The following is a 52,359-nucleotide window of genomic DNA, read 5'->3' as shown; positions in this document are numbered from 1 at the left end:
AATCAACAAACTCCCGCCGGGCGTCCAACGAAAAATTCCTGACCACAACACGCTCCATCAATCAGAGCGTTGCAACGACCCTATGACTCCGCCGCCCTCATAACGCGCACAATTGCGACCTACTTGGGGAGCTTAAACAGAAACCGGGGCCTGTCCCTTTCCGCGGGTAGTAGAGCGGAAAGGGACAGGCCCCGGTTTTTGGCTTCGCTGCCAAGAACCTGCCTTCGTGGGTGTGGTCAGGCGGCGAGGGCTTCGTGGGTCTGGCCGAAGGGAACGGATTCGTCCAGGGCCACGGTGTAGGTGCCGGGCTCGTGGCGCGTCACCAGTATGCCGCAGTTAGCTTCTGCTGCTGCGCTTTCGATCAGGGTATCCACGGCGCGATCGAGTCCGTCGTGGATCTCGCCTGCCTCGGAAAAGGACAGGCGGATTTCGCGTTCTGCCGTCATTGCAGTCATTGGGGGACCTCCTATTACGTGCCGCATGCGAGGGCGACCCATCGATTATAGAACCTCTCACCCAAAAATTTGTAAGATGACTGGCAGCTAAGTGACGTGTGTCTCACCGGCGGATCATGGCCCGGAGCAGCTTCACAGCCACGGACAGCGCGGCAATGTCCATGGGACCTGGCTTGATGGCTTCCTGGATGGTCTCCTGGATGCGCGCCAGTTGTTCGATGTTTCCCCGTTCCCAGTCCATGATCCGCTCCACGGGATCGCTGACGGTCGCTGAGCGGGGAGTGTGCCGGACCACGGCCTTGGTCATGTCCGCCAGCACCAGGTACATGTCATCCCTCAAAGCCGCCCGGGCCAGGGATTCCCAATGGGTGTCCCTGGAGAGCATGGTGATGTGTTCCAGGAGGGGGATGGCGGAAATACGCTCGAACACGGCGAAATACACCTCGGCCACAGCTTCCACCGGCTCCTGGAGTTCCTCGGCGATCGCGGAGATATCCAGCAGCCCGTAGCTCACCAGGAGCTCGGAGGCCCGGATGCCAAGGCTGTGCGGCAATCCCACGGAGTCGGTGTGGGCCAGGCGCTTCAAGGAGTGGGCCAGGTTGATGCCGTGCAGGAATCCCGTGAAGTTGGCCCGCATCAACGCCATGGGACGTTCCAGCCGGGCGAAGGCATCCGCCACCGGCTTGTCCCGGAAATCATGGGTGACGTACCAGCGGACGGAGCGATCCAACAGGCGTCGCATGTCCAGGGCCACGGCCGCTCCGTACTCGCTCGGCGTGCTGGACGGAAGCTGGGCGATGGTCTCCATGACGGAATCGAAGTCCCAGATCTCCCGCATCACCACGAACGCCCTGGCCACGGCAGTGGCGGACACCGTGGTCTCCTCCATGGCCCGGAAGGCGAAGGAGATGCCGCCCATGTTGATCATGTCGTTGGCCACCACCGTGGCAACGATTTCGCGGCGCAACGGGTGGGTGGCAAGGTGCTCGCCAAACCGTTCGGAGACCTGCTTGGGAAAGTACGAGTGCAACGTTTGCGAGAACCAGGGATCGTCCGCCAGGCCACCGTCCGTGAGTTCCTTGGCGAGCTCGATCTTGGCATAGGCCGCCAGGACCGCCAGCTCAGGGGTGGTCAGGCCCTTGCCCGTCAGGATCCGCGCCCTCAGTTCCTGGTTGCCCGGCAAACATTCCAACTGGCGGTCAAGGTCCGTTGCCGCTTCCAGCCAGTCCATGGTCCGTTCAAAGCTGGGACTCCATTCCACTGCCAACTGCTTGTCGTTGAGGAGGAGCGTGTTCTGGTGGTCGTTGGTTTTCAAGACCAGCCGGCCCACTTCGCCCTGGAGCGAGTGCAGGAATCCGGTCCGGTCCGCCGCGGACATTCGTCCTGCGGAGATCATCCGGTCCAGGAACACCTTGATGTTGACCTCGTGGTCGGAACAGTCCACGCCGGCCGAATTATCGATTGCGTCCGTGTTCACCAGGATTCCAGCAAGGGCTGCCTCGATCCTGCCCCGCTGGGTCACCCCGAGGTTTCCGCCCTCGGCGATGATGTGAGCCCGAAGATCCCGGGCGTCCACGCGGATGGCGTCGTTGGACTTGTCCCCGACGTCCGCATGGGATTCCGTGGAGGCCTTGACGTAGGTGCCGATGCCACCGTTGTACAGGAGGTCCACCGGGGCAGCGAGGACCGCGCGCAGAAGCTCGGGCGGGCTGGCCGCCGTCGTGCTTTCCTCCATGCCCAAGGCGAGGCGGACCTGTTCGGTGACCGGAATCGATTTTTCCGATCTGGAAAACACTCCGCCGCCGGGGCTCAGTTTGGTGGGGTCGTAGTCGGCCCAGGACGAGCGGGGGAGTTTGAAGAGGCGTTCGCGTTCCTGGTAGGAGGCCGCCGGGTCCGGGGTGGGGTCAAGGAAGATGTGCCGATGGTCGAAGGCGGCTACCAGTTTGATGTGGTTGGACAGGAGCATGCCGTTGCCGAACACGTCGCCGCTCATGTCCCCGATGCCCACTACCGTAAAGTCCTCGGCGCGGGAATCGATGGTGAGTTCGCTGAAGTGATGCCGCACGGATTCCCAGGCCCCGCGTGCGGTGATGCCCATCTGCTTGTGGTCGTAGCCCACCGAGCCGCCGGAAGCGAAGGCGTCTCCCAGCCAGAAGCCGTACTCCGCCGCCACCGAGTTGGCGAGGTCGGAGAACGCAGCGGTTCCCTTGTCCGCGGCCACCACCAGGTAGTAGTCGTCGCCGTCGTGCCGGACCACGCGAGGTGGCGCCACTACCGTGCCGTTGGGGCCGCCGTCGGGATCGGCCACCAGGTTGTCCGTGATGTCCAGGAGGCCACGGATGAAAGTCCGGTAGCTTTCCTGCCCCTCGGCGAGCCATGCCGCCCGGTCCTCGGCGGGGTCCGGGAGGAGCTTGGGGAAGAAACCGCCCTTCGCGCCCGTGGGCACGATGACCGCGTTCTTGACGGTCTGGGCCTTCACCAGTCCCAGGATCTCCGTGCGGAAATCCTCCCGCCGGTCGGACCAGCGCAGCCCGCCGCGGGCAATAGGCCCGAAGCGGAGGTGAACGCCCTCAACGCGCGGCGAGTAGACCCAGATCTCGAACTTGGGCCGGGGCGCAGGTGCGGCGGGAATGCTGGACGGGTTGAGCTTGACGCTGATGTATGGCTTGTCCAGGTAGAAGTTGGTGCGCAGGGTGGCCTCCACCAGACTCGCGAGTTGCCGCAGGAGCCGGTCCGCATCGAGGATCGGCACGGCGTCGATTGCTGCGGCCAACGCTGTCCGGGCTTGATGGATGGCTTGGGTCCGGTGGCTGAGCTCGCTGGTGCCTTCTTCGAAGACATCACCGCCGCCTGCAGGCGCGCCGGGGCCGGGTTCGAACAGGTCCGGCGCAAAGAGGTCCGGGTTGAATTTGGCTTCGAACAACTCCAGCAGCGCATGCGTGGGCGTGACATTGGCCCGCAGGGTATCCGCAATGAAACCATACGAGTTGGTGCTGCCCAGTTGCCGCAGGTACTTGGCGTAGGCGCGCAGGATCGCTACCCGGCGCCAGTCGATGCCCTCCCTGATCACCAGGGCGTCGAAGGCATCCGACTCCGCATCGCCGCGCATCGAGGCGCAAAACGAGTCGGCCAGCAGTTCAGCCGTCGGCAGCGGGTCCACGCCGCGGGGGTACTTCAGCCCGAGGTCGTACAGGAAAAACTGCCGGCCATCCGCGCGCTGCACATCGAAAGGCCGCTGGTCCAGGACCTTCAGCCCCAGGTTGTGGAAGAACGGCAGGATCTGCGTGAGGCTCTGCGGACGGGTCAAGTACAGGCGCGCGCGGGCGTCCTCGGCCAGGATGGCCGTGCCGGGGCGCTTGTAGACGGAGACGATGGGATCCGGCTCCCGGTTTTCGATCTGGTCTCCCGCCGGAAATCCTTCGAACCTGGCGATGTCCGCAACGGCATCTTCCACCTCATAGTCGGCTTTGTAGCTCGCCGGGAACGCCCCGGCCCACTGCGCCGAGAGCCGGGTGGCTTCCTCCCGGGGGTACCTTGCCTGCAGTGCCTCGTCCAGGCCCTGGGCCCAGGACCTCGTGGCGGCAAGGATTCGCTGTTCCAGGACCGTTGAATCGATGAGGACCGCTGAATCGACGACGGCGGCAGTCACCCCGTGCGGACTGGTTCCGCTTTCGCTGTGGTTGCCGCCGGGCAGCAGGATCCGGAAGAACACCCGTGCCATGGCTGACTCTCCCAGCCGCAGCTCGAACTCTATTTCGTCGGCGCCGAAGGCTTCGCGCAGCTCGCGCTCGATGTTGAGCCGGACGGCCGTGCTGTAGCGGTGGCGGGGCAGGAAGACGAGTGCCGTCATGAACCGGCCGTAGGAGTCCGGGCGAAGGAAGAGCCGGGTGCTGTGACGCTCCTGCAGGCGCAGGATTTCGCGCGCGTGCACCGCCAGTTGTTCGGCATCGATGTGGAACAGTTCATCCCGCGGATAGGCGTCCATGACGGCCACCAGTTCCTTGCCGGGATGTGATTCCGCGGGGTAGCCGAACATCCGGAGGACATCGAGCACCGTGTCCCGGATCACTGGAATCTGCAGCGCCGAGTGGGCCGAGGAGTTGGGGGAGAACAGGCCAACGAAGGTGTGCCCGCCCGGGACACCGGGGGTTCGGACCCTCATCTCGTCCAGGTAGGCATGGCGCAGCACCGTCGAGCGGCGGGTGGACTTGGTGAGCGTGAGGATCGGCGTCCCGGAACGTCGGTTGTCCATGGCGGTCTCCGCGGCCGGAAGGTCCTGCAGGATCCCGAGCCCCGTTCCATCCGGCCCGCGGTACCCCAGGAACACGAAGTTTCCGTCATCCAGCCAGCGCAGCAGCTCTTGGGCTTCGTCCGTTCCGGCGTCGGACTGCCTGTCCAGTTCCCGCAGCACGCTCTCCAGCTGTGCGTGCATGGCCACAGTGTCCTCGGCTGCGGTACGAACGTCGTGCACCACGGCCTCCACGCGGGAGATGAGCCGCGCGGTGGTTTCCTCATCCGCCAACCGTGGGATGTCCAGCGCCAGCCAGGCCTCGGTGAGCTGGCCGCCGTCGTGCGTTTCCGGTGGGTGTTCGACGCCGGTGGGCAGCCCCGTGCGGTGCGGTCCCCGATGGAGGCCGATCAGGCGGTGGGTGGCGGGGTCGCGGTCCACCCGGAACGTGGGGTGGACCAGGAGGCGGATCGATGACGTGTCCCTGGCGATCTCGGCGGTCACCGAGGGCAGGAGATACGGGAGGTCATCCGTGACGATCGCAATGACGCTCGCATCGGCCTCGTGCAGGATGCCGACCACGGACTGCCCGGGCTCGCGGCGTTCAGCCAAGGTCCGGTGGTAGCGGGCCCGTTCCAGCAGGGTTTCGGGGGTGTAGTTGCGGACGTCGTCGTCGGCCACGTGCTCGTAGTAGTCGGTGAGAAACCCGTCCGCCGGCTCCATTGTGGGTGCCATGTCGCGCCTCCGCTGCCCTGGGGCTGCGCAAGTAGCGGCCGTACTGGTGCGGTCGGCGAAGTCCCTGCGCCTCATCCCATGATCGCTTCCAAGGGGCCGGCGGTAAAGGGATCAGGGAGGTCTTCCGGAGTGCGGCCGGTGGCCGCGGATCCTGCCCGCGGCCACCGCAAACCCGCTAGGGTTTGGTGTGCCAGAACCCCCTGACAATCTCGTACGCAAGGCGAACGAGGTTGACCATGAAGTTCAGGCGGCCCCAGTGCTCGGAGCGTTTCCGCTGACGAGGCATGGTGCACCCCCTCTCGAGGACAGGGTGCGATTGCGGCCGATGTGTTTGCACACGGCACGCAACGGGGCATACGCTTGAGGTGTGGCTTCAGGGGTATGTCCTGAATATCGCACCAAAGAGCGCTCCGCGCTGAACAAGGACCCGATTGCCGTCGGGTCTTTCGTTTTTAACGAAGCAGCCGGCTGTTGCCCGCTGTGAAGTAGTTTATCGAGAGTTGGCTACTTATTAGTTCATGCAGACGCTTATCCCCAGACGCACTCAGCCCCTTGCCGGAAGTCCGGCAAGGGGCTGATGTGTTTGCCCGCGGGCGCTTAGCGCTTGACGGCGTCGAGCTTGAGCATCTTGGCGATGACGTTGTCGAGTTCGGAGTCGTCGAAGATTTTCTTCCAGTCGTCCTTGATGATGGTGTCCTTGCCGTACTGGATGGCGATTTCGCAGGCCTCGGAGAACGGGTTGGAGCCACGGAGGGCGTTGGTGAGGGCGATCTGGACGTGGCCGAACAGCATGGCCTTGGCAGCTGCTTCGGGGACGCCGACGGTGTGGACGGTCTCGTGCAGTGCTTCGTTCAGCAGGGTGCCGATCATGCACGCCACGGTCTCCACCAGGGTGGGTTCCAGCACGGCGAGCTGGTACACGGTGACCCAGTGGACGTCGATCACGGGGGCGTAGATGGTGCGGATGACGGCTTCGGCGTTGTCGCGGGTTGCCGCCGGGGCGTCGTCGTCGATCGCGGCGACGACGTTCTGGGGTGCGCCTTCGCCGCCGAAGGTGTCGGCCCATTCTTCCTTGGTGGTGCGCTCCAGGAACACGGACGGGTGGCACGGGTGGGCGACGGCCTGGACCACGTCGTCGCGCTTGGCCAGCAGGCCGGCGTAGGCGGCGGCCGGGTCCAGGGTCAGGAGGATGGCGCCGGACTTCATCTGCGGGACCACGCCTTCGGAGACGATGCCCAGGACGGTGTCCGGGACGGCGAGGATCACGACGTCGGCGCCCTTCACGGCGTCGTCGGTGGCGGTGATGTCGCGGCCCTCAGCCTGGATGCGTTCCTGGCCGGCGGGGGAGTTCTCGCTGTAGAAGACGGTGTGGCCCGACTTCTGGAGGTTCCGGGAAACGCGCATCCCCATCTTGCCTCCGGCTCCGATGACGGCGACGGTCAAAGTTTCTGCTGACATTTCACTTGCTCCTTAGGAAATCGAGGCTTTGTTGGGTCCACTGGTTTTCGAGGCGGATGGTTTCTGCTTCGGTGTCCTGCCAGGGCAGCCAGTGTTCGACGATTTGGTTGATGTTTCTGGTTTTGGGCTGGATCTTGTCGACCATGTAGTCGTAGTCGAGGAGTCCTTCGCCGAGGGGTGCGCCGGAGTACGTGAATCCGACCCATCCCTGTTTGCGGCTGAACGCAAAGTCTTTGATGTGCATGTTCAGCACATGCGGTGCCACCTGGTCGATGACCTGCCGGGGCATCTCCAGGGCCGCGACGGTGTTGGCGGGGTCGCTGCAGATGCCCAGGTACGGGTTGTTGACGGTCTTGATGACGTCCAGGATCCGTTCGGTGGGGACTTGTTCGTAGGTTTCGATCGCGATCTTCACCCCGGCTGCCTCGAACTCCGGAAGGACCTCGGTGAAGATGTCCACGGCTTCGTCGTTGCTGGGGGTGTGGCCGGGGACGTTGAACATGGTCCGGAGCAGGTCCGAGCCCAGGATTCCGGCGGTGTGCAGGAATTTCCGGAGATGTTCTTTCTGGATGCCCTTGGTGCCGAGTTCCACGGTGATCCCGAGCCCGTCGGCTGTGGCACGGACGGCGGCGAGGTCGGCGTCGTCCATGGTCTCCAGCGGGGCGTAATCGCAGATCTGGAAGAGGTCCACGCCCAACCCGGCGGCCTTCCGGAGGGCGTCGTGGATGCTCAGCGGGTTATTGACCTGGTCCGAGAGCTGCCAGAAAAACGCGTAGCTGGAGAGCCCAATCCTGCTCATGCTGCGACCTCCTGTGTTGCCAGCCGTGCCGCGGTCTCATCCAGGATGGTCTTCAGCGCGGCGGGGTCGTGCGCGAAGCGGCCCAGGAACAAACCCGCGACGGCGGTGTCCAGTTCCGTGATCAGGCCCGGTCCGGCGCTCCCGCCGTAGATGACCCGGCTGGTTTCCTGGCCCGGCAACGTGCGCAGGTGGGCGTCGAGGCCGCGGGCCACCGCGCTGATGTACTCCGGTGTGGCCGGTTCGGGTGCGCCGATGGCCCACTGCGGCTCATAGGCCACGATGGTCCTGCCCGCCGGCCCGAGGGTGGCTGCCCGGTTGAGGGCGGCGTCGATCTCGGCGGTGCACTGGGCGATCGCCTCTTCGGGGGAGCCTGCGGTGAGTTCGCCGACGCAGAGCACGGGGGTGAGGCCGTTGCGGTACGCGGCAGCGGTTTTCAGGCCAATGACGCGGTCGTCCTCACCGAAGATCCGGCGGCGTTCGGCGTGGCCTACCTCGGCGTACCGTCCACCGAGTTCGGCCACGGTCTTGCCGCCGACTTCGCCCGTGTAAGCGCCTTCGTCTTCCCAGAAGATGTCCTGCGCGCCGGTGCCCACGTGCGCGGGTCCGAGGATCCGTGCGGCTTCCGGGAGGGCGGGCAGGACCGGGAGGATGAACAGTTCGATCCCGCCGTTCTGCACCGCGGGGTGCTTCAGGGCGATGGTGGCGACGTCGCGGCAGTAGTCCACGGAGCGGGCGTGCCCGAAGTACATCTTCAGGCTCACCCCGATCACGGCTTTGGCGGCAACGGGATCAGCAGCTGGTGACACCTTCGTAGTCCTTAATCAGGGTGACCTTCTCTGCCGAGGCGGAGCTTTCGTCGAAGGTGTAGGTGAGCCATTCCTTGGCCAGCCGGCGGGCCAGTTCCAGGCCGATGACGCGCTGTCCCATGGTGAGAATCTGGGCGTTGTTGGACAGGATGGAGCGTTCCACGGAGAAGGAATCGTGCGCGGTGACGGCGCGGACACCAGGGACCTTGTTCGCGGCGATCGCCACCCCCAGTCCCGTTCCGCAGACCAGCAGGGCGCGGTCTGCTTTGCCGGCGGCGACGAGTTCGGCCGCGGCGATCGCCACCGACGGGTAGGGAGTGTGGGAGGTCGCGTCCACCCCGACGTCCGTCACGGACTCCACCAAAGGGTTCGCTTCCAGGTCAGCCTTGAGGGCCTCCTTGTACTCGAATCCGGCGTCGTCCGATCCGATGACCAGGCGCAGTGTGGCGCTCATGCGTTCTCCTTAACAGTGTTCTTAGCGGCGGTTTCACCAATGAGGGTGTTGTGGATGGCCCGGACGATCAGCGCCATGGAGATGGCTCCGGCGTCCGGGGTTCCGAGGCTCTTTTCGGCGTGCGGGCGGGCACGGCCCATGAGGGGCAGCAGGTTCGCGGTCGCTTCGGCGGACTGCTCCGCGACCGTGGCTGCAGTACCCCACGCGTCCCGGAGGGAACCGCCGTCGTTCACCGCGGCGGTGAGGGCGTCGCTGAAGGGGGACAGGACGTCCACCAGGGTCTTGTCGCCGACCTTGGCTTTGCCGAAGTCCATGATGGAACGCTTCGCTTCGGCCACCCCGGCGGCCACGGCCGCGGCGTTGGGGGCCTCGGTGTCACCCACCGCGTTCCCGACCGCACGCAGGGCCATGCCCCACAACGCACCCGAGGTGCCACCGGCCTTGTCGGCCCAGGCATCCGCGGCCAGGTTCAACACGGTCCCGGCACCGGCACCACGGACGACGGCGTCTGCCGCGGCAGCTGCTGCGGCGTGGATACCGCGTTCCATGCCGATGCCGTGGTCACCGTCGCCGGCGATGGCGTCGATCCTGCCCAGTTCGGCCACGTTTGCGTCGATCACGGCCTTCGCCGCGTCCAGGGCGGCGAGGATGGCCGGGGCTGCTTGACGGGACTCCTCGGTGGCGTCCGGGATCACGGCCAACTGCTCCGCGTCAAAGGCGAGTTCCTCGGCGTCGAGCGCTTGGGCGGTGACCGCGCCACGGCGGAACGCCGGAGCATCCGCGGGAGCGAGCCACAATTCCTCGAGTTCAGCGTCGAGCCAGAACAGGGTCAAGGAGGTACCGGCCATGTCGAAGCTGGTCACAAGCTCACCGACCTGCGGGTCCACGGCCACCACACCGGCATCGGCCAGGAGTTGGGCGACGCGGCGGTAGACCACAAAGAGTTCTTCGTACTTCACGGACCCGAGGCCGTTAAGAAGAGGGACAACCCGTGCACCCTCCACCGAGACACCGTCCGGGACCTCGGCCAGCAGGTCCTTCACGAGCAGTTCGGCAAGGGCATCCGCCGTCGGGATGTCCGTTTCGCCGATGCCGGGTTCGCCGTGGATACCCATGCCTACCGCCATGCGCCCCTCGGGAACGGAGAAGAGCGGCTCGGGAGCGCCGGGCAGGGTGCAGCCGGTGAACGCGACACCAAAAGAGCGGGTGCGGTCATTGGCGCGTTCGGCGATCTCCACCACCGAGTCCATGGAGTGGCCTGCCTCTGCGGCGGCTGCGGCGACCTTGAACACGGTCAGGTCACCGGCGATGCCGCGGCGCTTGTGCTTCTCCGCCAACGGGGCCGAGGAAGTATCGTCCGTGACCGCGATGCTGCGGCAATCGATGCCCTCGGCGCGGAGCCTGTCCTGGGCCTGGGTAAAGTGCAGGACGTCCCCGGCGTAGTTGCCGTACCCCAGCAGCACACCCGCGCCGTTATCCGAGGCTTTGGCCACGTTATAGACCTGCTGCGCGGAGGGGGAAGCAAACAGGTTCCCCATCGCCGCACCATGCGCCAGGCCCTGGCCCACCAATCCGGCGAACGCCGGGTAGTGGCCCGAGCCGCCACCGATCACCAAGGCGACCGTGTCCGGCGTCGAACGCGTGCTCCGGGCTACGCCGCCGGAAACCCGGCGGACCCACCGGCCGTGCGATGCCACGAAACCATCGATCATCTCGTCAGCGAAGGCTGAGGGTTCATTGAACAAGCGGGTCATGCGGGGGCTCCTGGAGCAGTTGGCGTGAAAGTGTGCGTGGTTGGGAGGGGTGCCCGCCGTTCGGGAGGGCACCCCGGATCGGGGAGGGTTACGGCTCTGAGCGGTGTCCGGCGCCCTGGGGGTCGAGGGCCTCGGCAGAGGTGCCTTCTGCGGCCTTGCCCTGGCGGCTGAGGACCACCATGAGGATCGAGGAGAGCAACATGAAGCCGCCCACCACGAACATGGGAACCGTGTAGTTGCCGGTCCAGTCCTTGAGCCAGCCCGTGATGTAGCCGGCACTGAAGCCTGCCAGGTTGCCTACGGTGTTGATGAGGGCGATGCCCGCTGCGGCGGCTGCACCGGTCAGGAACTGCGTGGGGACGGTCCAGAAGTTGGGCAGTGCAGCGAAGATAGCCATGGCGGTGATGGTGATGACGGCGATGGTCGCAGCGGGGGAGCCGGCAAAGAGAGCCAGCGGGATGCTGAGGCCGCCGATCAGTGCCGGGAGGGCGATGTGCCAGGTCTTGACGCCGCGTTTGGTGGCGTCCTTGGACCAGAAGTACAGGGCGAATGCTGCCGGGAGGTACGGGATGGCCGTGATGAGGCCCTTCTGGAAGACGTCGAACTTGGCACCGTAGAGGCCTTCGAAGCCCGCGATGATGGTCGGCAGGAAGAAGCCCAGGGCGTAGAGGCCGTAGATGAAGCCGAAGTAGATCAGGGAGAGCATCCAGACACGGCCGTTGCCGAACACGGTGCGGACGCTGACGTGCTTGTTGCTGGCGGCAGTCTCGGCCTTTTCCTTCTCCAGGGCGCCGGTCAGCCAGGTCTTTTCCTCGGCGGTGAGCCACTTGGCCTTGGCGGGGTTGTCGGCCAGGTAGAACCAGGCGATGACACCGATCACGATGGCCGGGACAGCGACGCCGAAGAACATGAAGCGCCAGCCTTCGAGGCCGAAGAACACGCCGTGCTGCTGGATGAGCGCACCGGCCAGGGGAGCACCGATCACGGTGGTCAGCGGCTGGGCCAAGTAGAAGAGGGCAAGGATCTTGCTGCGGTGCTTGGATGGAACCCAGAGGCTCAGGAACAGGATGGCGCCGGGGAAGAAGCCGGCTTCTGCAACACCGAGGATGAACCGCAGGATGTAGAGCTGCTCAACGTTGCCCACCCAGGTGAAGAGCAGGGACACGATGCCCCAGCTGACCATGATGCGGGCAAGCCAGCGGCGGGCGCCGAACTTGTGGAGGGCAAGGTTGCTGGGGACTTCCAGCAGGATGTAGCCGATGAAGAAGACGCCTGAGGCGAAACCGAACTGGGCTGCGGACAACGCCAGGTCATTGTTCATGCCATTGGGGCCGGCGAAGGAGATGGCCGTGCGGTCCAGGTAATTGATGAAGAACATCAGGGCGACGAACGGCACCAGCCGGATCGCCACCTTCTTGATTGCGGATTTCTCTACCACCGATTGTGTGGTGTCCACATTGACTCCTAGATGTTGGTGTCCCCGCAGATCCTGCATTGGATGCGCCGGGCTGACTCGTGGATTGCCGGTCTGGGTCCGGCCAAAACGAAGCTTGTGACTTAAACCATAGGACTGGAATCAGAATTGGTCAACCGGTTGATGTGTTCCTTTTTGAAGCGTCCTCCGACGCTGCCCCTGATTGGTCATCCGGTTGCTACGCTTTGAGGATGCCTGTGAATCCCGCCGCCGCAGCGGCCCAAATGACGGCGGCTCTTGCGCCCATGGAGCAGGGCTCCGTCGTGTCCGAAGTGGCCGAGCGCCTGCTCGCCTACTTCACCAGCGGTGATATCGCGCCGGGCACACGGCTGCCGGCCGAACGCACGCTGGCAGCGTCGTTGGGTGTTGGACGCTCGGCCATTCGCGAGGCCTTGGCCGCCTTGGAGATTCTCGGCATCGTCATCGTCCGGCCGGGTTCCGGGACGTACCTGCGCGACGGCGTCTCCGAACTCTTGCCGCGGACGCTCAGTTGGGGCTTGATGCTGGGGGAGCCGCGCACGCGGGAACTCGTTGAGCTCCGCAGCGGCCTGGAAGTGCAAGCCGTGGAGTTGGCCGCCGGGCGGGTCACCGACGAGGCCTTGGAACGCATGCGCGCCAACCTCGATGCCATGGAAAGGAACCTCGATGACCTGGTAGCTTATGTCGAAGCAGACGCCGCTTTCCACCGCGAGATCGCTGCCGCCTCCGGAAACATGGTCCTGGAGGAGCTGCTGCAGAGCATCCGCTCCTTGCTGAGGATCTGGGTGGACCGCGCCCTGACGGACGAAGGCCACGCAGAAGCTGCCCTCAAGGAACACACGGCGATCTATGAAGCTTTGAAGGCCCGGGACGTCGACGCTGTCACCCAGCAGATGCGCTCCCATATGGTTACCGCATCCCGCCGGCTCCTCGCAGGCTTCGACGCCGCGCAGTAAGACTTCCGCCGAGTTGCCAACCCGGCGAGGGCCACGGACCCATTAGACGTGGTGGCGGGATTCGAACCCGCGTGCGCTGCTTTGCAGGCAGCTCCCTGGCCTCTTGGGTACACCACGTGCCAACGACACTAGGTTCGGCCGGGGTAGCCAAGCAAAGTTCTTTGCCCCGGTTTTCGCAGGGCTACGCGGGCTGACGGTTAGGCTACGCGGCCTGACGCCCGGGCTACGTCGCTGGTCGCCGCACTACGTCACTGTTGCCTACGGTTGCGTGGCATGAAGCATGCGCCCCCGCCATGACCTTCCCGCCAGTTTGGCCACGCCGGCGCCGATCAGGAGCGTGAGGATCGCCGCCGCGGCGTGCGTGTAAAGCATGAGGTCCCCTGCGTGGATGGGGGTGCCGCCGGGCGCGGGAACGGGCAGGTCTTCCGGAATCCGGCCGGTGCCGTGGAGGTGGTCCAGGGAGCCGAGCCCGGGGATGGAACCTCCCAGCGCGTCAAAGCCAAAGAACAGCAGCTGCTGCGTTGCTCCGGAAACCAACAGCAACAGCAGCGGCCCGTGGATCCAGCGGGAAATGAGCTGCGCGCCCAACGCCGCAAGGGCCACGAAACCAAGCAGTACCGGGATGGCCGGCGCGCTTCCGCCGGAGACAACGTGGGCAGCGAGGCCAAGGGCAACCGCCACGGGCCCGGAGACCCAGGTCCATTTGTTCTGGACAGTCCACTTGTCCTGCACAGGAGTTGCGCCCATCCACACAGGCTATGCGCAGGATGGCCGCAAGGAAACAGCTAGGCCAGGAGCGTGTTCACCAGCCGGGCCGCAACCTTGGCGGTACGGGAGTCGATGTCGAACTCAGGGTTCAATTCAGCCACGTCCAGGTGCAGCAACGCGCCACTCGCGGCAACCTGCTTGCAGACCGCGCTGATCACCGGCAGCGGCACGCCATACGCGGCCGGGGCACTCACGCCCGGCGCCACCGCGGCGGGCAACACATCGAGGTCGATCGTCAGGTACAGCACGTCGATCCCGGCCAGGAAGTCGGCCACGAAGGTCTCCACCGCTTCCGGTGAGCAGTCTTCGTCCAGCAGGTATTTCACGCCGAGCCGGTCCGCGGTATCGAACAGGGTCCGCGTGTTGTTGGGTTCGGAAATACCCACGACGGCGTACTGCAGTTCGCGCCCCGCGGCGGCCTCCTCCTGGGCCATCTGGAGGAACGGGGTTCCGGAGCTCGGTGTCGGCTCATCCCGCAGGTCGAAGTGGGCATCGAGGTTCAGCACGCCCAAACGTTTTCCGCTGCGCACGGCCTCCGATCCGGCAACGCCCAGGTAGCTGGCAAACGCGGTCTCGTGCCCGCCGCCCAGCACCACGGTGAGGTTGCCGCCGTCGAGCAGTCCCGCAATGGCGCGTCCTGCCCGCTCCTGGCCTGCTTCCAGGGCGTCGCCCTCGACCACAACGTCGCCGGCGTCGAAAACGTCGCGGTCCAGGTGGAAGGCCAAAGGACCCAGCGCGGCACGGATCGCGGCCGGAGCTGCGGCGGCACCCACGCGCCCTTTGTTGCGCTTCACGCCGGCGTCGCTGCAGAAACCAAGCACGACGGCGGGGCGCGAGGCGGCTGCGGCGGCCTCCGGAGCATGGGGAGCCACGGCCTGCCACCACCGGCGGTGTTCGTCGCCGTCGCCGTCGAAGCGTCCGGTCCACGGCCTGGGGGTGGTGTCTACGGTGAAGGCGCTGGTTTCCATGCTTAAAGCACACCGGACCCGGACTGCCAAAGCCAGCAGTTCCGCGTCCGGAGTGTCTGAAATACCGGAATGCCTATTTCACGCCCAGCAGTTCCTCAACGGTGCCAATGCCGAAGAACAGCAGGAACGCCGCTGCAACAGCCCACATGAGCGGGTGCACTTCGCGGGCGCGGCCCTGGAAGGTACGGATCAGGACGTAGGAGATGAAGCCCGCCCCGAGGCCGTTGGCGATCGAGTACGTGAACGGCATGAGGGCGATGGTCAAGAACGCCGGGATGCCCACGCCCCAGTCCTGCCAGTCGATCTTGCCCACCTGGGACACCATCATGAAGCCCACCACCACCAGCGCGGGGGCGACGGCTTCGAACGGAACCAGGTTGATGAGCGGCGTGAAGAACATGGCCACCAGGAACAGCACACCGGTCACGATGGACGCCAGGCCGGTCCGCGCACCTTCGCCGATGCCGGCTCCGGACTCGACGAAGATCTGGTTGGACGAGACGGACGCGCCGCCACCAACAATCGCGCCGAGGGCGTCCACCTGGAGCACGCGGTCCACATTGGGGATGTTGCCGTGCTCGTCGACGGTTCCCGCCTCGTTGGCCAGGCCAACCATGGTGCCCATGGCGTCGAAGAAGATACTGAGCAGGATCACGAAGGCCAGCAGGGCTGCGGCGATGAAGCCTAGATGTTCAAAAGCGCCGAAAGGGTTCGCCTTGCCGATCAGCGAAAGGTCCGGAGCGCCCCATTCCGAGAGCGTCGGTGCCACGAGGGACCAGCCGCGCGGGTTGACGTTCTTGCCGTCGAAGCTCGGGCCGATGTGCAGGGTGAATTCCAGGATCGCCGCCAACGCGGTGGACACGACGATGCCGATCAGGATCGCGCCGCGGACCTTGCGGACCACCAAGGCGATGGTCAGGATCAGGCCGACGGCGAACACCAGTGTTGGCCAGCCCATGAGCTTGCCGTCCACGCCGAGTCCCAGGGGAACCGTGGTTCCGGCGGCGTCGGGGATGCGCCGGACGAAACCGGCGTTGACCAGGCCGATCAGGGCAATGAACAGGCCGATGCCCACCACGATCGCGGTCTTGAGGGCTTCCGGGACTGCTTTGAACACAGCGGTGCGGAAGCCCGTGAGGACCAGGATCAACATGGTGAGGCCGGACAAGACCACGAGGCCCATCATGTCCGGCCACGTCAGCCCCGGGTGTGAAGCGACGGTGACGGCAACGAAGGCGTTCACTCCCAGGCCCGTGGCCACCGCGAACGGGTGCTTGGCCCAGGCTCCCATGAGGATGGTCAGGATGCCCGCAACGAACGCGGTGGTGGCTGCAACTGCCGTGAAGCCCAGTGAGGCTCCGCTGGAGTCGGCTCCGGAGAGGATCAGGGGGTTCAGGACCACGATGTAGCTCATGGCAAAGAAGGTCGCGAACCCGCCACGGATTTCCCGTGAGTACGTGGAACCACGTTCGGAAATCTTGAAGTAGCGGTCTATGGCAGAACCTTGTTTAAGCATGAAGGTCTCCGGGGATCGGGTGAGTGTGCTCTCAAATCCTATGCCCGCGGCTACGGGGCGCCCGGACGATTCGCCTAGTCTGTAAGGAAGCCAACATTAGGAGAAACCGCCCCATGCGTACCATCCGCCCGCTTCTGGCCGCCGTCGTTGCCGCCCTTGCCTTCGCCTCGGCGGTACTTTTTGGTGCCGCCCCCGCGTCCGCGCACGACGTCGCCGAGTCCACCACTCCGGCCAACGGAGCCACCGTGGCGGCAGTCCCGGCGTCGGTCTCCATCACCTTCAACAACCGTCCGCTGGCCATCGGTTCCGGGGTGACGGTCACCGCGGGCGGCGAAAACTGGGCTGACGGCGCCGTCGAAATCATCGACAACCAGGCAGTCCAAAAGTTGCGCCCGGGAGCGCCGGCCGGCGAGTACACGGTGGTGTGGCGCGTGGTCAGCTCCGATTCGCACCCCATTGAGGGCACCTTCAAGTTCACGGCCACCACGGGAAGCACGACGGCGGCAGACGGCTCCGCGGGCGCCTCGCCGTCCGCTTCGGCATCGGGAGCGGTGGTTCCGAGCGCAGGAACGGCAGCTCCGGGGACCGGCTCCGGCGAGTCGGCTCCGGCCGCCTCCCAGCCCTTCCCGTGGAGCATTGTGGGCCTCGCCGTGGTGGCAGTCGGCCTGGTGGTTTTCCTGGCTGTTACAGCCCGCAGGAAGTTGGCCGCTTCCAACGAGGCCGAGGGCGATAATTCCGCGGAATGACGCGGTTTTCTACATACCTGCGAAAATCTCGAAAGGGTTACCGCGACACGCGCAAAGCCAACTCCTCGTTACTCAAATGTGACTTTGGCGTGATCATCCGTTACGGTAGTACCTGTGCCCGATCCCTATTTGGGGCACTTCCGGCCTGATTGCCTAGCTCTGCCGCAGTCCGGAATCCGTTCGCAGACAAACCTACGGCAGAGACGGGGAACCCATTTTAGGCCGCCATTGAGCGCGCCTTGGGGTGAAGTCACGAAGCTTCCGCTGAACAGCGGGGGATAGTGACCGGGTGACTCCCATCCGAATCCGACAGCTAACCTCGCAGGCATCGGGAGAGGCTTTTTCATGTCTTCACGCATTCTTCGCGGCCGTCGTAAGGCGGACATCGCACGTCCCAATCCGTTCATCTCCATCTCCAAGGCCGTTGCCAGCAACGCTTCGGGCGCTGGCCGCCAGGCAGCCGTTATTGCTGCGGCTTCCGGCCTTGTCCTGACCGGCTCCATTGCCGCCCACGCTGCCGAGACCCCCGCACAGGCCCCGGTCCAGCGTGACTCCAGCCCGGCGACGGTTGCCGAAACCGTTGCGGAGACCCCCAACAAGGTGGTCACCGCAGCTGCAACTGCCACCATCAACTTCGAGCGCCCCGCGGTTTCCTCCGTGGCAGCTCCCGTGATCGAGAAGCCGGCCCCCGTGGCTGCGGCTCCGGCCAAGAAGGCAACCACTGCGGCTGCCACCACGGCCAAGGCTACCGTTGCAGCTACCGCGGCTGCTCCCGCCGCCGCGGCTCCTGCAGCAGCAGCACCTGCCGGGAGTGTCAACGCAGCCATGGTTGCTTCGGCTTACGCCCAGATCGGCATCATGCAGGACTGCACCGCCATGGTGGAGCGCGCACTCGGCTCGGCAGGCATCCCCGTGGGTGACCTCGCTCCGATGCAGTTCCTGAACTACGGCAAGGTAGTCAGCGATCCCCAGCCCGGCGACATGATTGTCCAGTCCGGCCACGTTGCTATCTACATCGGCAACGGCCAGGCCATCAGTGGCGGCATCAACGGCAACCAGACCGGCATCCACCCGATCAGCTGGCTGACCGCAACCGGCCCCATCACGTACGTACGCGCTGGCGCCTAAGCTTCACGCTTAAACACCACCAAGGCCGGCACCTGGGAGAGATTGCTCTCCGGGTGCCGGCCTGTGGTTATTAAGGGTTCACTCGTTGCTCAGGACAGCGGGCATGCCGGTGTGGTCTGGCAGCCGCGGCGCTGGCCGTGCCAGTTTCAGGCGATCGCGATGCCCGGTCCTGCCGGGAGCGCCACCTTCGACGAGATGGCCTGTCCCACTGCCTTTGCCTGGCGGAGCACTTCCTTGGGCGTAGGGGTGATGAGCTCTCCGACGCCAACAAGGTGCATCCCCACCGCCCGCATGGCTGCCACGAGGTTCTGCCCGATCGCGATGCCCAGTTCGGCCAACATCCGGCGCAACTGGCTTTGGGCGCAACGCGTCACAACGATGTGGTCCGCCAGGAGGATGCCGCTGGCCGTGTGTACGGCCCACTGTCGAGGTGCCGGCTCGAACGGGGCGAGGCCCGCCGTTGCCAGGCCGGGGACGCCAATGCCGGGAGTCGAAAGGTCCGCCACGCTCCGCTCGCCGAGTTGCAGGCCCTGGCTGGCTCCCAGGAAGTCCAGGCGCACCGCCTTGGTGGTGCTCCGCACGTCGAGCTGATGGCTGGCTGCGTAGTTCCGCAAGTGCCGGAGGATCTGGTTGCGTTCCAGCATGGCCGCGGGGTCGGCAGCATCGCAGCGCTGCAGCATTCCCGTGTGGACGGAGGGACCGGATGTGGACAGGGATCCAAACCCGTCCACCACAATTGAGCCAACGCCGTAGCGGCTGAGCTCGCTGGCCACGGCCAGGCCGGAAAGCCCGGCTCCAATCACCACGGTGGTGGTGCGCTCTGTGCCGGAATCAGGCGTGAGTGACACTGCTTGGTTCCTCCTTGACGTGTGTGCCCGAAGGCATCGCGTTGTTTCGCGTCCAAGCTCCCCCAGCGTCCGCAAACAAATGGCCGGGTGTGTCCTGGAACACGCTTGCCGGCCATTCGGTGACTCGAACACTACAGAACTTTTGGGGCCGTGGATAGCCTCAATGGCAGCGTGTTTTTACTTGTTCATCCAGAGTCCGGCAACCACACCTGAAACCGAGCCCGGACCGTTATGCGGCGGGCGAAAAGTCGCCTTGATTCGGCCTTGGCAACCGAGAATAGTGGGCAGTGGAAGGGGATGCCCTGAACTTCTCCTTCCCCGGATATTCGCACCAGGCCGGGCGTGTCACCTTGCGGGTGAAACCTCTGGCAGAATGACCGGAACAAAAGCAGCAGGTGGAGAGGCGGGCCCCATGGACCAGCACGGCAGTCACGTTGAAGAACCCCGGAGCGGCGACGGAGAAGCCGTTGCACCCGGTGGAATCGTCGTCGGAGTAGACGGCTCGGAACACGGTCAATGCGCTTTGGTGTGGGCGGCCCGCGAGGCTGAACGCCGCCAACTTCCCCTGCATATCGTCACGGCCTATTCAGTGCCGATTTTCGCGGCCTCCGGCCTGGACGGCGGTTACGCCACCGTGGACGATTCCGTCATCCGCGAGGGTGCGGAAGCAATCGTCAAACAGGCCATGGACAAGGTGGCCGGCTATGACCTGGACGTGGATGCCTCCGTGGAGAATGGAGATGCCGCCGGGGTGTTGCTGGACCTTTCAACCGAGGCCGCATTGCTGGTCTTCGGAAGCCGGGGCCGGGGAGGTTTCGTTGGGCGGCTCCTGGGTTCGGTGAGCAGCGCGCTCCCGGCCCACGCAAAATGCCCCACGGTTACGGTGCCGTTGTACTGCGCCGATCGCCTCGGGGAGAACACCGAGGACCGCCACATCAAGGCCGAGCACGCCAAGGCCGGTCCGCGCACGGTGGAGAACGTCGTAGTGGTAGGCGTCGATGGTTCCGAGCAGGCCCGCATCGCAGTTTTGGAAGCTGCCGAGCAGGCAGAACGAATGGGAGCCAAGCTCCGGGTCATTTGTGCCGTCCCGCAATACAGCGGCTCCCTCGCCTGGGTTCCCGCGCCGCTGGACAGGGATGCACTGTTCGCGGACATCAAGGTGCAACTGGACGCAGGCGTCGCCTGGCTGCGCAGCCACTTCCCCAAACTGACCGTGGAAACCGAACTGACCGACGGCTCACCCGTGGATGTCCTGGTGGAAGCAAGCAGGGGCGTTGAGCTTGTGGTGCTGGGTACCCGGGGCCGCGGCGGTTTTGCCGGGATGCTCCTTGGCTCTACGTCCGACGGCGTCCTTCACCACGCCAAGGGTCCTGTGCTGGTGGTCCCGGACCGGGAGGACCCGCGGCTTGCCGATCGGGCCAACTTCGGTCCCATGCTCGGGGCTGCATAAGGTAACGGCGCCGGTCGATGGACGGCCAGGATCCCGGCGCACGGGAAAAGGAACCATGGGCAAAAGCACAAGAGCCGTCGCAGGATGCTGGCGGTTCCGCGTTCATCCTGCCGCTGGAGGAGATCCGGGCAGGCATGCTGGCGGATGTTGGCGGTAAGGCCGCCAACCTTGGCGAACTGTCGGCGGCCGGGCTGCCGGTGCCTCCGGGCTTCTGCCTGACGACGGCGGCCTACCGCCATTCGCTGGCATCCGCCGGAATGGAGGGGGTCTTCGATGCAATGGAGGCTGCCGCTTCCGGCCCGGACCCGACGGGCGCTCGCGCCACGACCGGCCCGGAACCTGCCGCTTCGGGCGGTGCCCCGACGGGCGCGACGCCGGTGCGCGACGGCTCCCCGACCGGCCCGGACCCTGCCCGCCTCAACTCCCTTGCGGCCCGTGCCCGGTCCTTGGTCCTCGAGGCAGGGATTCCGCCGGAAGTCGCCAAGGAGGTACAGGCCGCGTATGTGGCCTTGGGAACCGACGTTCCGGTCGCTGTCCGGTCCTCGGCAACTGCGGAAGATCTCGCCTTCGCAAGCTTCGCTGGCCAGCAGGACACGTTCCTGAACGTCGTGGGCGTGGATTCCGTCCTGGACGCCGTCAGTAAATGCTGGGCTTCCCTCTGGACGGACAGGGCCGTCAGTTACCGGTCCACCCACGGCATCGACCATTCCACGGTGTCCTTGGCCGTGGTGGTCCAGGAAATGGTCCAGTCAGTCACCGCCGGGGTGATGTTTACCGCGAATCCGGTGACCGGCCGCCGTCGGGAAGCCGTGATTGATGCCAGTCCCGGACTCGGTGAGGCTGTGGTGTCCGGGGCTGTGAACCCGGACCAATACGTGGTGGACATGCAGGGCGGCCGCATCCTGAAACGCGCCCTCGGTGACAGGCACGTGGAAATCCGCTCCGTGGCCGGCGGCGGCACGGAACGGGTGGAACAGGGCGTCTCCGAGGTACCTCCGGAGCCCTGCCTCAGCGATGTACAGGTCAAGGAGTTGGCGGCGCTCGGCCAGCGGGTCGAAGAGCACTACGACGCTCCGCAGGACACCGAGTGGGCCATCGACCAGGAGGGAAAGCTCTGGCTCACCCAGGCACGGCCCATCACCACCCTGTATCCGCAAACCACGCGGAAGCCGGACATTCCCGGAGAACACGCCTTCCTCAATTTCAGCCTGGCCCAGGGACTCACCCGTCCGTTGACACCCATGGGATTGGCCGGGATCCGCCTCATCGCCTCCTGCGTGGCGGGCAAAGCACGCTTCGCCGTGACTCATCCGCGTTCCGGGCCGTCGCCGTATTACGAAGCAGGGCAGCGGATCTTCTTTGATGTCACGTCCGTGCTCCGCAGCAGGGTAGGGCGGCTGATCGTGCCCAGGGTCTTCGACATCATGGAAGCCCGCTCGGCTGCCCTGATCCGTGGACTCGGCGATGATCCCCGTTTCGCTGTCACCAACAAGACGCCGTTCAAGCTCATCCGGCACGTGGGACCCGTTGCCGCCGCGTACCGGGTGCCCGAGACCATTTTCCGGGCGCTGTTCCGGCCGGCGGCGGCAATGCGGCGCGTGGACAGGCTTGACCAGGATCTCCAGGAATCGTTGGCAGCACCGGAAGCGGCAACTAGCCGCCAACGGCTGCAGCGCGTCGAGGAGATCCTGGGGCAAAGAATCTTCGCCACCGTGCCACAGGTCTTGCCGCTTCCCGCCGTGGGCTTTGCCATGCTGGCTCTGGTCCGCAAACTCCTGGGCCCGGACGTGTCCTATGACGAACTTCAAACCGTGATCCGTGGCCTGCCCAACAATGTCACCACTGAGATGGATCTGGAACTGTGGAATCTGGCATCGAAGATCCGCCAGGACCCCGAAGCCAAGGAGTTCTTCGCCTCCCGGACGACGGCCGAGCTCACCGATGCCTACAAGAACGGCATGCTTCCCCCGCGCTCCCAGTCCGGCCTGGACCGTTTCCTGGCCGCCTACGGACACCGCGCCGTCGCGGAAATCGACCTCGGCATGCCGCGTTGGTCCGAGAACCCCACCCACATCCTTGGCGTGGTGGCCAACTACCTCCGCCTGGAGCCAGGGGCCGGAGACCCTGCCCGGCAATTCGAGGACGCCGCCCGGGCGGCTGAAGAACAAGTGTCCCGGCTGGTGGCGCGGGCCCGTGCCAAGAGCCCGGTCCACGCCGGAATCGTGCGGGCGGCCCTGGACCGGACCCGACGTTTTGCGGGAATGCGGGAACTCCCCAAGTACAACCTCGTCCTCGGCCTGGCCGCGGCCCGGGAGCAGTTGGTGCTGGTGGGTGAGGACCTGGCGGAGGCGGGGCTGCTCGACGACGCCCTGGACATCTTCTTCCTGGACTTCAACGACGTGGAGATCGCCCTTGCCGGGACCGGCCTGCAGCACGTGGTTGCCGAGCGCCGGGAGGCCTACCGGCTTGAGCTGCGGCGCAGGCACATTCCCCGTGTCCTGCTGTCGGACGGAACGGAGCCGGAGGCTGCCGGTGCTCTCGTCACCGCTCCGGGCGCGCCAGGATCGCTCACCGGAAGCCCCGCTTCCGCAGGTATCGTCACAGCCCCGGTGAGGGTGATCATGGATCCCGTCGGAGCGCATCTGGAACCCGGGGAAATCCTGGTGGCGCCGTCCACGGACCCCGGATGGACGCCCCTGTTCCTCACCGCCGGTGGGCTGGTCATGGAAATGGGTGGCCCCAATTCGCACGGCGCCGTGGTGGCCCGCGAGTACGGCATCCCGGCCGTCGTGGGTGTGCCCGACGCCACGGCAAAGCTCACTACGGGACAAACCATCACGGTGGACGGTGCCGCGGGGACGATCATCCCGGCCGGGGGCTAGGCGTGTTGGTGCGACTCGTGTTCTGAATGGCTCACGGGTTCCAGTTGGAACGTGCAGTGCTCGGTATCGAAGTGCCGTCCCAGGCAGGAGCCCAATTGGTCCAGGATGCTGTCCGCCCCACTGGCATTCAGGACCTCGTCCTCCACCACCACATGCGCCGAGAACACGGGCACTCCGGAGGTGATGGTCCAGATGTGGATGTCGTGTGCTTCCACCACGCCATCCACGGCAAGGATGTGCTCACGGATCATGTTGACGTCCACGCCCTTGGGAGTTGCCTCCAAAAGGACGTCCACCACGTCGCGGAGCAGATGCCAGGCACGGGGGATGATCATGAGCGAGATCAGCATGGACGCGATCGGGTCGGCGGCGCTGAAGCCCGTGGTCATGATGACGATAGCGGCCACAATGACGGCGATGGAGCCCAGCAGGTCGCCGAGGACCTCCAGGTAGGCACCCCTGACGTTGAGGCTTTCCTTCTGTGCCCCTTGCAGGACCAGAAGCGAGACGAGGTTGGCCACGGCACCCAGGACCGCGGCCCCCAGCATGATGTCCGTATGGATCTCCGGAGTCTCGCCAAAGCGGCGGATGGCCTCGATCATGATCACCACGGCGATGACTATGAGGATCAGTGCGTTGGCCAGGGCCGCAAGGACCTCGGCGCGTTGGTAGCCGTAGGTGCGCTGGTCGCTCGCCGGACGGGTGGCGATCCAAGCTGCCATCAGGGCGATGAACACGCCGGCGGCGTCGGAGAGCATGTGGCCGGCATCGGCGAGCAGGGCCAGCGAACCGGAAACGACGGCGCCAACCACCTGGATGCCCACCACCCCCAAAGTGATGGCCAGGACGGCGATAAGCCTCTTGCGGTGTTTGCCGGTTGCTGTGACTCCGTGGGAGTGGTTGTGGTCGTGCCCCATGCCTACAAGGCTAGCCCCACCCGAGTTCATGAAGGCGGTCGTCGTCGATTCCGAAGTGGTGGGCGATCTCGTGGACCACGGTAATGGCTACTTCATCGATGACTTCCTCGCGGGTGGTGCAGATGTCCAGGATCGGCTGGCGGAAGATGGTGATCCGATCCGGCAGGGAACCGGCTTCCCACCACGAGTCGCGTTCGGTCAGGGGAACGCCCTCGTACAAGCCAAGGAGCACGGTGTCCGGATCTTCGCCGGGTTGTGGGGTGTAGTCGTCCTCGATGAAGATCGCCACGTTGTCCATGGCGCTCGCGGCTTTGGGTGGAATCAACTGCAAGGCGTCGCTGACGGCGGCCTCGAATTCCTCCGGTGACATCTCGAACGGTGCACCCTGGGGCAGCCCGGAATCTTCGGCCGGGCTGTGCACGGCTTCGCGGGCCGGAAGCGACGGCAGCGGCGAAGAGGGGCGGTCGCCGTCGGGAACGATAGGAAGGCCGGGAGGAAGATTCGCGGGCATGGTTCGACTCTAGTCCGCGCCGGGAGCATTGACGCTGGATGTGTTGGCAGATACTGTTTTGGAGGTTTGGTTATGCGTATAACCAAACCTCCACTCCCACCACAGTCAGGTCCCCCATGTCCCGCAATGGAACCAGGCCTGGAACCCCAGGTTCCGGCCCCACGATGCACCACGTAGCGGCCGCCGCCGGGGTTTCGCAGGCCACGGTGTCCATGGTCCTCAACGATGCCGGGGGAGCCAGGGTCTCGGACGAAACCCGGCTGCGGGTCCATCAGGCGGCGCGGGAACTGGGCTACCGGACCAACGCCCACGCCAAGGTCCTCCGTGACGGGGTGGCAGGGATGATCGGCTTCGTGGGCGATCACGTGGCCACCGCGCCCTTCGCCGGAAAGATCATCGAGGGAGCACAAGCCCGCGCGTGGGAAGCGGGGATGCTGCTGCTCACGGTCAACACCGGCGGCGACAAGCACCTCGAAGCGGCGTCCCTTGAGGCCATGTTGTCCCACAAGGTTGCCGGTGTGGTGTACGCGTCCATGTACCACCAGGTAGTGGATGTCCCGGACGCGCTGGGCGAGGTTCCCGCCGTCGTGCTTAATGCCCGGGACCGCAGCGGCACGTTCGCGAGCATCGCGCCGTCGGAAGTCCTGGGCGGCCATGCCGCCACCAGGAAGCTTCTCGACGCGGGCCACCGCCGCATCGGCTTCATCAACATTGGCGCCGTTGAAGACGGGCTCCCTGCCGTCGTCGGGCGTCTTGAAGGGTACCGGCAGGCGCTGGCCGGGGCGGGCATCGCGTACGACGGCGACCTCCACCGTGCGGGCGACGGCCAGGAAGCCGGTGGCCACCGGGAGACGCTCCAACTCATGGCGCTGGACCAGCCGCCAACTGCGATTTTCTGCGGCAACGACCGCACGGCGTGGGGTGCCTACCAGGCGCTCGCGTCCTTGGGGCTCACCGTGCCGGACGACGTGTCCGTAGTGGGCTTCGACAACCAGGAGTCGCTCGCGCCGCACTTGCGGCCGGGCCTGACCACCCTGGAACTGCCCTTCATTGACATGGGAAGGCGGGCCGTGGAGCTGATCCTTGCCGGTACGCCGTCCCCGGGCCACACTGAATTGTTCGAATGTCCCCTCGTTGACCGGCATTCCGTGGCCGCGCCTCCGCACCTCCCCAACCAACGAACAGGAACCGCATGACCGCCAGCCCTTCCCTCGCGCCTGAACCCCTCGACGTCGTCGTGGTGGGTGAAGCGCTCATCGACATTGTGGAATCGCCTGATGGGAGCACGGAGTACCCCGGCGGCTCGCCCGCCAACGTCGCGTACGGGCTTGGCCGCCTGGACGTGAAGACGGGCCTCCTGACCGCCATTGGCAAGGACCAGCGCGGGGACGCCATCGCGACGCACCTGCAAAGCGCGGGCGTGGTGCTCCTGCCGGGTTCCAAGTCGCTGAGCACGACGGCGACGGCGACGGCCCAGATCGCTGCCGACGGCTCCGCGGAATACACGTTCGACATCGACTGGGCGCTGTCTCCCTTGGTGCTTCCTTACGCGCCGAAGATCCTGCACACCGGTTCCATCGCCACGTTCCTGCAGCCGGGCGCCAGTGTGGTCCGGAGCCTTTTGGAACAGGCGCAGGGTGGTTGCATGGTCACGTACGATCCCAACATCCGCAAGGACCTGGTAGGCAGCCACCATGAGGCGTTGACCCTGTTCGAGGAGTTGGTGCCGCTCACCGACGTGGTGAAGATGAGCGACGACGACGCGCAGTGGCTCTACCCGGGCAAGGCGCTGGAGGACACGGCCAGCCACCTGCTCTCCCTCGGGACGGGACTCGCCGTGGTGACGCAGGGCTCCAACGGTTCGCTCATGGCTACCCGGCAGATGCAGCTCAACGTCCCGGCCATCCCCTCGGACGTCGCGGACACCATCGGCGCCGGCGACTCGTACATGTCCGCGCTCATCATGGGCCTGCTCCTGCGCGGCAGCGATGGGATGGCGCCCACCGTGCTCGAGCGGATCGGAACCACGGCGTCCATGGCCGCGTCCATCACCGTTGGCCGACCGGGCGCCAACCCGCCCACGCACCGCGAGCTGTTGGCAGGCATGGCCCGCTAGGCTTCCTGTTTCCTTGGCGTGTTTGCCTATCCGTGCCCTGCGCGCGTCCTGGCCTTGGACGTGCGCAGGGTAGTTTTCGCTCGGGGGTTCCGTCGGGTCAGGGCGACGCCCACCAGGCACACAACGCCGCCCGCGAGTCCCCAGACGGTGGGCACTTCCTGGAGCAGGGCCCACGAAATCAGGATGGTGGTGCCTGGAACCAGGTAGGTGGTCGCAGCCAGCTTCCCCGCCGGGATGAGGGACAGTGCGTAGGCCCACGTGGTGAAGGCAATGGCCGTGGGGAAGATCCCCAGGTACACCAGGCCCAGTGTTGCGGGCACGGGGGCGGCCTGGATTTCGCCGATCAGTTGGCCGGTCCAGGGCAGGCAGCACACCGCCCCGATCATGATGCCAAACCACGTTGCCTGCCCTGCCGTGAATTTCCGCAGGACGGGTTTCTGCAGGATCGCGCTGACTGAGGCGAGCACCGCGGCAAGCAAGCACAAGAGCACGCCGGTGACGTCCGCCGTCGAGCGTTGCCCGGAACCGAGGGCAATCATCGCCACCCCGCCAAAAGCCACGGCGCTGCCGATCAGCAGCCACCGCGGGAAGCCTTCCTTGAGGATGACGCCGGCCAGGACCGCGATCAGGATCGGCGACACGTTGATCAGCATGGCGCTTGTTCCGGCGTCCAGCATGTGTTCCGCGGCGTTGAGCGCCACGTTGTAGCCGCCGAACCACATCACCCCGTAGGCCGCGATCGGCAGCCATTCGCGGCCTTTCGGCCACACCTTGAGGCCGGGCAGCACCACGAGTCCAAGCACGACGGCGGCAACCGCCAGCCGCCCGAGCGTCAAGGAGCCGGGGGAGAAGCTGGGGCCGACGGCGCGGATGCCGACGAACGCCGACGCCCACAGGACGACAGTGACGATGACGGCGGCGATGCCGGACTTGCTGATGGAGGCTGCTGGCGCGGGGATGGTGCGCTTGAGGCCCTGGGCGGGCTGGCCTGGTCCGGCCGGGGTGGATGTCATAGGGCCAATCTAGTCCTGCGGAAGGTGGCAGGGCTGGCGGTTTTCGGACGCTTCACGGCAAGAAACTGCCAATGTTTGAAAGGCCCCATTTAGTAGGTGTTCGAGGTCACACCGTTCTCGATTTTGGAATATGGCCGTCCATGCTCTAAAGTTTTAGAGTCCAGTTCGGACGAGCGAGAGCAGAAAAGAACGCGTAAAGCGTTGTTTCCTGTTGCGAAATTCGAATTGAGTTCAGGCCCCCATCGTCTAGCGGCCTAGGACACCGCCCTTTCACGGCGGCGGCACGGGTTCGAATCCCGTTGGGGGTACGCAAGGCAAGTGGTAAATCGGACTGAAAAAGTCTGGTAAGCTAGAAGCCTTGGAAAAAACGCGGTAGAGATACTGCAAAGCAAGGCCCTGTAGCGCAGTTGGTTAGCGCGCCGCCCTGTCACGGCGGAGGTCGCGGGTTCAAGTCCCGTCAGGGTCGCTCTGAGCGCCGGAAGAAATTCCGGTTCTCAAGGTGACTTGTCACCTAGGCTCTGTAGCTCAGTTGGTAGAGCGTTCGACTGAAAATCGAAAGGTCACCGGATCGACGCCGGTCGGAGCCACCACTGGGAAGCATCAGTTCTTCGGAACTGGTGCTTTTCTTCTTTTAACTGTCTGTTTGTCTCCGTCAGGGATTAAAGGGCGACGTCGGCACCCGCTCTGGATGCCGACGTCGTGCTTTATCCCTATGACTTGAGCTTCGGCTTCACGTCCTTGGTGTAGATGGACTCCAGCGCTCCCTTGAGATCGGTCAGCGTTGCCTTGACGTCCGCCTTCTCGTTCATGATCTTGGTAGCGGCCTTCGCCAGTTCCTGGTCGCCGCCCGGGAGGAAGGTGCGGGCGTAGTCCTGGGTCCTGGTGGCCTTCAGCTGGTCCACCACGGTTTGGAACTCGGGGGTTTGGCTCAGGATGGGCGAAATATCGGCGCCCTCGGCCACGGGCGCGTAGCCTGTGGCCGCCGCCAAGGTGGCTGTGCTCTGCGCATTGGTGACGAAGGTCATGAACAGTGCCGCGGCCAGTTGCCGTTCCGGAGAGGTCTTGCTGGCAATCACCAGGCCCGAGCCGCCGGTGGGGCACACGGGGGACTGGCTCACCGAACCGCCCGGAAGGAAGCCGACGCCGATCCGCATGTTGGCCTCCTTTGCCGCCTTGAGGGTCGCGGCGAGGTCGGCGGACGAACTGATGGTGGCACTGACCGCGCCGGCCTGGAGATCCGTGATGGCGTTCTTGGACGAGACGCCGGCCCAGGAGTCCTTCACGATCGAGTCCTGCACCCATTGGAGGGCCTTGATTGAGGCTTCGGAGTCCGTAGTGATGTCCCACTCCTTGGACCACCCGCCGCCGAAGCCCCACAGGACGTTCTGCAGGGTCCACCCGGCGTAGCCTGCAATCGCGGGGTACTGGTACGCATTCTGGTAACCGGCCTGGCCCGCGTTGGCGGACTTGATCTTGGTAGCCCACCCCGCGAACTCTTCCCAGGACTTGGGTGCCTCTTCAGGGACACCGGCCGCTTTGAAGTGGTCTTTGTTGAAATAGAACAGCGGGGTTGAGCGCGCGTATGGCACGGCCCACTGCTTGTTGTCGTACTTGTAGTCGGAGATCAGCCCGGCGACGTAGTCGGACGTGCTGGCTTTTGCCGCTTGCAGGAGGCCGTCGATGGGGAGGATGGCGCCGGACATTGCGTACCGGAACCACCAGACGTCCGAGGCCACTACAACATCGGGGACATCGTTGCCGGCCTGCGCTGTCTGGAACTTCTGCGCTACTTCCTCATAGTTCGCTCCGCCCGTGATGAGGTTGACCGTGATGTCCGGGTGCGCCTTCTGGAAGGCCTCAATGAGCTTCAACTCGGTATCCCGGGACTTGCCCGGGTGGCTGGACATGAAGCTGATGGAACTCGCGGGTTTGACCTTGGACCAATCGGTGGACGCCGCGGTGCTGGCTGAACCGCCGGTGGTTGATGGGCCCGCGCATGCGGCGAGGGCCAGCGTTCCGAAGCTTGCTCCCGCGACACTGAGGAATTGCTTGCGTGAAAGTGGGGTGGACATGCTGAGGCTGCCTTTCTGTTGGGTAATGGCTCTGTTGCGTGATGCTGTGGTCCTGCTGCCTTAGCCGGTGACTGACCCCTGGGTCAGACCGGAGACGATGTACCTTTGGAGCGCGGCGAAGATGATCAGGATTGGTACCAGGACAATCACGGCGCCGGCCATGAGCATGCCCCAGTTCTGGGTGCTGCCCTCGCTGTTCACCAGCTGGGTGAGGCCGACGGGAAGGGTCATCATGTCAGGGTGGTCGGTGACGATCAGCGGCCAGATGTACTCGTTCCACTCCGAGACAATGGTCACCAGCGCCACGGTGGCGATGCTGGGCACCGAGACCGGAACCACGATCTGCCACAACTTCCGCCAGTGTCCGGCACCATCGATTTCCGCGGATTCCAGGATGGCCTGTGGCAAGGTCAGGAAATGCTGGCGCAACAGGAACGTTCCGAATGCCGTTCCCAAGCCGGGGAGGATGATGCCCCAATACGTGTTCAGCCCGCCCATGCTGGCGATCAACACATAGTTGGGCAGGACGGAAACCTGCGGCGGTACCATGAGGGCCACGAGGATCAGCAGGAAGATGACCCGCTTGAACGGGAACCTGATGAACACCAACGCGTAGGCCGTGAACACGGCCAGGACGCACTTGAGCGTTGAGCCGACGGCGGTCACGATCACGCTGTTGAGGAAGAACCGCGGGAACGGAACGGTGGATGTTGCTTCCACGTAGTTCTGCAGGTTCGGATTCTTGGGCAGAATCGCCAAATCCGTGGTGACAATCTCGCCGGGTGCCTTGAGCGAGGACAGCACCATCCACAGCAGGGGGACGAAGACCACCAGCGTAGCGAGGATGAGGGGAACGTAGCCGGCAGCAATGGTTTTTCCGATGTTCTGCCAGGACAGGGGCTTGGTCCGTTCCTGGAAGACGTCCGCGGATTGGGCACTCATGAGTAATGGACCTTTCGCTCAACGAACCGCAATTGGACCGCCGTCATGACCAGCAGGCCGAGGAACAGGACCACGGAGATGGCGGCTGAATACCCCGCCCTGTTGTAAGAACCGAAGGCTTGCAGGTACGACTCGAAAATCAACGTACTGGTCCCGTTTCCGGACGGCGTCATGATCCTGATGATGTCGAAGGCCTGAAGGGAGCTGAGCAACGAGGTGATCAGCAGGAAGAACGTTGTGGGGGACAGGAGCGGGACAACGATTGAACGGAAACGTCGGAAACTCGAGGCTCCGTCCAGTGCGGCGGCCTCCATCAGCTGGGGCTGGATTGACTGGAGTCCTGCAAGGTACACCACGGCGCAGTAGCCAAGGTTCTTCCAGACGTACACCACGATCACCATGACCAGGGCCAGCTTGGGGTCGTTGACCCACTGAGGACTGGCCTGACCCAAGGAGCGGAGGAACCAGGACAGGGCTCCGTAGGTGGGATCGAAAATGAAGAGCCACACCAGGCCGACGCCAACGCCGGAGAGCACATACGGAGCAAACACCACGGCCCGGGCAAACGTGCGCCCCTTGAGTTTCTGGTTGAGGGCCAGCGCGATCAGGAGTCCCAGAGCCATGGCCCCGCCGACCGTGATGGCGGTGAAGATGGCCGTGGTGCCCAGGACTGTTGGCGCGTCCGAGGACGTAAAGAATTCCACATAGTTACCCAGGCCCACACTGGTGGCGTTCGCTGCGCCCAAGGTCCAGTCCAAGGTGGAGAAATAGAAGTTGGTTAGCAGTGGGCGGTACGTGAACAGCACTATGAGTATCACGTTGGGGGCTGCGAACAGGACGAAAGTCCAGGCATCGCGGCGGGTGCGGCCATTCCAGCGGCGGTTCTTCGGCGGACTGGACGGCCGTACACCGGCTGACCCGGGATCTGCCCTGCCGCTTTTGCCGGACGACGGGGGCGCACTCTTGCCCCCAGGATTTGCGTCAACAACGCTCACCACAGACCTCTGACTTCATTGTCCTTGCCGTCTGGGGGCAGCGTTCATCGAGGTTGGAAGGGTCAAAGGGGCATTTGACCGGACAATCTAACCTTTCGTCTTGTGCCAAGCTACAGACTGCGGGCTCGATGCGCAAGATGCCGGTGAAGGCCCTACTGCCAGAGCGCTGGCATCAATGTGCTAATGTCCTTACAAATCTAGCAAGTGTAGATTTTTCAAGAACTGTGCGTGATGTCCTGGAATTCCTCCAGCCCCTGGGTTCCGGCTTGGACGGTCACGCCACAGAAAAGGGCTCTTGGTCGAAATTCCGAACAGGAGCAGAGATTGATTTTCAGTGCGGAAACCCAATGGTGGCAGATGTGCGTGGCCCTCGCGGTAGCGCTGCTGCTGTCCACTGCGATTGGTTTCGAACGCCAGAGCAAGAATAAGTCCGCAGGCATGCGAACCCACGCCATGGTTGGCCTCGGTGCTGCTTTGTTCATGGTGGTGAGCAAGTACGGGTTCAGCGACGTGCTGATGGTGGACCTTGTGCGGCTGGACCCCTCAAGGCTCGCTGCACAAGTGGTTTCGGGCATCGGCTTCATTGGAGCCGGCCTGGTGTTTGTGCGGCGCAACCAAGTGCGCGGACTCACCACGGCGGCGTCCATCTGGGTCACGGCGGCCGTGGGAACGTCGGCCGGGGCAGGGCTGGTGTGGCCCGCAGTCTTCGTGACCGCGGCGCACTTTGTCATTGTGTACGCCTACCCCGTGATGTCCCGGAAATTGCGCTTCGGTTTACCAGGCCGCTGGGTACTGCGCGTCACCTACCTTGATGGAGTGGGGGCGCTTCGCGATGTGCTCAGCACCTGCACGGAAGAGGGCTTCCAGGTACAGGGATTTACAACCACCCGCGGTTCCGGCGAAACGAAACGTGTTGTTGAGCGACTTATACAGCGGGATGAAGCAACGATTACCGCCGAATTCGTCGAGATTGAACTCGAAATCGAAGGCTCCGCGGCTCCGTCCACCATCGTCAGCAGGCTTTCGCAGCTCGGCTCCGTCACCGAGGTCTCCTTGGTTGACGAGGCCGAATAGCGGAATCCCTTCGCTCTAAGGAGAGACCCATGATTGAAATTCAAGGGCATCGCGGGGTCCTCGCGACGCGGCACGGAAACACCTTGGCCGGATTCGTCGAAGCGCTGCGGCTGGGGGTGGGTGCTATCGAGGTGGACATCTGGCTCACGGCCGACGGGCAATTGGCGCTCCGCCATGATGCCGTGGTCGGTTCACTCGACATCCGGGAGGCCTTGCTGCGGGAGGCCGCGGTGGAGATTCACGCTGCCACGACAACCTCGGTTGACGTGGAGTCCAGGACGCCCACCCTCGAGGAACTGCTGGCCCTCCTGCGTTTTGCCGGGGCTGGGGAAGTGGTTCTGGATATCGAGGTGAAGACTGACAATGCCCCCTGGAACGACTACGGCCAGACGATGGTGGCTGCCCTGGCCAAGGTGTTGAAGGTCCACGAGCACGAACAGGCACTTCGTGTCCGCAGCTTCGATCCGCAGATCATCTGTGCCATGGCCGCGATGCTCCCGGGTATCCCCATGGTGGCTCTGTGTCGGGAGGTCGCCATTGCCTCTCTTAGGCTGTATCCGTTTGAGCCATTCGCCCTGATCGAGGCCGCGCTTGCGACAGGTGCCTCTGCGGTAGCGCCGGAAGTCGGGCTTCTCAGTTCCGAACTCGTGGCCAGGGCACACACCGCTGGCCTTGCCGTGTATCCGTGGACGTTGGTCACGGCCCAGCAGATCGTCGAGGCCGTGGGTCTGGGTGTGGAAGGCGTGTGCGTTAACGACGTCTCAATGGCCCGCGAATCCTTGGCCGGGCTGGGGCTGGAATTGCCGGTTTCCCGGCCCATCGCCCTGCCCATGCTTGAGTCCGGGCGCCTTTGGTAGGGGCTCGTTTAGCAGGGATAGGCCTCGCTGGAAGGATCGCTGGAAAGTGGGCGGCCGGTGGAGCGAACCAGCATCGACTGGAGTTGGCCGGCGGGAATCAACGGCGGCCGGAAGCCTGCCTCCGGCCGATGGAGCCGCGATCCGCCTAACCCTCGCACTCCGTGCAGTAGAGCAACCCGCCCTTTTCCCGCGCGATCTGTGACCGGTGGTGGACCAGGAAGCATGAAGAGCAGGTGAATTCGTCCTCTTGCGCCGGGACGACGTTGACGATCAGCTCCTCGGCGATGAACTCGCCGGCAGGGCCGCTGGAGTCGGCCTCGTCGCTTTCCTCTACTTCCAGGACTGCGGTCATCGCCGTGGGGGCTTTCGCCGTCTGAAGTGCCTCGAGGGATTGTTCCTGGGCTTCTTTGACCTCTGGACGCAGGTCGTCGTAATCCGTTGCCATGACTGCGCTCCTTTTCAACGTTCGGGCGAGCCGATGTGTCGGCTCGGTGTTCATTGTAAGCATGCTGATGATTTAGGCAAGTCCTGCAGTAGTTTGCGATGCGGCCCTGCGGGTGTCTCTGTCTCATATCAGGCCGGGCGGAGGTCCCGCGCCGGTGTTCCTTCGCGACCTACTTTGGGCCCGGTTGGTGGGTCTTTCCCGCGTTCTGGGCGCGTTTGGGGGCCAATGTTGGTCGTGGCGGTACGGAGTGACTGTGGGGGGTGCCGTGAGAGGTGCGTGCTTCTTCGGTGGTGTTGGTTTCCAATGGTGCCGGCTTCGTCAGTGCTTGGTTGGGGTGTTTGTGCCGGGGCAGCCCCAGGAGTGGGGGTTTTCTTCGCAGGTGTCGGCGACGAGGGCTGTTTCTGTTTTCCAGACGTGAATGGTTTTGGGTGTGGTGGTGAGGGTGAGGGTTCCGTTGATGGGCAGGGGTGGGCCGTTGTTGACGGAGTAGGTTCCGGTGTAGGTGATGGTCAGGATGGCGGGGTAGTTGCCGGTGGTTGTGTAGGTGTGGCTGGTGCGGGTCTCCGTGGTGAGCCAGGCGTTGGCGGGGATGGGGTAGCCGGCGGCGGGTGTGGGTCCGAGAGTTTGGCCGTCGCCGAAGGTGTAGGTGTAGGTGGCGGGTGTTGCAGTGAGGTGGACCGCTTGGCCGAGCATGGTGGTATCGAAGTGTTGGTCGGTGGTGGTGGTGTAGAAGTTGGTGGGTCCGCCTTTGAGGGTGTTGGGGAAGGGTTGTGCTTCGAGGGTTCCGGGGTTGACGGGTAATTGTTGGAAGTCGGTGAGGATCCGGGCTGCGATATCGGCGAGGACGTTCTGAGGTTCGGTTCCGTAGAGACACGTTGGACCACTGACGGGTGGGTAGTCCGTCCATTGAGGGTTGGTGATGGCTTTGGGTGCCTGCCGCCAGATGACGGGTGTGCCTTCTGGGCCGCCGGGTGTTTTGGGTGGGCATTGAAGGGTCAGGCACCCGCGGTCCGGGGTGTCCGTTCCGCCTGCACGGCAGTGAACATCGGCCATGTACTGGTTAGGATCCTCGGCCCCTTCTTGCGTGTCCGACGACACGCTTGGGCGCAATTGGCCGCTCTCAGGATCGATATGGAAACGAACGCCCAGATCTATACCTCGATCGCCAGCGTTGTTTACCGCCCACACGTCGTCAGCTGCGGCAATTTGGCCTATCGATGTGAGAACTGTCGCCAGAACGATTGAAAGAGTAACCAGCGAGCGTGGACGGCCGATCCCTGGCTTACGCGATGACGCCAAGGTCTACCACCGTCCATCGGTTATCTCCGTATGTAGCAAACAGTGCGAAGGCGTCATTTGATGCTTCGGATCGGGCCCGCCCGGCGCTGCCATCAGGGTTGTGATAGTCGATTGCATCCTGAATTACCTGCACCTTGGACCACTGTCGCGTCGCCCCGTCGATCCATTGGTGCTCCACAGTGGCAACGGTAATCCGCCCACCGGATAACCATCGCCCGTTCCGGTAGCCGTCATCCCCGGATTCCCGAAGTCCCAGACAAAGCCTGCACTCCTGCACAAACAGGGGAAGCCAGCCCGACATGTCACCGGTCTCGTCGACGTAGGAGAGTTGCGCGTACCAATACCGGATAAACGCCTCCAGCCCTTCCTTCGTGTTCTCCTTCGCTAAGGCGGGCATCACCGGCACCGGCACGTTCTGGGCCTTGCCCGTCGCATCCGCTGGCTTGTACACGCCGGACTGCGAGGGCGTGCCTGCAGTTGAGGCCCCCGCAGTGCCGGGCGCGGGCGTTCCCGGCGACGAAGAGCCCGGCGCCGACGAGCGTGGGGCGGGCGGCGCCGTCGTCGTGCTTGTTTCGAAAGGGGTGCCGCCTTGGCAGCCGCCCAACAGCAGCGCGGCGGACACGGCCAAGACGATAGTCCGGATCCAGAGAGATCCCTGGTCAGGCAGGAATTGGGCAAAGGAATGGTGTGGCATGACAGGCTCCCCAGCGGCTGTTGTGGCGTAGTGCTGGCCAGTCTAGGCAGGCCGCGCTCAGGGACTCATCCCGGAAAAGCGGGTATGTGGATAACCCGGCTCTGGTCAGTGCACGTGGGCTGGCGTAGTCTTGCCTCGCCTGTTCGTCATCGCACACATCCAAACGGGGGACACCATGGTCACGATCAGTAGGTCACGTACGTCGAAATTGCTTGGAATTCTTGTGGGGACTGCGCTGGCCCTCAGTGCCTGCGCGTTCCCGCTGCCCATCCCTACACCCACACCAACCACCAGCGCGTCGGCCCAACCGAATGCTGCCCCCTCGGTGGGGGTTCCTTCCACCAGCCCAACCACGGGTACCGGCGCCGGCACGGGTTCAGCCAACGGCCCCTACGGTGAATTCACGTCATTGTCCGAAGCCTGTGTTTCCGTCAGCGCTGCCATGTTGAGCGTGACGCTCCTTCCGCTGGCGGCCTTGGTTGGCGGCAAGCCGGAGGACATTGAAAAGGCCAAGCAGGAACTATCCCAAATGCAGGACAAAGTGCCCGATGAACTGAAACCGAGTTTCGAAAAGCTGCGGGCTTTTACGGAGTCGGCAGGCACGGATTTCAGCAAGTACGGGGAACCCGAGTTCGAGGAACTGATGAAGCCGATCGAGGACTGGATGGATAAGAACTGCAAGTAGCTGCGCCGCGCACTCCCTTCTCTCACAAAGCGTCGGAGGCAGGCGCTAGGGTGGTATTCAAGAGAAGGGGAGTGCTCCGTGTCAGATCATTTGTCAGATCAGAGCGTGCCAGGTCAGGAGTTGCGGCTGGATCCTGTGCCCGAGGCAGAGGTCCTGGGAACCGGACGCACCATCATCTCCGAGGCCGCCGTCGCCAAAGTGGCGGGCATAGCCGCCCGGGCCGTTCCCGGCGTCTATTCCCTGGGCTCGGGTCCATCGCGTGCCCTCGGCGCCATCCGGGACGCTGTTGGCAGTTCGGACCACGCTGCCGGCGTCCGCGCTGAAGTTGGCGAGACCCAGGTTGCCGTGGACATCAACCTGGTGGCGGTCTACGGACACCCGCTCCACGGCGTCGCCAACCAGGTGCGGGCCGCGGTCTACCGCGCCGTCGAAGAACTGGTGGGCCTGCAGGTCATCGAAGTGAACATCGAGGTCACCGACGTCTACATCGCTCCGCCGCCAAAGCCTGCGGGAGCCAGGACAGGATCGGTGGAGAGGGAGGCACTCCAATGAGCATGACCGTGGTGGGCATCGCCATCGGAGCTTTCGTGGCGTTCATGTCCTTCCAGTTTGGGTTCTGGGGTTTCGTCATTTCCTTGCTCTTCATGGGCATCGGCGCCCTTCTGGGACGCGCGGCGGACGGCAAGCTCGATCTCCGCAGCGTCCTCGACGCCATTACGGGTCGGCGCTCGTCGTCATGAGCGTGGCTGAGGCTGTGGAACCCACCACCAGCCTGGCCGGCCACAACCGGATCAGTACCCAGGCTCTGACATCGTTGGCCCAAGCTGCGGCCGCTGAAGCGCTTGGTGTCGCCCCCGGCGACATCCGCGCAGACTGGTCGGACGACGACGGCCTGCTGGCTTTGTCCATCGTGGCACCTATCAGCGTGCCTTCTTTGAGTGAAGTACTGCGCCAGCCCCAACGGGTCCAAGGATTTGGTGGTTCGATCTGGGACCGTGCTGTCTCTGCCAAAGCGAAGGTGCTGGACAGTGTCACACAGCTCAGCGGCTCCCAGTTGAGCCGTGTGGATATAAGGATCAGCGGCGCGCAGGTCACGGAAGGAGGCCGGGTCCAGTGACCCAGGACCAGGAAACAGGGCTCCTACCACAGGACGTAAACCCGACTGATCCGCGTCAGACCGTGGCCGGTGAGGACCCGGCCATGGGCAGGATCCTGCGCCGGGAAACGCACTCGTCCCGTGCCGGAGCGGCAGGGATTGCGGCGGTCCTGGTGATCCTGCTGTGCGTCTATGCGCTTTTGGAATCCGGCGTGCGTGCGGTGGGACAGCCCCCGTGGCTGATCGATCCCGGGACGGCCGCCGAACGCATCATCGCCCTTCCCGCCGGGATGCAGCCGCTCCTCCTTGGTGCCGCCGGTGCCGTGATCGCCATGGTTGGTTTGTTCTTCTTCCTTCATGCCCTGCTGCCTGGCAGGCGGGCGAGGCATTTGCTCCGGGACCCGCGGATCGCCGTCGTGGTTGACGACGAAGTCCTGGCCTCGGCGTTGGCCCGCCGCGCGCGGGCGGCCGCCAACGTGACTCCTGAACAGGTGATGGTGGTGGTGTCGCAGCGGCTGGTTGTGGTGAATGTCAGGCCGACGTCGGGTAGCCGGGTCAGCGAGGAGGCGGTCCTTTCGGCGGTACGGGCCGAACTCGAAGAAATGTCGCCGGTGCCCATGCCGGATGTCCGGGTGAACCTGGGGACCTCGGGGGTGATCGGCGCATGAACGGAACACCGCGGGCGCTGAACCGGGTGCTGCTTTTCATCATTGGAGCCAAACTTTTGGCCATTGGGCTGCTGCTGGTCCTCCTGGCCACGGTTCCTGCTGTGGCCTCCTGGTGGCACGGCTGGGCGGCCTCCGCCTGGGCCGGAGCTGAAGAGGCCTTCCGCCAAACGCGCTTCCCAGGTCGCGAGGAAAGCTGGCTGTGGATTGTCGCGGGCCTGATCCTGGTTGCGGTGATTGCGGTCATGGTCGCCTGGCTCTCGCAACAGGGCAAAGGGCGCGCGAACCTTTTGGTGACGGGCGACGACGACAGCCACGTTCCGGGGTCGGTCCGGATTGGCGGGGGCGTAGCGGAGCAGGCGTTGCGTGCGGCTTTGGCGGAACGCACGGACCTTGCCGGCTCGTCCGTGGCTACGTATGAGGTGAAGGGCCAGCCGGGATTACGGATCCGGATTCAGCCCCGGCAAGGCGTGGCTCCCCATATCCTGGCCGCGGAAATCTCCCAAATGGTTGAGGCCTTGGATCTGGTCATCGGGAAAAAGACGCCTGTGTTGGTACATATGGTTTCCGGGGCACGGGCGCGGTTTACCAAGGCAGAGCGGGTCCGCTGAGCCTGGCCCGGCGGACGATTGTTGCGTTGATGGGGTCCGGCGTTGCCAAGCCGCTGTTTTTGCCCATAGTTTGAAAGGGCAGGGGGAAAGGCTCCCTTGGCACGTTGAGGCCGGCCCGGAGTGAACGTCAGCCGTGCGTGGTCCTCGTTCCAACCGTCACAGAGGAGAACACCATGAGTGAAGAAACCACGGGAGCAGCGGCAGCAGGAGACGCTGCCGAAAACGCCAAGGAATTCGCTGGCGAGGCCTTGGAGAATGCCAAGGAATTTGCGGGCGACGCAGTGGAGAATGTCAAGGAATTCGCTGGAGATGCCGCTGAAAATGTGAAGGAATTCGCCACGGATGCTGCAGAAAACGTGAAGGAATTCTTCTCGGGCGATGTCGGGGAAAACGCGAAGGAACTCGCCGGCGATGTGGCTGAAAAGTCAAAGGAAATCGCTGGCGACGTAGCCGAAAACGTCAAAGGACTTGGTTCCAAGATTGCCGGATTGTTCAAGGGCGAAAAGTAAGCCGCACCGTCCGGAATGATGGCGGTCCATGGTCAACGGGAATCCCGGGGCGATGGGCCGCCGTCGTGCGTTTGCGGGCGGGCTGACCCGTCCCGGTGAGGCAAGTACGGTATCCCGGTGAGGCTAGTACGGTATCCCGGTGAGGCACGTACGCTAACGGTGTGTCAGTGCGCTGACGTGCCAGTGCGTTGTCGCAGCCTCGCAGCCTCGCAGCCTCGATGCCTGAGCACCTCCGCAGCTTCAGCGAGTCCGCTTCCTCCATGCCACCGCCGCCTACCGACGCTCCCAGTAGGCTGGGACCCACAGACTTCATGAACAGGAGGCCAGGGATGGCCGGAACAACAGTGGCCGAAGCGACTTCGCCCGCATCCCCGGCGCATGCCGCCGTCGTGGCCGAGGTAATGGCGGAACTTGCGGCCCTTGAGGATCCGCGATCACGCGAGGTCAATGAGAGGCACGGCGACGATCACGCCGTCAATCTGAGCAAGCTGCGCGCGGTAGCCAAGCGGTTGAAGACCCAGCAGGAACTTGCGCTGGATCTCTGGGCCACGGACGATACGGCTGCGAAGTTGCTGGCGCTGCTGATTTGCCGGCCAAAGGCCTTCGAGCGCGAAGAGCTGGACGCAATGCTGCGTGCCGCGCGGACGCCGAAGGTGCATGACTGGCTGGTCAACTACGTGGTGAAGAAGAGCCCCCACGCCGAGGAGTTGCGCCGGGAATGGTTCGACGATCCGGACCCTGTGGTCGCCAGCGCAGGGTGGGCGCTGACTTCCGAATGTGTGGACAAGTCCCCCGGGGGGCTAAAGCTTGAGCGACTCCTGGACATCATTGAGCAGGATATGAAAGATGCTTCTCCACGCCTGCAGTGGGCCATGAACACCTGCCTGGCCCAGATCGGGATCGAGCACGCGGAACTCCGGCCCAGGGCGCTGGATATCGGAGAGCGGCTGGAGGTGCTCAAGGATTACCCGACGCCGCCGAACTGCACCTCCCCCTTCGCGCCCAGCTGGATCAACGAGATGGTGCGCCGGAAGTCACTTTAGTCCCTGGTGCGCTGCATCATGCGGTAGGTCAGTTCGGCAAGGAGCTCCTCATCGCTGAGGTGGGCTGCCTTGGCGATGGGTGCGGCCGGTATGCCGATGTAGGGATTGGCCAGGGGGCGGGCGCCGTCGCTGCTCCGCATATCGTCCGGAGTGATCTGGTCCGGCGCGAACGTGGATTTGCCCTTGAGGACCTCGGACACTGAGCCCGCACGCCAACCCAGGGCGTGTTCAAGCTTGCGCTGGTTGATCTCCTGGGTGCGTCGCGTGCCCGATTCGAGGGTGCGCACGGTCTTGATGGCGGTTCCGGCCTGCTTGGCCAACTGCACTTGACTCAGCCCTTGGGCCAGCCGTTCTTCCTTGATGAGGCGGCCGATGGTCTGGAGTGCTTCGAATTCATCCACGCTTCCCACTGTTCCATAGGCAACCTTGGGCAATCAAATCGAACTTTGTCGTCACGGAGTCGTCTGTACGCCTCCGACGGTGCTATCGCGCGGGCGTGCGCCTACCAAAATCCCCAACAATCAGGCTGCTTGGTATCGTTGTGATTAACTTCGGTGTAAGCGCTTGCATTGCGTCGGGGTACCTCGCTAGTGTGAGCCTCACCACATCAACCGCATCGCGGAAATTACCTGGTCCACTCACCGAGGAGTTCCCAGCATGAAATCGAAGAAGTACCTTCTTCCGGCAGCGATCGCCGGAGTCCTTGCCATGTCCCTCAGCGCGTGTGGCGGCGGGGGCGGAGGCGGCGGCTCGAGCACCGGCGGTGCGAGCGGCGACGCAGCCAACAACCTCGACGGCCGCGGGCCGATCACGTATGTGCAGGGCAAGGACAACAGCAACGTTGTCCGCCCCCTCATCGATAAGTGGAACGCCGCACACCCGAACGAGAAGGTGACGTTCAAGGAGCAGTCGGACCAGGCTGACCAGCAGCACGACGACCTCGTCCAGAACTTCCAGGCGAAGAACGCCAACTACGACGTCATGAGCGTCGACCTCATCTGGGTTGCTGAATTCGCGGCAAAGGGCTGGCTGCAGCCTCTCAAGGACAAGACTGCCATCTCAACTGACGGCATGCTCGAATCCACCGTCAAGAGCGCCACCTACAACGGAACCCTGTACGCAGCTCCGCAGAGCTCGGACGGCGGCATCCTGTACTACCGCGGCGACCTCGTCACCACCCCGCCCAAGACCTGGGACGAGATGATGAAGATGTGCGATATCGCCAAGCAGAACAACATTGGCTGCTACGCGGGCCAGTTCGCCAAGTACGAGGGCCTGACGGTTAACGCGGCAGAAGCCATCAACTCCGCCGGCGGCAAGATCGTGGACGATTCCGGAAAGGCGGCCGTCAACTCCGCTGAAGCCAAGGCGGGCCTCAACAACCTGGTCCAGGCTTACAAGGACGGAAACATCCCCACCGAGGCCGTGACCTTCCAGGAAGAGCAAGGACGCCAGGCGTTTGAAGCCGGCAAGCTCCTCTTCCTCCGCAACTGGCCGTACGTCTACAACCTGGCCAAGACCGACGGTTCCTCCACGGTGAAGGACACCTTCAAGATGGCTCCCCTTCCGGGCAAGGACGGCCCCGGTGCCTCCTCGCTGGGTGGTCACAACATCGCCATGAGTGTCTACTCCAAGAACAAGGCGACCGTTGCGGACTTCATCAAGTACATCACCAGCGAAGAGACCCAGCGCTTCTACGCCACCCAGGGCTCCCTTGCCCCGGTCCTGACCAAGCTGTACGACGATCAGGAACTGGTCACCAAACTGCCATACCTGCCGGTCCTTAAGACGTCCATCGAGAACGCTGTTCCGCGTCCCGTGACGCCGTTCTACCCGGCCGTCACCAAGGCCGTCCAGGACAACGCCTATGCAGCGCTCAAGGGTGAGAAGACCGTGGACTCGGCCATCTCCGACATGCAGTCGGCAATTGAGTCGGCCGGAGCCAAGTAACCACCCCGGCCCTCGTCCGGCCGTCTGCCCTCAAGGGCGGACGGCCGGACTCCGGCAACGGCCTTCTCCCTGACAGGAGTCTTGTCATGTCAACAGAACTACAAAAACCGCAGACGACGTCGGCTGCCGAACACAAGATGCCCGGGCGCGAAAGCGCGGACCGCAAGCAAGTAACACAGGGACGCTGGGCCTCCACGCTCCTGGCTCCATCACTGATCCTCCTGGCGATCGTGATCATCTATCCGGTGGTCAACGCCATCATCATGTCGTTCCAAAAGGATTCCGGCCTGGACCCCGCCACCGGATTCTTCTCCGAGGGTGGTCCCGCCGGCTTCGACAACTACGTTCACTGGCTGGCGCAGCAATGTACCGCGCCCGGAGGCGGAGCGGTCGCGTGTCCTCCGGGCACCCTGGGCGCCCAATTCTGGGACTCCATGGGGACCACGTTCTTCTTTACCGTGGTCACCGTTGCCTTTGAAACGGTGCTCGGCTTCTGGATGGCCATCATCATGGCCCGCGCTTTCCGTGGCCGCAGCCTGATCCGTGCAGCCGTGCTGGTTCCGTGGGCCATCCCGACGGCCGTCACGGCCAAGCTCTGGTTCTTCATCTTCGCTTTCGAAGGCATCGCCAACAAACTGTTCGGCACCCAGATCCTCTGGACCGGTTCTGAATGGCCCGCCAAATGGGCCATCATCATTTCGGATGTTTGGAAGACGACCCCCTTCATGGCACTGCTGATCCTGGCAGGCCTGCAACTGATCCCGGACGAGGTCTACGAGGCCGCCAAGGTGGACGGTGCGTCCACGTGGCAGCGCTTCCGCCTGATCACCCTTCCGTTGGTGAGGCCGGCGCTCATGGTCGCCATCCTGTTCCGTGTGCTGGACGCCCTCCGTATGTACGACCTTCCTGCCATCATGACCGGTGGCGCCAACGGCACCACCACCCTGTCCATCCTGGTGGTCCAACAAATCAGGCAAGGATTCAATTCGGCGGCGGCGCTATCCACCATCACCTTCATAGTCATCTTCCTTGTGGCCTTTATCTTTGTGAGATTCCTAGGGGCCAACGCGGTCGATGCCGCGTCATCGTCCGGAAAGGCGAAGTGACATGGCAACAGCCACAGCAACAAGGTCTTCCACAGCTCCCTCTGAACGGCCGAAGCGTCCATTCAACTGGGGTTCGTTCCGTACCTACGTCAGCGCAATCGTCATCCTGATCTGGTGCCTCGCGCCGTTCTACTGGATGATCGTCACGGCCTTCCGTGATGTTGGATTTACCTTCGACACCACGCCGTTCTTCACGCACTTCACCTGGGACAACTTTGCAACCGTCTTCGACGAGAGCCTGGGCAACCACTTCGGCAAGAACCTGCTGAACAGCTTGTTCGTGGGTGCCGTAACCACGATCATCGCCTTGATCGTAGGCGTGTTTGCCGCCTATGCCTTGGCCCGGTTGAACTTCCGGTTCAAGTTCCTGGTGCTCGGCTTCATCCTGGGGGCCTCGATGTTCCCGGGCGTCGCCTTGGTGACCCCGCTCTTCCAGCTGTTCACCAACATCGGCTGGATGGGTACCTACCAGGCGCTGATCATCCCAAACATCTCGTTCGTGCTCCCGTTGACGGTGTACACGCTGACCTCGTTCTTCCGGGAGATGCCGTGGGAGCTTGAAGAAGCTGCCCGCATCGACGGCTGCACGCAAGGCCAGGCCTTCCGCAAGGTGATCCTGCCGCTCGCGGCTCCGGCCACCTTCACCACGGCCATCCTGGCGTTCATCTCGGCATGGAACGAATTCCTGATCGCGAGCCAGTTGTCCAACGACGACACCAGGACGGTCACAGTGGCCATCGCCTACTTCGCCGGCTCGCAGCCGCAGCAGGAGCCTTACACCGCCATCATGGCAGCGGGCACTGTGGTCACGGTGCCGCTGGTGATCCTGGTGCTGGTCTTCCAGCGTAAGATCGTCGCCGGCCTCACGGCAGGTGCAGTGAAGTGAGCAGCCCTGCAAGCCGGCGCCAGCAAGCTGCGGCGGCCCGGAAAGTCGATCCGCATACCAAGCGCGTGCGCTCCGGCGAGGATTTCGACATCATCATCGGGCTCCTGGGTTTCTGGGCGTTGGTCCTGTTGGCCGTCACGGTGTACATGGAACTTACGGCCCAGCCCGCCTTGGGCTGGGCCCTGGGCCTCCTGGCCACTGTCCTTGCGTTGTGGGGCATGATCCGGCTCCGCCGCAAACTCCCGGAAAGGACGTCCCGGCGACTCAATTGACCCGGCGCCCCACCTGACGCGGCGCCACAATCGAACAGCACCTCAACTTAACAGTGGGTCGACATCAAGCCGTGCAAAATCGGTGAAGGGCACACAGGCGGATAGGCTTAACGACGCCGTCTGGGAGGAGCCCTCGGCCTTCGGCATGCACCTAATGAGGGGGCTTTAGTGGCTAAAACGAACGAACGGTCCCAGCGCGGTGGCCATACGGGCGTCAGCATCGAAGACGTCGCAGCCGCCGCCGGGGTATCCACAGCGACAGTTTCCAGGGCTGTGCGCGGACTGCCACGGGTCTCACCCGCAACCCGCGAGAAGATCCTTGAGGTAGCGGCCTCGCTGGGCTACGTCGCCAGTTCTTCCGCTTCAGGCCTGGCTACCGGGCGGACGCGAACCATCGGAGTGCTGGCTCCTTTCGTGAGCCGCTGGTTCTTCTCCAAGGCCATCGAGGGAGCAGACCGGGAATTGCACTCGCGCAAGTACAACCTGTCCCTGTTCAACCTCGGCGGCCACGGGAGCAATCGTGAGCGGCTGTTCAGCTCCACCATGGTCTACAAGCAGATCGACGCCCTCCTGGTGCTTTGCATGGCGCTGAGCGAGGAAGAACTGGAACACCTCCACAAGATCGACATTCCATTGGTGGTGGTTGGCGGTCACGTCGAGGACTGCGCCTACATAGGAATTAACGACTACGATGCGGCTTCCACCGCCGTGCGCCACCTGCTGGACCTGGGGCATAAGGACATCGCGTTACTGCACGGCGACGACGAAACGGACTTGAACTTCGATGTTCCCCGCGTCCGTATCCGCGCCTTCCAGGAAGTCATGTCCGACGCCGGACTGGACGTCCGTCCCGAATGGGACGAGTGGGGGGACTTCACCGTGCCCAGCGGACAGCAGGCCTTCAACCGCTTGTGGAGCCAGCCCGGCCGGAAGCCGACGGCGATTTTCTGTTCGTCGGATGAAATGGCCATGGGCGTCATTTTCGAGGCGGCTCGCCACGGGGTGCGGGTACCCGAGGACTTGTCCGTGATCGGCATCGACGACCACGATTTCTCGGCATCCCTGGGCCTGACCACGGTAGGACAGCGGCCCGACAACCAAGCCGAGTTGGGCACCAGGATGCTGCTTGACGAACTCGACGGCCATGCCGGGGCCGTCCGCTCGCAGACGGCTCCGCACGAGTTGATCGTCCGCGAGACAACTGCCCCGCCCTGCCGGTAGGGAAAGCTAGGAGGCCCGGGCCAGTTGCCGGATGGGGATCCAGCGCGAGGCCAGGCGCCTGTATGCCGCAGCCGCCCCTGTCATGTCACCTTCGGCCAGGCACTCGATGCCGAGGCGCACATCCATGGGGGATTCGTCCGGATACACCTTGTCCGCCACGGCCCCGTAGTCCAGTTCCACCATGGACTGGACGTGGAAGAGTTCCAGCCATTCGGTGAGCTGGGTGAGATCGTCCAGCATGTCCAGGTCCGGTGCTGCCAGGGCAAGGTGGGCCACGGCGAAGCGTGCCCGGTCCAGTGCTTCGGTGAGCGGGGTCCACACCCGGACGGTGACAATGTGTCCGTCCGACTCCACAACGTCCTTGCGGTCCGACTCAGCGAAGAGCGAGAACCAGCTGAAGGGGATGCCCCACGTCGAGGCACGGGTGTGGACGCGCTTGGCGTCGTCCCCGGCGTTGATGCGGTCAATCCGGACCTGGTGCCTGTCGCGCTGCGAGACCGGAATCAGCAGGTCCGCGAGCGGGCTGTGCACCCCGTCCATGAGGGCGTTTGCCGCCAAGCCGGCCCGGATCACCAGTTGGCTGGGGCAGTAAAGCAGGCGACCGGCGTCGTTCGCTGGCGTCTCTTCACCGGAGTCAACCGGTGCGGCGTGCCGCCCGTTGGGGACGCGGGTCATGCGCACAAGGTCGGTTCGTCCGGTCGGAAACGGGTCGCCGCCGGTGCGCGTGATGCGTCCCAGAGAGGCCTGCAGTTCCGCATTTTCGACGGCGGCCCGGGAACCGATCCTGCCCCCGTCCGCCACGAGCTGGCGCTGCTGTTCTGCAGGAAAGGCCTCGAGCGGCTCGTAGATCCGCAGCGAAGACGAAAAGGGCAGGCCGGCCTGGCCCCTGTACAGGTTTCCACTCATGTCCAGCCAGCCCCTTTCACTCCGAGTCGTTGGGTGGTTAGTCCGCGAGTTCCACAATCACGGGAGCGTGGTCAGAGGCGCCCTTGCCCTTGCGCTCCTCGCGGTCGATCGACGCGCCAGTAACCCGGGCGGCCAGCGGCGCCGAAGCGAGGCAGAAGTCGATACGCATGCCTTCCTTCTTGGGGAAGCGCAGCTGCGTGTAGTCCCAGTAGGTGTAGACGCCGGGACCCGGGGTGTAGGGGCGGACGACGTCGGTAAAGCCGGCGGTTTCGAAGGCGTGGAACGCAGCGCGCTCCGGTTCGCTGACGTGGGTGAAGTTGTTGTCGCGGAACAGTTGGATATCCCACACATCGTCGTCGAACGGTGCGATGTTCCAGTCACCCATGAGGGCGATCTGGGCGTTGGGATCTGTCTGGACCCATTCGGCAGCCTGGCCCTGGAGTACTTCCAGCCACTTGATCTTGTACGGCATGTGCTCGTCGTCGAGCGAACGGCCGTTGGGCACGTAGAGGCTCCAGACACGGATGCCGCCGCACGTTGCCGCGATGGCGCGGGCTTCCTGGGCAGGGTTCTTGCCCGCTTTGCCGAAGGCCGGCTGGTCGATGAAGGTCCGCTCCACGTCTTCCAAGCCCACCCGGGAGGCGATGGCTACGCCGTTCCACTGGTTGACGCCGAAATGGGCTACCTCGTAGCCCATGCGCTCGAAGAGCTCCCACGGGAAGTTGTCGTCCTTGCATTTGGTCTCCTGGATGGCCAGGACATCGCAGTCGCTGCGCTCAAGCCAGGCTTCCACGCGGTCGGCGCGGGCACGGAGGGAGTTCACGTTCCAGGTAGCTATCTTCACAGCCACTAACTTACCGAACTTGGGGCCTCGCGCATCCCCTTCGAAAGGATTGCTACCGGTCCGGACGCTCTGCGACCCGGGTCAGTTGGCGTAGACCAAGGGGCTTCGTGCGCCCCGGCGGAGCCTGATGCCGCACACGATCAGGAGCAGTCCGGCGATCACGGCAAACGCGGCCAGGAAGCCCGCCATGGCAAGGAACCCGAGGCCCGGGTTGACGATCACCAGCAGCCCGAAGAGGGCCGTCACCACACCGGTGAGCAGCCAGACAGGCCAGCCGCTCATAGTGCTTCGGGCCGCGAAGGCCAGGATGATTTCGGAGACGCCCAGGATCAGCGCCCACAATCCGATCAACACTGCCAAGGCAGCCGCCGTCATACCGGGCCAGGCGACGGCCACAAGGCCCGCGGCGATGGAAATGAAGCCGCCGATCAGGGACCACCGGGAATGGCGGGAGGGATCGTAGAAGTAGTGGGCAACATTGGTGAGGCCGTCGACGATCGCGAAGACGCCGAACACGAACACCAAAGCGAAAACGGTGGACACGGGAAGGGCTGCGATGGCGAAGCCGAACAGCACAGCCAGGATCCCGCGGAACAGGAGTGCCGTTCCGGAATGCTTGAACATCTTGCGTCCTGAGGCGTCGGACATAGCGCCAGTTTAAGCCAAAGTCCCTGCCGGAGATATAGCTGAAGTCCGGGAAACTCAGCGCATTCCTTCACGCCGGATCGCCGTGGCGATGGCGGCGGCGCGGGTTTCCACGCCGAGCTTGGCGTAGATGTGGGCAAGGTGCGTTTTGACGGTGGCTTCGGAGATGAACAGCCGTTTGCCCAGGTCGCGGTTGCTGAGGCCCTGGGTGAGGAGGCTGAGCAATTCCGCCTCGCGCGGCGTAAGGATCTCGTCCGGATTGCGGAGTTGCTGGAACAGCCTGGAGGCCACGGGTGCACTCATGACGCTCTTGCCCTGCACGGCCCCGCGGACGGCGGCGAAGATCTCCTCCGGTGCCGCGTCCTTGAGCAGGTAGCCCATGGCGCCCGCATCCACGGCCCGGACAATGTCCGCGTCGGAATCATAGGTGGTGAACACAATGATCGCCTGCCGCGGATTGCGCTGCCGCACCTGCTTGATGGCCTCGATCCCGTCCATGCCGGGCCCCATGGCCAGGTCCATCAGGATCACGGCCGGGGAATGCGCTTCGGCGGCCTGCAATGCTTCCTCGCCGGAGGCGGCTTCGGCGACGACGGCGATGTCCGCCTGGGTGCCAAGCAGCGCCTTGAGTCCGCTCCGGACCACGGTGTGGTCATCCACAAGGAGCACGGAGATGGTGGTCACGGGGTCTCCTCCGGAGAGCGTAGGGGCAACTGGGCCGCGATGATGGTGCCTTCGCCGGGTGTGCTTTCCACGGACAATTGTCCGCCCAACTGTTCCACCCGCTGCCGCATGGCCCGCAGCCCGTACCCTCCGGCTTCCGACGGGGCAGGCACCGCTCCGGGATCAAAGCCGCGGCCGTCGTCGTACATGTCCAAAGTGACCGCCCCCGGAAGGTAACCGAGGGTCAAGCTCGAGTGCCGGGCCTCGGCATGCAGGCCGATGTTGGCCGCGGCGCTCTGGGTGACGCGGAGCAGGGTGTGCCGAAGTTCCGGCGGGACGGCCCGGGGGTCACCGGTGACGTGAACGCTGATGGCGGGCACGTACTGCCTGGCCGCGTGCTCCAGGGCCTCTTCCAGTGGACCGGATTCGAGGCCCGGAGCCGAAAGTTCGTGGACCAGGCTGCGGGTATCTGCCAGGTTCCGGCGGAGGAGTCCGGTGGCCTTGAGCAGGTCATCCTGGGCTGACGGTTCAGGCCAGGAGCGCTGGGTTGCCTCCAGCAGGAGCAGGCTGCTGGCCAGGCCCTGCGTCACGGTGTCGTGGATCTCGCGGGATACGCGCTCGCGCTCGGCCGCAATTCCGGCAGCGCGCTCACTCGCGGCGAGCTGGTCCTGGGCCGTGGAAACGTCCGCCAGCAACTTCCGTTGCACAGCGGCGTCGCGCTCGATCTTGTCGTAGATCAAGGTCAGCAGAACGCCCGCGGCCAGCGGACCCAGCACCATGGCGACATCGGTCCAGTCGCTCAGGCGGAACAGCCCGACGGCGGTGGCGGCAGCCGTTGCGCCGCCGGCAACATACGCGGGCCAGCCGCGGAAAACGCTGCGGCAGAGGAAGAAGATGGCGAACGAGCACCACGCGAAGCTGGGCGCCACGATGACCAGCGCTGCCCAGGCTGCGAGCAGGGCGACCATCCACGGAAGCCACGGGCCGCGGTTCCGCCGGGCCAGGACGGCTGTTGCAGCGTAGAGGGCGCACACGGCCGCGGCCAGCGCGACGGCCCAGAGGTTGTCCGCGGGTGCGTGGCGCATGACGTACCGGACGCCCGAGGCGACCATGAGCACCGCAAAGCCGAGGTGGACCACTACGTCGATGCGGCCATCCAGGTGGCCGTCGAGCAGCGGCTTGGGGGCAGGTGTCATGGGTGGTTCCCGTTCGGTTGAGGGCGCTCTTTCCATGCTAGGTCCCGCACGGTTGCAGGTCTCTCCACCTTTTGGCTGATACCGCCGACGGAAAGGCTGAGCCCGGGACCGGCGGCTGGCCGATGTGGGCGCCGGGTGTTGGCCGGAAGCATGGAGATGTACCCAAGAACGTGCCAAGGAGAACCCATGAAGAAGTCCAACAAGATGATTGCCGCCGCCGCTGCCGGAGTACTGCTGCTCACCGGTGGGATCACGGCTGTGGCCAACGCTGTTGCCCCCGAAGCCGCGCCGGTCGTCGCTGCCGCCAAGGCTCCCGCCGAGGTCACACCCGCTGCAGAGAACGTGGTCGCCCAGAACCGCATTACCGTTGGTGCCTCCAGCAAGGCCGTCTATGCTGCGCTCGCCAAGTGCCAGGCGGACAAGCTTCCGTTCGTGACCGTTGCCTTGGTGGACCGCTTCGGCACCGTCCAGGCACTCCTCCGCGGTGACAACGCCGCCGAACACACCATCGAGGCCGCCAAGCAGAAGGCCTACACCGCCGCTGCGTTCGGCGCCCCCACCAGTGAACTGGCCAAGCGCATCAACGGCAACGGCCCGTCCATCGCCGACCTCCCCGGCACCCTCTTCCTGGCAGGCGGCGTGCCCGTCAAGGTCAACGGCGTCTCCGTGGCAGGCATTGGCGTCGGCGGTGCTCCCGATGGTGCCCTCGATGAAGCCTGCGCAACCGCGGGTGCCGAGGCGCTTGCCGCAGCGGCGAAGTAGCCTTTGGAGATGAAGTCCCCCTCCGGAGTTTTTGAACGGATGCTGCGCTCTTGGACGCGCTCTAAGAGTGTTTCTTGTACAAAAACGCCGGTGGTGGGGGCGGGGCTGCTGCTGATCGCCGGATTCGTGGCCGGCTGCGCCCCGGCTTCGCCTGCGGACCCGGCTGGTTCACCGACGGCCGGTTCGTCAGGCTCGACGGCGGTTTCCTCGCCTTCCGGCCCGGCCACCACTCAAGCAGCCCCCAGCCCAGCCGCAGCGTCGAGCGCCGGTCCCGGGCCGGCGTCGTCGGCTGTTGTGCCACCCAAACTGTCACCGGAGGCTCAAATGGAAACCGACCGGCTCCTGATCCTGGCCGCGAAAGCCAACGATCCTGCGCGGGTCCGTGAGTTGATCGCGGCTGGCGGCAACGTGAACGCGAAGGACGACATCCAGGACTCCGCCTTCCTCTACGCCGGAGCCGAGGGGTTCAACGAAGTCCTGCAGTTGACCTTGCAGGCCGGGGCCGATGTCCGCAGCATCAACCGTTACGGCGGCACTGCCCTGATCCCCGCGAGCGAGCACGGACACACGGACACCGTACGGATCCTGATCGCCGCCGGAGTGCCGGTGGACCACGTCAACAATCTGGGCTGGACCGCCATGCAGGAAGCGATCCTGCTCAACAACGGCGGACCCAAGCAGCAAGACGTGGTCCGGCAGTTGTTGGCCGCCGGAGCCGATCCGGATATCCGCGACCCGCAGGGCCGAACCGCCCTGCAGAACGCGGAGCGGCTCGGCTTTGCGGAGATCGCGGCGCTGATCCGGAACCGCTGACCCCGCCTGCCCTGTCGAACCCAACTGAGTCGCAGTAGAGCGCGTTTTGAGGGGGCGGAGTCAAGGGGTGGGAGCAACGCTGGGGGGTTAGGCCGCTTGTAGCAGCTGGTTAAGCCGGTTGGCTGGGGTTTCGAGGTTGAGGGTGGG

At 64.5% G+C, this 52,359-nt stretch carries 51 protein-coding genes, 4 tRNA genes and 1 riboswitch; of the genes, 27 read left to right on the top strand and 28 right to left on the bottom strand.

Annotation, left to right across the window (positions count from 1 at the left end; translation table 11 throughout):
* Positions 1-236: 236 nt before the first annotated feature.
* The 8 genes from ACIQT2_RS21570 to ACIQT2_RS21535 form a co-directional block, all read right to left on the bottom strand.
* The gene (locus tag ACIQT2_RS21570) at positions 237-446 is read right to left on the bottom strand and encodes a hypothetical protein (RefSeq protein ID WP_397325062.1); all 210 of its coding nucleotides are present in this window, start codon (positions 444-446) and stop codon (positions 237-239) included.
* A 112-nt stretch (positions 447-558) separates the two neighbouring features.
* Positions 559-5,418, bottom strand: coding sequence for an NAD-glutamate dehydrogenase (locus tag ACIQT2_RS21565; RefSeq protein WP_402950658.1), 4,860 nt, complete (start codon positions 5,416-5,418; stop codon positions 559-561).
* A gap of 597 nt (positions 5,419-6,015) precedes the next feature.
* Positions 6,016-6,876: a phosphogluconate dehydrogenase C-terminal domain-containing protein gene (locus tag ACIQT2_RS21560; RefSeq protein WP_400335573.1), complete on the bottom strand. Its 861-nt coding sequence runs from the start codon at positions 6,874-6,876 to the stop codon at positions 6,016-6,018.
* A gap of 1 nt (position 6,877) precedes the next feature.
* The gene (locus ACIQT2_RS21555; protein WP_402950655.1) at positions 6,878-7,675 is read right to left on the bottom strand and encodes a sugar phosphate isomerase/epimerase family protein; all 798 of its coding nucleotides are present in this window, start codon (positions 7,673-7,675) and stop codon (positions 6,878-6,880) included.
* A complete protein-coding gene (locus ACIQT2_RS21550) occupies positions 7,672-8,481 on the bottom strand; it encodes a triose-phosphate isomerase family protein (RefSeq protein ID WP_402950652.1) in 810 nt (269 codons plus the stop codon). The genes ACIQT2_RS21555 and ACIQT2_RS21550 overlap by 4 nt, the downstream gene beginning before the upstream one ends.
* Positions 8,465-8,935 (bottom strand): ribose-5-phosphate isomerase, encoded by a 471-nt coding sequence (locus ACIQT2_RS21545; protein WP_402950649.1) that lies wholly within the window; start codon positions 8,933-8,935, stop codon positions 8,465-8,467. Before ACIQT2_RS21545 ends, ACIQT2_RS21550 begins: the two co-directional genes overlap by 17 nt.
* Positions 8,932-10,689: a dihydroxyacetone kinase family protein gene (locus tag ACIQT2_RS21540; protein WP_402950647.1), complete on the bottom strand. Its 1,758-nt coding sequence runs from the start codon at positions 10,687-10,689 to the stop codon at positions 8,932-8,934. Before ACIQT2_RS21540 ends, ACIQT2_RS21545 begins: the two co-directional genes overlap by 4 nt.
* Before the next feature lie 88 nt (positions 10,690-10,777).
* Positions 10,778-12,145: an MFS transporter gene (locus tag ACIQT2_RS21535; protein WP_402950645.1), complete on the bottom strand. Its 1,368-nt coding sequence runs from the start codon at positions 12,143-12,145 to the stop codon at positions 10,778-10,780.
* Between the two features lie 209 nt (positions 12,146-12,354).
* Between ACIQT2_RS21535 and ACIQT2_RS21530 the strand changes: the two genes are divergently transcribed.
* Positions 12,355-13,098 carry a FadR/GntR family transcriptional regulator gene (locus ACIQT2_RS21530; protein ID WP_402950642.1) on the top strand — a complete coding sequence of 248 codons (744 nt, stop codon included), beginning with the start codon at positions 12,355-12,357 and terminating at the stop codon, positions 13,096-13,098.
* A 46-nt stretch (positions 13,099-13,144) separates the two neighbouring features.
* Here ACIQT2_RS21530 and ACIQT2_RS21525 read toward each other — a convergent pair.
* The 4 genes from ACIQT2_RS21525 to ACIQT2_RS21510 all read right to left on the bottom strand — a co-directional run bounded on the left by ACIQT2_RS21525 (position 13,145) and on the right by ACIQT2_RS21510 (position 16,350).
* A tRNA-Cys gene (locus tag ACIQT2_RS21525) sits at positions 13,145-13,215 on the bottom strand.
* Positions 13,216-13,356: 141 nt separating this feature from the next.
* Positions 13,357-13,845, bottom strand: a complete 489-nt coding sequence (locus ACIQT2_RS21520; RefSeq protein WP_400335556.1) for a hypothetical protein — start codon at positions 13,843-13,845, stop codon at positions 13,357-13,359.
* 38 nt (positions 13,846-13,883) lie between these two features.
* Positions 13,884-14,834: a formimidoylglutamase gene (gene hutG / locus ACIQT2_RS21515; protein WP_400335554.1), complete on the bottom strand. Its 951-nt coding sequence runs from the start codon at positions 14,832-14,834 to the stop codon at positions 13,884-13,886.
* A 73-nt stretch (positions 14,835-14,907) separates the two neighbouring features.
* A complete protein-coding gene (locus ACIQT2_RS21510; protein WP_402950639.1) occupies positions 14,908-16,350 on the bottom strand; it encodes an NCS2 family permease in 1,443 nt (480 codons plus the stop codon).
* 113 nt (positions 16,351-16,463) lie between these two features.
* Between ACIQT2_RS21510 and ACIQT2_RS21505 the strand changes: the two genes are divergently transcribed.
* Positions 16,464-17,096 carry a copper resistance protein CopC gene (locus ACIQT2_RS21505; RefSeq protein ID WP_400335550.1) on the top strand — a complete coding sequence of 211 codons (633 nt, stop codon included), beginning with the start codon at positions 16,464-16,466 and terminating at the stop codon, positions 17,094-17,096.
* Between the two features lie 150 nt (positions 17,097-17,246).
* A riboswitch (cyclic di-AMP (ydaO/yuaA leader) is annotated at positions 17,247-17,438 on the top strand.
* A 3-nt stretch (positions 17,439-17,441) separates the two neighbouring features.
* Positions 17,442-18,224, top strand: a complete 783-nt coding sequence (locus ACIQT2_RS21500) for an NlpC/P60 family protein (RefSeq protein WP_400335548.1) — start codon at positions 17,442-17,444, stop codon at positions 18,222-18,224.
* Between the two features lie 146 nt (positions 18,225-18,370).
* On the opposite strand, the gene ACIQT2_RS21495 is transcribed toward ACIQT2_RS21500, so the two are convergent.
* The gene (locus ACIQT2_RS21495; RefSeq protein WP_400335546.1) at positions 18,371-19,072 is read right to left on the bottom strand and encodes an FAD-binding protein; all 702 of its coding nucleotides are present in this window, start codon (positions 19,070-19,072) and stop codon (positions 18,371-18,373) included.
* 412 nt (positions 19,073-19,484) lie between these two features.
* On the opposite strand from ACIQT2_RS21495, the gene ACIQT2_RS21490 reads away from it, so the two are divergent.
* Together ACIQT2_RS21490 and ACIQT2_RS21485 are read left to right on the top strand one after the other, a co-directional pair.
* Positions 19,485-20,522, top strand: coding sequence for a universal stress protein (locus tag ACIQT2_RS21490; protein ID WP_400335747.1), 1,038 nt, complete (start codon positions 19,485-19,487; stop codon positions 20,520-20,522).
* A gap of 17 nt (positions 20,523-20,539) precedes the next feature.
* Positions 20,540-23,404 (top strand): PEP/pyruvate-binding domain-containing protein, encoded by a 2,865-nt coding sequence (locus tag ACIQT2_RS21485; protein ID WP_402950634.1) that lies wholly within the window; start codon positions 20,540-20,542, stop codon positions 23,402-23,404.
* On the opposite strand, the gene ACIQT2_RS21480 is transcribed toward ACIQT2_RS21485, so the two are convergent.
* Entirely contained in the window at positions 23,401-24,321 is a 921-nt protein-coding gene (locus ACIQT2_RS21480) for a cation diffusion facilitator family transporter (protein WP_397325050.1), read from the bottom strand. The two genes, ACIQT2_RS21485 and ACIQT2_RS21480, sit on opposite strands and share 4 nt — an antisense overlap.
* A 10-nt stretch (positions 24,322-24,331) precedes the next feature.
* Positions 24,332-24,832 carry a metallopeptidase family protein gene (locus ACIQT2_RS21475; RefSeq protein WP_400270099.1) on the bottom strand — a complete coding sequence of 167 codons (501 nt, stop codon included), beginning with the start codon at positions 24,830-24,832 and terminating at the stop codon, positions 24,332-24,334.
* A gap of 116 nt (positions 24,833-24,948) precedes the next feature.
* On the opposite strand from ACIQT2_RS21475, the gene ACIQT2_RS21470 reads away from it, so the two are divergent.
* Positions 24,949-26,028 carry a LacI family DNA-binding transcriptional regulator gene (locus ACIQT2_RS21470; protein WP_402950631.1) on the top strand — a complete coding sequence of 360 codons (1,080 nt, stop codon included), beginning with the start codon at positions 24,949-24,951 and terminating at the stop codon, positions 26,026-26,028.
* On the top strand, positions 26,025-26,948 hold the full coding sequence (locus tag ACIQT2_RS21465; protein ID WP_402950628.1) for a carbohydrate kinase: 924 nt from the start codon (positions 26,025-26,027) through the stop codon (positions 26,946-26,948). The genes ACIQT2_RS21470 and ACIQT2_RS21465 overlap by 4 nt, the downstream gene beginning before the upstream one ends.
* A 26-nt stretch (positions 26,949-26,974) precedes the next feature.
* On the opposite strand, the gene ACIQT2_RS21460 is transcribed toward ACIQT2_RS21465, so the two are convergent.
* Complete coding sequence (locus ACIQT2_RS21460; protein WP_402950625.1) at positions 26,975-27,961, bottom strand: DMT family transporter; 987 nt, start codon at positions 27,959-27,961, stop codon at positions 26,975-26,977.
* Positions 27,962-28,196: 235 nt separating this feature from the next.
* On the opposite strand from ACIQT2_RS21460, the gene ACIQT2_RS21455 reads away from it, so the two are divergent.
* From ACIQT2_RS21455 to ACIQT2_RS21445, 3 genes are all read left to right on the top strand, one after another.
* Positions 28,197-28,269, top strand: a tRNA-Glu gene (locus ACIQT2_RS21455).
* Between the two features lie 84 nt (positions 28,270-28,353).
* Positions 28,354-28,427, top strand: a tRNA-Asp gene (locus tag ACIQT2_RS21450).
* Between the two features lie 48 nt (positions 28,428-28,475).
* Positions 28,476-28,551, top strand: a tRNA-Phe gene (locus ACIQT2_RS21445).
* Between the two features lie 120 nt (positions 28,552-28,671).
* On the opposite strand, the gene ACIQT2_RS21440 is transcribed toward ACIQT2_RS21445, so the two are convergent.
* The 3 genes from ACIQT2_RS21440 to ACIQT2_RS21430 are packed head-to-tail and all read right to left on the bottom strand — an operon-like array spanning position 28,672 to position 31,970.
* Positions 28,672-30,033, bottom strand: a complete 1,362-nt coding sequence (locus ACIQT2_RS21440) for an ABC transporter substrate-binding protein (RefSeq protein WP_402950622.1) — start codon at positions 30,031-30,033, stop codon at positions 28,672-28,674.
* Between the two features lie 60 nt (positions 30,034-30,093).
* Entirely contained in the window at positions 30,094-30,975 is an 882-nt protein-coding gene (locus ACIQT2_RS21435; protein ID WP_402950619.1) for a carbohydrate ABC transporter permease, read from the bottom strand.
* Positions 30,972-31,970 (bottom strand): carbohydrate ABC transporter permease, encoded by a 999-nt coding sequence (locus ACIQT2_RS21430; protein WP_402950616.1) that lies wholly within the window; start codon positions 31,968-31,970, stop codon positions 30,972-30,974. Before ACIQT2_RS21430 ends, ACIQT2_RS21435 begins: the two co-directional genes overlap by 4 nt.
* Before the next feature lie 324 nt (positions 31,971-32,294).
* Here ACIQT2_RS21430 and ACIQT2_RS21425 point away from each other — a divergent pair, with 324 nt between their 5' ends.
* A complete protein-coding gene (locus ACIQT2_RS21425) occupies positions 32,295-33,044 on the top strand; it encodes an MgtC/SapB family protein (RefSeq protein WP_402950613.1) in 750 nt (249 codons plus the stop codon).
* Between the two features lie 29 nt (positions 33,045-33,073).
* On the top strand, positions 33,074-33,901 hold the full coding sequence (locus ACIQT2_RS21420) for a glycerophosphodiester phosphodiesterase (protein WP_402950610.1): 828 nt from the start codon (positions 33,074-33,076) through the stop codon (positions 33,899-33,901).
* A 145-nt stretch (positions 33,902-34,046) separates the two neighbouring features.
* On the opposite strand, the gene ACIQT2_RS21415 is transcribed toward ACIQT2_RS21420, so the two are convergent.
* The 3 genes from ACIQT2_RS21415 to ACIQT2_RS21405 form a co-directional block, all read right to left on the bottom strand.
* Positions 34,047-34,346: a DUF4193 domain-containing protein gene (locus ACIQT2_RS21415; RefSeq protein WP_402950607.1), complete on the bottom strand. Its 300-nt coding sequence runs from the start codon at positions 34,344-34,346 to the stop codon at positions 34,047-34,049.
* A 318-nt stretch (positions 34,347-34,664) separates the two neighbouring features.
* Positions 34,665-35,399 carry a hypothetical protein gene (locus ACIQT2_RS21410; protein ID WP_402950604.1) on the bottom strand — a complete coding sequence of 245 codons (735 nt, stop codon included), beginning with the start codon at positions 35,397-35,399 and terminating at the stop codon, positions 34,665-34,667.
* Positions 35,400-35,628: 229 nt separating this feature from the next.
* Entirely contained in the window at positions 35,629-36,267 is a 639-nt protein-coding gene (locus ACIQT2_RS21405) for a DUF6318 family protein (protein WP_402950602.1), read from the bottom strand.
* Positions 36,268-36,562: 295 nt separating this feature from the next.
* Here ACIQT2_RS21405 and ACIQT2_RS21400 point away from each other — a divergent pair, with 295 nt between their 5' ends.
* From ACIQT2_RS21400 to ACIQT2_RS21365, 8 genes are all read left to right on the top strand, one after another.
* A complete protein-coding gene (locus ACIQT2_RS21400) occupies positions 36,563-37,024 on the top strand; it encodes a hypothetical protein (protein ID WP_402950599.1) in 462 nt (153 codons plus the stop codon).
* A 105-nt stretch (positions 37,025-37,129) separates the two neighbouring features.
* Positions 37,130-37,576, top strand: a complete 447-nt coding sequence (locus ACIQT2_RS21395; RefSeq protein ID WP_400335507.1) for an Asp23/Gls24 family envelope stress response protein — start codon at positions 37,130-37,132, stop codon at positions 37,574-37,576.
* Positions 37,573-37,764 carry a DUF2273 domain-containing protein gene (locus ACIQT2_RS21390; protein WP_021471114.1) on the top strand — a complete coding sequence of 64 codons (192 nt, stop codon included), beginning with the start codon at positions 37,573-37,575 and terminating at the stop codon, positions 37,762-37,764. The genes ACIQT2_RS21395 and ACIQT2_RS21390 overlap by 4 nt, the downstream gene beginning before the upstream one ends.
* Complete coding sequence (locus ACIQT2_RS21385) at positions 37,761-38,141, top strand: hypothetical protein (RefSeq protein WP_400335504.1); 381 nt, start codon at positions 37,761-37,763, stop codon at positions 38,139-38,141. The genes ACIQT2_RS21390 and ACIQT2_RS21385 overlap by 4 nt, the downstream gene beginning before the upstream one ends.
* Positions 38,138-38,788 (top strand): DUF6286 domain-containing protein, encoded by a 651-nt coding sequence (locus ACIQT2_RS21380; RefSeq protein ID WP_400335502.1) that lies wholly within the window; start codon positions 38,138-38,140, stop codon positions 38,786-38,788. The genes ACIQT2_RS21385 and ACIQT2_RS21380 overlap by 4 nt, the downstream gene beginning before the upstream one ends.
* Entirely contained in the window at positions 38,785-39,396 is a 612-nt protein-coding gene (locus tag ACIQT2_RS21375; RefSeq protein ID WP_402950595.1) for a hypothetical protein, read from the top strand. The genes ACIQT2_RS21380 and ACIQT2_RS21375 overlap by 4 nt, the downstream gene beginning before the upstream one ends.
* Before the next feature lie 173 nt (positions 39,397-39,569).
* Positions 39,570-39,905 carry a hypothetical protein gene (locus tag ACIQT2_RS21370; protein ID WP_402950593.1) on the top strand — a complete coding sequence of 112 codons (336 nt, stop codon included), beginning with the start codon at positions 39,570-39,572 and terminating at the stop codon, positions 39,903-39,905.
* 329 nt (positions 39,906-40,234) lie between these two features.
* Positions 40,235-40,948 carry a DNA alkylation repair protein gene (locus ACIQT2_RS21365; RefSeq protein ID WP_402950590.1) on the top strand — a complete coding sequence of 238 codons (714 nt, stop codon included), beginning with the start codon at positions 40,235-40,237 and terminating at the stop codon, positions 40,946-40,948.
* Here the strand turns inward: ACIQT2_RS21365 and ACIQT2_RS21360 are convergent.
* Positions 40,945-41,349 (bottom strand): multiprotein-bridging factor 1 family protein, encoded by a 405-nt coding sequence (locus tag ACIQT2_RS21360; RefSeq protein ID WP_400335494.1) that lies wholly within the window; start codon positions 41,347-41,349, stop codon positions 40,945-40,947. The genes ACIQT2_RS21365 and ACIQT2_RS21360 overlap by 4 nt on opposite strands.
* 256 nt (positions 41,350-41,605) lie before the next feature.
* Here ACIQT2_RS21360 and ACIQT2_RS21355 point away from each other — a divergent pair, with 256 nt between their 5' ends.
* The 5 genes from ACIQT2_RS21355 (at position 41,606) to ACIQT2_RS21335 (ending at position 46,383) form a co-directional block, all read left to right on the top strand.
* Positions 41,606-42,898, top strand: coding sequence for an ABC transporter substrate-binding protein (locus tag ACIQT2_RS21355; protein WP_397326220.1), 1,293 nt, complete (start codon positions 41,606-41,608; stop codon positions 42,896-42,898).
* A gap of 86 nt (positions 42,899-42,984) precedes the next feature.
* Positions 42,985-44,004, top strand: a complete 1,020-nt coding sequence (locus ACIQT2_RS21350) for a carbohydrate ABC transporter permease (protein ID WP_397326219.1) — start codon at positions 42,985-42,987, stop codon at positions 44,002-44,004.
* 1 nt (position 44,005) lies between these two features.
* Positions 44,006-44,890: a carbohydrate ABC transporter permease gene (locus ACIQT2_RS21345; protein ID WP_400335492.1), complete on the top strand. Its 885-nt coding sequence runs from the start codon at positions 44,006-44,008 to the stop codon at positions 44,888-44,890.
* A complete protein-coding gene (locus tag ACIQT2_RS21340; protein ID WP_400335490.1) occupies positions 44,887-45,162 on the top strand; it encodes a hypothetical protein in 276 nt (91 codons plus the stop codon). Before ACIQT2_RS21345 ends, ACIQT2_RS21340 begins: the two co-directional genes overlap by 4 nt.
* A gap of 168 nt (positions 45,163-45,330) precedes the next feature.
* Positions 45,331-46,383, top strand: a complete 1,053-nt coding sequence (locus ACIQT2_RS21335; protein WP_402950586.1) for a LacI family DNA-binding transcriptional regulator — start codon at positions 45,331-45,333, stop codon at positions 46,381-46,383.
* 6 nt (positions 46,384-46,389) lie between these two features.
* Here ACIQT2_RS21335 and ACIQT2_RS21330 read toward each other — a convergent pair whose 3' ends face one another.
* The 5 genes from ACIQT2_RS21330 to ACIQT2_RS21310 form a co-directional block, all read right to left on the bottom strand.
* The gene (locus ACIQT2_RS21330) at positions 46,390-47,289 is read right to left on the bottom strand and encodes a hypothetical protein (protein WP_402950583.1); all 900 of its coding nucleotides are present in this window, start codon (positions 47,287-47,289) and stop codon (positions 46,390-46,392) included.
* 37 nt (positions 47,290-47,326) lie between these two features.
* Positions 47,327-48,133 carry an exodeoxyribonuclease III gene (locus tag ACIQT2_RS21325; protein ID WP_402950580.1) on the bottom strand — a complete coding sequence of 269 codons (807 nt, stop codon included), beginning with the start codon at positions 48,131-48,133 and terminating at the stop codon, positions 47,327-47,329.
* An 81-nt stretch (positions 48,134-48,214) separates the two neighbouring features.
* A complete protein-coding gene (locus tag ACIQT2_RS21320; protein WP_402950577.1) occupies positions 48,215-48,781 on the bottom strand; it encodes an HdeD family acid-resistance protein in 567 nt (188 codons plus the stop codon).
* Between the two features lie 54 nt (positions 48,782-48,835).
* Positions 48,836-49,462 carry a response regulator gene (locus tag ACIQT2_RS21315; protein WP_402950574.1) on the bottom strand — a complete coding sequence of 209 codons (627 nt, stop codon included), beginning with the start codon at positions 49,460-49,462 and terminating at the stop codon, positions 48,836-48,838.
* Positions 49,459-50,637 carry a sensor histidine kinase gene (locus ACIQT2_RS21310; protein ID WP_402950572.1) on the bottom strand — a complete coding sequence of 393 codons (1,179 nt, stop codon included), beginning with the start codon at positions 50,635-50,637 and terminating at the stop codon, positions 49,459-49,461. The genes ACIQT2_RS21315 and ACIQT2_RS21310 overlap by 4 nt, the downstream gene beginning before the upstream one ends.
* A gap of 186 nt (positions 50,638-50,823) precedes the next feature.
* On the opposite strand from ACIQT2_RS21310, the gene ACIQT2_RS21305 reads away from it, so the two are divergent.
* Both ACIQT2_RS21305 and ACIQT2_RS21300 read left to right on the top strand, forming a co-directional pair.
* Positions 50,824-51,399 carry a heme-binding protein gene (locus ACIQT2_RS21305; RefSeq protein WP_402950569.1) on the top strand — a complete coding sequence of 192 codons (576 nt, stop codon included), beginning with the start codon at positions 50,824-50,826 and terminating at the stop codon, positions 51,397-51,399.
* Between the two features lie 39 nt (positions 51,400-51,438).
* Complete coding sequence (locus tag ACIQT2_RS21300) at positions 51,439-52,212, top strand: ankyrin repeat domain-containing protein (RefSeq protein WP_402950662.1); 774 nt, start codon at positions 51,439-51,441, stop codon at positions 52,210-52,212.
* The last annotated feature ends 147 nt before the right edge of the window (positions 52,213-52,359 follow it).

Origin of the sequence: Paenarthrobacter sp. NPDC090522, assembly GCF_044769225.1 — a bacterium.
Classification (GTDB): Bacteria; Actinomycetota; Actinomycetes; order Actinomycetales; family Micrococcaceae; genus Arthrobacter.
Note: the sequence above shows the minus strand (reverse complement) of the source record. Positions and strands in the feature narration are given on the sequence as shown.

What these genes read in the sequence shown, in the direction of transcription:
- ACIQT2_RS21570 (WP_397325062.1), bottom strand. Translation starts at nt 446, where the DNA reads ATGACGGCAGAACGCGAAATCCGCCTGTCCTTTTCCGAGGCAGGCGAG.
- ACIQT2_RS21565 (WP_402950658.1), bottom strand. Translation starts at nt 5,418, where the DNA reads ATGGCACCCACAATGGAGCCGGCGGACGGGTTTCTCACCGACTACTAC.
- ACIQT2_RS21560 (WP_400335573.1), bottom strand. Translation starts at nt 6,876, where the DNA reads ATGTCAGCAGAAACTTTGACCGTCGCCGTCATCGGAGCCGGAGGCAAG.
- ACIQT2_RS21555 (WP_402950655.1), bottom strand. Translation starts at nt 7,675, where the DNA reads ATGAGCAGGATTGGGCTCTCCAGCTACGCGTTTTTCTGGCAGCTCTCG.
- ACIQT2_RS21545 (WP_402950649.1), bottom strand. Translation starts at nt 8,935, where the DNA reads ATGAGCGCCACACTGCGCCTGGTCATCGGATCGGACGACGCCGGATTC.
- ACIQT2_RS21540 (WP_402950647.1), bottom strand. Translation starts at nt 10,689, where the DNA reads ATGACCCGCTTGTTCAATGAACCCTCAGCCTTCGCTGACGAGATGATC.
- ACIQT2_RS21530 (WP_402950642.1), top strand. Translation starts at nt 12,355, where the DNA reads ATGCCTGTGAATCCCGCCGCCGCAGCGGCCCAAATGACGGCGGCTCTT.
- ACIQT2_RS21520 (WP_400335556.1), bottom strand. Translation starts at nt 13,845, where the DNA reads ATGGGCGCAACTCCTGTGCAGGACAAGTGGACTGTCCAGAACAAATGG.
- hutG (WP_400335554.1), bottom strand. Translation starts at nt 14,834, where the DNA reads ATGGAAACCAGCGCCTTCACCGTAGACACCACCCCCAGGCCGTGGACC.
- ACIQT2_RS21510 (WP_402950639.1), bottom strand. Translation starts at nt 16,350, where the DNA reads ATGCTTAAACAAGGTTCTGCCATAGACCGCTACTTCAAGATTTCCGAA.
- ACIQT2_RS21505 (WP_400335550.1), top strand. Translation starts at nt 16,464, where the DNA reads ATGCGTACCATCCGCCCGCTTCTGGCCGCCGTCGTTGCCGCCCTTGCC.
- ACIQT2_RS21500 (WP_400335548.1), top strand. Translation starts at nt 17,442, where the DNA reads ATGTCTTCACGCATTCTTCGCGGCCGTCGTAAGGCGGACATCGCACGT.
- ACIQT2_RS21490 (WP_400335747.1), top strand. Translation starts at nt 19,485, where the DNA reads ATGGACCAGCACGGCAGTCACGTTGAAGAACCCCGGAGCGGCGACGGA.
- ACIQT2_RS21485 (WP_402950634.1), top strand. Translation starts at nt 20,540, where the DNA reads ATGGACGGCCAGGATCCCGGCGCACGGGAAAAGGAACCATGGGCAAAA.
- ACIQT2_RS21480 (WP_397325050.1), bottom strand. Translation starts at nt 24,321, where the DNA reads ATGGGGCACGACCACAACCACTCCCACGGAGTCACAGCAACCGGCAAA.
- ACIQT2_RS21475 (WP_400270099.1), bottom strand. Translation starts at nt 24,832, where the DNA reads ATGCCCGCGAATCTTCCTCCCGGCCTTCCTATCGTTCCCGACGGCGAC.
- ACIQT2_RS21470 (WP_402950631.1), top strand. Translation starts at nt 24,949, where the DNA reads ATGTCCCGCAATGGAACCAGGCCTGGAACCCCAGGTTCCGGCCCCACG.
- ACIQT2_RS21465 (WP_402950628.1), top strand. Translation starts at nt 26,025, where the DNA reads ATGACCGCCAGCCCTTCCCTCGCGCCTGAACCCCTCGACGTCGTCGTG.
- ACIQT2_RS21460 (WP_402950625.1), bottom strand. Translation starts at nt 27,961, where the DNA reads ATGACATCCACCCCGGCCGGACCAGGCCAGCCCGCCCAGGGCCTCAAG.
- ACIQT2_RS21440 (WP_402950622.1), bottom strand. Translation starts at nt 30,033, where the DNA reads ATGTCCACCCCACTTTCACGCAAGCAATTCCTCAGTGTCGCGGGAGCA.
- ACIQT2_RS21435 (WP_402950619.1), bottom strand. Translation starts at nt 30,975, where the DNA reads ATGAGTGCCCAATCCGCGGACGTCTTCCAGGAACGGACCAAGCCCCTG.
- ACIQT2_RS21420 (WP_402950610.1), top strand. Translation starts at nt 33,074, where the DNA reads ATGATTGAAATTCAAGGGCATCGCGGGGTCCTCGCGACGCGGCACGGA.
- ACIQT2_RS21415 (WP_402950607.1), bottom strand. Translation starts at nt 34,346, where the DNA reads ATGGCAACGGATTACGACGACCTGCGTCCAGAGGTCAAAGAAGCCCAG.
- ACIQT2_RS21410 (WP_402950604.1), bottom strand. Translation starts at nt 35,399, where the DNA reads ATGGCCGATGTTCACTGCCGTGCAGGCGGAACGGACACCCCGGACCGC.
- ACIQT2_RS21390 (WP_021471114.1), top strand. Translation starts at nt 37,573, where the DNA reads ATGAGCATGACCGTGGTGGGCATCGCCATCGGAGCTTTCGTGGCGTTC.
- ACIQT2_RS21385 (WP_400335504.1), top strand. Translation starts at nt 37,761, where the DNA reads ATGAGCGTGGCTGAGGCTGTGGAACCCACCACCAGCCTGGCCGGCCAC.
- ACIQT2_RS21375 (WP_402950595.1), top strand. Translation starts at nt 38,785, where the DNA reads ATGAACGGAACACCGCGGGCGCTGAACCGGGTGCTGCTTTTCATCATT.
- ACIQT2_RS21370 (WP_402950593.1), top strand. Translation starts at nt 39,570, where the DNA reads ATGAGTGAAGAAACCACGGGAGCAGCGGCAGCAGGAGACGCTGCCGAA.
- ACIQT2_RS21365 (WP_402950590.1), top strand. Translation starts at nt 40,235, where the DNA reads ATGGCCGGAACAACAGTGGCCGAAGCGACTTCGCCCGCATCCCCGGCG.
- ACIQT2_RS21355 (WP_397326220.1), top strand. Translation starts at nt 41,606, where the DNA reads ATGAAATCGAAGAAGTACCTTCTTCCGGCAGCGATCGCCGGAGTCCTT.
- ACIQT2_RS21350 (WP_397326219.1), top strand. Translation starts at nt 42,985, where the DNA reads ATGTCAACAGAACTACAAAAACCGCAGACGACGTCGGCTGCCGAACAC.
- ACIQT2_RS21345 (WP_400335492.1), top strand. Translation starts at nt 44,006, where the DNA reads ATGGCAACAGCCACAGCAACAAGGTCTTCCACAGCTCCCTCTGAACGG.
- ACIQT2_RS21330 (WP_402950583.1), bottom strand. Translation starts at nt 47,289, where the DNA reads ATGAGTGGAAACCTGTACAGGGGCCAGGCCGGCCTGCCCTTTTCGTCT.
- ACIQT2_RS21320 (WP_402950577.1), bottom strand. Translation starts at nt 48,781, where the DNA reads ATGTCCGACGCCTCAGGACGCAAGATGTTCAAGCATTCCGGAACGGCA.
- ACIQT2_RS21310 (WP_402950572.1), bottom strand. Translation starts at nt 50,637, where the DNA reads ATGACACCTGCCCCCAAGCCGCTGCTCGACGGCCACCTGGATGGCCGC.
- ACIQT2_RS21305 (WP_402950569.1), top strand. Translation starts at nt 50,824, where the DNA reads ATGAAGAAGTCCAACAAGATGATTGCCGCCGCCGCTGCCGGAGTACTG.
- ACIQT2_RS21300 (WP_402950662.1), top strand. Translation starts at nt 51,439, where the DNA reads ATGCTGCGCTCTTGGACGCGCTCTAAGAGTGTTTCTTGTACAAAAACG.